Genomic DNA, 56,078 nt, shown 5'->3' on the forward strand with positions numbered 1-56,078 from the left:
AGCGGCAGCACACGGACAGCCGGACGGACGCGGCTCCAGGGGCGCAGAAGCGGCCAATTATGGCGCGCCTTCGAACACGCAAAATGCCCCACTTTGAGCCGTTCCGCCGCGGTTTCCCTAAGACAGAAGCTGCTGGTCCATTGCCTGCCCGGCCTCGCCGTGGCGGGATTTCGTCGTGGCCCCGAGGGCGGCCGGCTCACCGCCTGTCTGCGCGGAGCTGAGCCCGGAAGGCAGGCCTGCCGTCACGACGCGATCTTGCACCGACGGTGGTTCGAGCGCCCGGGCGCGCCGTCCGCGCTCCGGGTCAATCGGCCTGCGATGTCGCCGCGCCGATGGCTCGGCCCACACGCGATATCCCAGAGCTGGCCCGCTTCGCGCCGCTCGGGCCATCGGGTGTCAATCGATCCCGAGCTTAGCCTTGAGCAGCGCGTTCACCGCCGCGGGATTTGCCTTGCCGCCCGTGGCCTTCATGGTCTGGCCGACGAACCAGCCCAGCAGAGTCGGCTTCTCCTTGGCCTGGGCGACCTTGTCGGGATTGGCCGCGATGATCTGATCCACCGCCGCCTCGATGGCGCCCGTGTCGGTCACCTGCTTCATGCCGCGGCTCTCGACGATGGCGCGCGGGTTGCCGCCCTCGGTCCAGACGATCTCGAACAGGTCCTTGGCGATCTTGCCGGAGATCACGCCCTCGCCGATCAGGTCGATGATCGCGCCGAGCTGGTCCGCCGAGACCGGCGTCGATTCGATGGACAGGCCCTCCTTGTTGAGGCGCCCGAACAGCTCGTTGATCACCCAGTTGGCCGCGGCCTTGCCGTCCCGGCCCTTGGCCACCGCCTCGTAGTAGTCGGCGGAGGCACGCTCGGCGACCAGCACGCCGGCGTCGTAGGGCGAGAGGCCGAATGCGGAGACGAACCGCGCCTTCTTGGCATCCGGCAGCTCGGGCAGCCCCTCGGCCAGGGCGTCGACATAGGCCTGGTCGAATTCGAGCGGCAGCAGGTCCGGATCGGGGAAGTAGCGATAATCGTGCGCCTCTTCCTTGGAGCGCATCGAGCGCGTCTCGCCCTTGGTCGGGTCGAAAAGGCGCGTCTCCTGGTCGATCTTTCCACCGTCCTCGAGGATGGCGATCTGGCGCCGCGCCTCGGTCTCGATCGCCTGCCCGATGAAGCGGATCGAGTTGACGTTCTTGATCTCGCAGCGGGTGCCCAGCGGCTCGCCGGGGCGGCGCACCGAGACGTTCACGTCGGCGCGGAGCGATCCCTTCTCCATGTCGCCGTCGCAGGTGCCGAGGTAGCGCAGGATCGTGCGCAGCTTGGTCACGTAGGCCTTCGCCTCCTCGGAGGAGCGCAGGTCGGGCCGGGAGACGATCTCCATCAGCGCCACGCCCGAGCGGTTGAGGTCCACGAAGCTCCGGGTCGGGTCCTGATCGTGCAGCGACTTGCCGGCATCCTGCTCGAGGTGCAGGCGCTCGATGCCCACGGTGATCGACGCACCGTCGGGCAGATCCACGAGAACTTCGCCCTCGCCGACGATCGGATCCTTGTACTGCGAGATCTGATAGCCCTGGGGCAGATCCGGGTAGAAGTAGTTCTTCCTGTCGAACACCGACCGCAGGTTGATCTTGGCCTTCAGGCCGAGGCCGGTGCGCACCGCCTGGGCCACGCATTCCGCATTGATCACCGGCAGCATCCCGGGCATCGCGGCATCGACCAGGGAGACGTGGTCGTTGGGTTCCCCGCCGAATTCCGTCGAGGCGCCGGAGAACAGCTTCGCCCGGCTGGACACCTGGGCGTGGATCTCCATGCCGACGATCACCTCCCAATCGTGGAGGCCGCCCTTGATCAGCTTCTTGGGGTCGACGGGTGCGTTCATGGTCGTCCGGGCCGAGAAAAGGAGCTTGGCGTGATCCCCCCACCCACGCCCTCATCCTGAGGTGCTGCGCAGCAGCCGCGAAGGAGGGCTCCAGGGATCGCGCGGCCGGCTGGAGGCCTCCATCGAGGCCCGCTCACGCGGGCACCTCGGGACGAGGGCGCGGGTGGGCGTGGATGTCGTCCGGTCACTTACGGGCGGCGTCGCGAAAAGATCAAGCGCGGCGTCTGACCGCCTGCCGGGCGCCGTAGCCGAGGATGGCCCAGAGGAGAGCCGCGACGGCGCGCACCGGGAAAAAGGTCGGGCCGTCGCGGGTGATCGGCGCCGGCCAGGGGATGCCGGCGGCGCTGACCGCGTAGGAGAACAGCACCGAGAATCCGAGCGCCGCGATCGCCGCGATGAAGACCTTGCCGAACTGGCTGGCGGTCCAGCCGAGATAGACCGCCACCACGATCAGCGCGGGGTCGAACCCGGCCCAGATCCAGATCGTCCAGGGGTAATAGGGGACGGTCATGACCACCACGGCTCGGGCAGGACGGTGCGGCCCGCCGCTTCCTCGATCACCTGCGCGACCGCGAACAGCGTCTCCTCGTCGAAGGGCCGGCCGATGAGCTGGAGCCCGAGGGGCAGGCCCTGGCCATCGAGCCCCGCCGGCACGGCGATGCCCGGGAGGCCCGCCATGTTCACCGTCACGGTGAACACGTCGTTGAGGTACATCTCCACCGGGTCGGCCGAGGCCTTCTCGCCGATGCCGAAGGCGGCCGACGGCGTCGCCGGCGTGAGGATCGCGTCGACTCCGGCGGCGTAGGCCGCCTCGAAGTCACGCTTGATCAGCGTGCGGATCTTCTGCGCGCGGACGTAATAGGCGTCGTAGTAGCCGGCCGAGAGCACGTAGGTGCCGATCATGATCCGGCGCTTTACCTCGCGGCCGAAGCCGGCGGCCCGGGTGTTCTCGTACATCCCGGCGATGTCCTTGCCGGGCACGCGCAGGCCGTAGCGGACGCCGTCGTAGCGCGCCAGATTCGAGGAGGCTTCCGCCGGGGCCACGATGTAGTAGGCCGGCAGCGCGTAGGCGGTGTGCGGCAGCGAGATCTCCCGGATCGTCGCACCGGCAGCCTTGAGCCACGCGGCGCCCTCGTCCCAGAGCTTGTGGATCTCGGCGGGCATGCCGTCGACCCGGTACTCCTTCGGGATGCCGATGGTGAGGCCCTTCACGCCGCGCGACACGGCCGCTTCGAAATCGGGCACCGCCAGGTCGGTACAGGTCGTATCCCTGGGATCGGGGCCCGCCATGGAGCCGAGGAGGATGGCGCAGTCGCGCACCGTCCGGGCGATCGGGCCCGCCTGGTCGAGGGAGGAGGCGAAGGCCACAGTACCCCAGCGCGAGCACCGCCCGTAGGTCGGCTTGATCCCCACCGTGCCGGTGAAGGCGGCGGGCTGCCGGATGGAGCCGCCGGTATCGGTCGCGGTGGCGCCGAGGCAGAGCCGCGCGGCGACCGCCGCGGCGGAGCCGCCCGAGGAGCCGCCGGGCACGATCTGCGTGTCCGATCCCTTGCGCCGCCAGGGCGAGACCACGTTGCCGTAGGCACTGGTCTCGTTGGACGAGCCCATGGCGAATTCGTCGAGATTGAGCTTCCCGAGCATCACGGCGCCGTCGCGCCACAGATTGGCCGACACGGCCGATTCGTAATGCGGCTCGAAGGTTTCGAGGATCTTGGAGCCCGCCGTGGTCGTCACGCCGTGCGTGCAGAACAGGTCCTTGATGCCGAGGGGGATACCCTCGAGGGGGCGGCCCTCGCCCGATGCGATCTTCCGGTCGGAAGCCTCGGCCATCGCCAGGGCGCGGTCCGGGGTCTCCCGGATATACGCGTTCAGGACGCGGGCCTTGGCCATGGCGTCGAGATGCGCCTGGGTCAGCTCGCGGGCCGAGATCCGCTTTGCCTTCAGGGCATCGCGCGCTTCGGCCAGGGTGAGTTCGTTCGGATCCACGCTGTTCACGTCCCCGCGCGCGCTGTCGCGCGCCTGCCCGCCAGAAATCCGGTCCGCAAGGTCCGGGCCGTCCTCGGCCTACTCGACCACCTTCGGGACCAGGAAGTAATTGTCCTCGGTCTCGGGCGCGTTGGCGACGACGTCGGCGGCGCGGCCGCCCTCGGTGACGACGTCCTCGCGCTTCTTCATCGCCATCGGCGTCACCGAGGTCATCGGCTCGACGCCCGTGACGTCGACCGTGCCGAGTTGCTCGACAAAGGCAAGGATGGCGTTCAGCTCGCCCTGCAGCGGCCCGACTTCGTCGTCGGTGACCGCGATCCGCGCCAGATGCGCGATGCGCCGAACCGTCTTCTCGTCGACCGACATGCCGTCCCGTTCGTCCCTGCCCGGGAGCACTCTCCCGAAGTCGGTCGGGCTATAGCATCGGCGCTCGACGCGCTGCAACGCGGGTCGAAGCGGACGGGAGGCCGGCGTGCCGGAGCAGACGAAGGCCGGCCCGGGCGACGCCACCGGGACCGAACCCGCAGGCCGACACTCGTGTGGGGCCGATCAGGTCACGACGTGGTGGGGCGTCACCGACATCTCGATGGTGATTCCCGGTTGCCGGACCGGCTGGATCATGGCTTGGGTGAAGCCCGCGACCAGGATCTCGAAGGCGAGGAGCAGCATCCAGCGGTGCTTGCGCGGCATCGCCCGCCGATATCCGGACGGTGCGGAACAGGAGAGCTGGCCGTTCGTCGACAAGGCGGGCCCCTACAGTGTGGTTTAACGGAACATTAACCTACCTAGACGCGAACGGCTCCGCGCGCACCGGGGGCGATCTGCGCAGGAGCTGAAGCCTGTGGACGGTGGAGCGGGATCGATGTGGGAGCAGGTTTTCGCGGATCTCGCGCCGGGCTTCGTGCCGGACGAAGGGGCTCTCGACCGTGCGGCGGCGGATCTCGGCTTTCCGCTGCCGGCCTCCTATCGCGCCTTCTGCCGAACCTGCGGCGTCGGCCTCGCGGGGGGGCAGTTCCGCATCGCCGTGCCGGCGCCGTTCGCGGCCTGCGATCTGGTGACCCAGGCGGGGCTCATCGCCCACAGCGTCGGTGCCGCCGTCGCCATGTTGGAAGAGGGCGCGGAGCCGCACCGCTTCGATGTCGAGGGCGGCGAAGCGAGCGTCGTCGAGCGCGCCTGCTTCTTCGGCGCGGGCGAGGATGGCAGCTTCCTGTTCTGGGACGTCTCCGGGACGGACGGCGAGTACGACGTCTGGCTGCTCGCGCCCGATCTGGAGACGGTGCGGTTCGGCGGCGAGAGCCTCGACGATTTCTTCACCCGGGTCGCCGCGCCGTCCGCGGCGCTGGTTCTGGGGCCGGGCGCGGAGCCCCTCCCCGCCCGGTTCGAGGGTATTGCCGAGGCCACCCTGGCGCGCACCGAACAGGCGGAGTCATGAACTTCGACGCGATCCGCGCCTTCGCGGCCGAGTCCCGCGGCGGCGCCCGGTTGATCGGCATCGATCTCGGCACCAAGACGATCGGGCTCGCCCTGTCGGATCTCGGCCGCCAGATCGCGACACCCCTGGAGACGATCCGCCGGGTGAAGTTCACCCCCGACGCGCAGCGGCTCGCGACCCTCTGCCGGCAGCACGCGGTCGGCGGCCTGGTGGTCGGGCTGCCGCTCAACATGGATGGCAGCGAGGGGCCGCGGGTGCAGTCGACCCGCGCCTTCATGCGCAACCTCGCGCCGATCCTCCCCCTGCCCCACGTCTTCTTCGACGAGCGTCTCTCGACCGCTGTGGTCACCCGCGCGCTGATCGAGGCCGACGCCTCCCGGGCGCGGCGCGGCGAACTCGTGGACAAGCTCGCCGCCGCCTACATCCTGCAGGGCTGCCTCGACGTCATGCGCAATCTCGCCGACGCCGATGCCGACACCGAGGACGATTTCCTCAGCGACTGACCAGGGAGACCGTGCCGCTGCCGTGGCGCTCGATCCGTCCGTCGAGCTCCAGTTCCAGAAGCACGCTCTGCACGGTCCGAGCGCCGACCCCGGCGCTCCGGGCCAGCTCGTCGGTGCCCACCGGGCTCGGGCCGAGCAGGGCGACGATCCGCGCCCGGTCATCCGCGGGCTGGGGCGGCTCGTCTTCGCAGACGGGGCGGCCGGCAGCCTCGCGGTCGGGCCACAGCGGGATCGGATCGCAATCCGCGCCGGTCGCGTCGAACTCGATCTCGTCCCAGAAATCCGGCTGCTCGGCGAGGTCCGGCCGACCGCGCGCCGGCGCCGCCTCCGCGTCCGGGCCGCGCTCGATGATCGGGCCCAGCACCTCGACGACGTGGGCGACCTCGGAGACGAGGGTGGCGCCCTGGCGGATCAGGTCGTTGGTGCCCTCGGCGCGCGGGTCCAGCGGCGAGCCCGGGACCGCGAAGACCTCCCGGTTCTGCTCCAGGGCGTAGCGCGCCGTGATCAGCGAGCCGGAGCGGCGGGCGGCCTCGACCACGACGGTCCCGTAGGACAGGCCGGAGATGATCCGGTTGCGCCGCGGGAAGTCGCGTCCGCGGGGCTCCCAGCCCATGGGCATCTCGGCCAGGACGGCGCCGCCCTCCCCCAGGATGGCCTCGACCAGGGCCGCGTGGCTCGCCGGGTAGATCCGATCCTGGCCGCCCGCCATTACGGCGATGGTTCCTGTCGGAAGGCTGGCCCTGTGCGCCCGGGCGTCGATCCCGCGGGCGAGGCCCGAGACCACCGTGAGGCCGGCCTCCCCGAGGCCGCGGGCCAGCCGCTCCGTGAAGGCGAGCCCTGCCGTCGAGGCGTTGCGCGAACCGACGAGCGCAACGGCCGGGCGGTTCAGGATGCCGGCGCCGCGCAGGGCCAGGAGCGGCGGCGCCGCGTCGACCTGCGCGAGGAGCCGGGGATAGTCCGCCTCGCCCGTGGCGATCAGGCGGCCGTCGAGGCGGGCGAGCGCCGCGATCTCGGCCTCGGCTTCGCTGCGCGTCGGAGGCGTGATCCGCCGACCCTGGCGGCCTGCGAGATCCGGAAGGGCGTCCAGGGCGGCCGCCGCGCCGCCGAACCGGTTCACCAGCCTCCGGAAGGTGCGCGGCCCGACGCCCTCGGTCCGGATCAGCCGCAGCCAGTCGAGCCGCTGCGCGTCGGTGAGCTGCATGCACTTCCCCAAGGTCCGCGCGTGGCGCGCGTGCGCTCAGCCTTTCTGGCCGATGCGCCCCTCGGTGCCGTTTGCGAGCCGGCGGATGTTGGGCGCGTGCTTCCACCATAGCAGCACGGCCAAGATGAGGAACAGCAAAGCTTGGGCCGGCGCACCGAGAGCCCACAGGGCCAAGGGTGTCGCCGCGGATGCCGCAAGTGCCGCCAGCGACGAATACTTGAGCGCGAAAGCGAGCCCGAGCCAGATCGCTGCAAAGAGACCGAGCGCCGCGGCATTGAAGGCCAGGAGCACGCCGATGAAGGTCGCGACACCCTTGCCGCCTTTGAATCCGAGCCAGATGGGGAACAGGTGCCCCAGGAACGCACCGAGCCCCGCGGCGAGCGCCGCACCCTCGCCCAGGTTTTTGGCGAGCAGGACGGCGACAGTTCCCTTGAGGGCGTCACCCAGCAGGGTCGCCGCGGCAAGGCCCTTGCGGCCGGTCCGCAGCACGTTGGTGGCGCCGATATTGCCCGAGCCGATGGCCCGCACGTCGCCGAGGCCGGCGAATTTGGTCAGGATCAGCCCGAACGGAATCGAGCCCAGGGCGTAGCCGAGGGCGAGGCCGCCGAGGGCGGCCGGGGTCGCGAGATCGGGAAGCATCATGCGGCGGCCGCGAGATCGTCGATCGCGTGGACGATCCGACCACCGACCAGCGTCAGCACCGCCGCGCCCTGGAGGCGCGCCTCGTCGAACGGGGAATTCTTGGAGCGCGACTTCAGCCGGCGCTTGTCGAGGACGTAGGGCAGATCGGGATCGATCAGGACCAGGTCGGCGGGGGCACCGACCGCCAGCCGGCCAGCCTCGCGGCCGAGGACCCGCGCCGGGTTCACGGTGAGCGCGGCGATAAGCTTGGGCAGCGCCAGGTCGCCGGTATGGACGAGGCGCATCGCGGCGCCGAGCAGGGTCTCGATGCCCAGTGCCCCATCCGCCGCCTCGGCGAAGGGCAGGCGCTTGGTCTCGACGTCCTGCGGGTTGTGATCCGACACGACGACGTCGATCACACCCTCGTCCAGGGCGCGCACCACCGCCTGCCGGTCGGTCTCGTGGCGCAGGGGCGGCGAGAGCCGGCAGAAGGTGCGGTAATGGCCGATGTCGTTCTCGTTGAGGACGAGGTTGTTCACCGAGACGCCGCAGGTCACCGGCAGGCCGTCCTGCTTCGCCCGCCGGACGATCTCGACCGAATCGGCGCAGGAGATCATCGCCGCGTGGTAGCGGGCGCCGGTGAGCCGTACGAGGCGGATGTCCCGCTCCAGCATCACGGTCTCCGCCTCGCGGGGGATCCCCATCAGCCCGAGGCGCGAGGCGAGCTCGCCCTCGTTCATCACGCCCTCGGCGACGAGAGACGCTTCCTCCACGTGCTGCACGATCAGGGCGTCGAAATCCCGGGCATAGGTCAGGGCGCGACGCAGCACCTGGGCGTTCGCCACGGCCCGCAGCCCGTCCGTGAAGGCGACCGCGCCGGCCTCCTTGAGCAGGCCGAACTCGGTCATTTCCCGGCCGGCAAGCCCCTTGGTGATGGCGGCCGCCGGCAGGACGTTGACGCTCGCCGTGTCGCGGGCGCGGCGGAGCACGAAATCGACGATGGCCGGCTCGTCGATCACCGGGTTGGTGTCGGGCATGCAGACGAGCGTCGTGACGCCGCCCGCGGCCGCCGCGGCGCTCGCCGAGGCCAGGGTCTCGCGGTGCTCGGCCCCCGGCTCGCCCACGAAGGCGCGCATGTCGATCAGCCCGGGGGTCAGCACGCGGCCCGCGCAATCGACGCGCTTCGCGTCGGCCGGGGCACCCGGCGCCGCGCCGGCGGCGATGTCGGCGATGCGGCCGTCCCGTACCAGCACCGCGCCGGCGGTCTCGTGGCCGGTTTCGGGATCGAGGAGGTTGGCGTTCGCCAGAAGATAGCTGCTCACAGGGGCGCCCTCGCGGAAGAGGCCGGGCCGTCGAGGCGCATGGCGAGGCCGGCTGCCGCCATGTGCGCCTTCGCCTCGGCGACGCTCGCCTGCCCGAAATGGAAGATGGAGGCCGCCAGCACGGCGCTGGCGCCGCCCTCGGCCACGCCGGCCACGAGGTCGTCGAGGCCGCCGACGCCGCCCGAGGCGATCACCGGCACGGTGACGGCGTCGCTGATCGCCCGCGTCAGCGCGAGGTCGTAGCCGGAGCGGGTGCCGTCCTTGTCCATGGAGGTCACGAGCAGCTCGCCGGCGCCCTTCTCGGCCACCAGCCGCGCGAAGGCCACGGCGTCGATCCCCGTCGGGTCGCGGCCGCCATGGGTGAAGATCTCCCAGGCGGCCGGCGCGCCGGGCGGCGAGACGCGCTTGGCGTCGATCGCGACGACGATGCACTGCGCGCCGAACTTCTCGGCGGCCCGGGCCACGAGGTCGGGATCCTTCACGGCCGCGGTGTTGATCGCGACCTTGTCGGCGCCGGCCAGCAGCAGGGCGCGGACGTCCTCGACGGTGCGCACGCCGCCGCCCACGGTGAGCGGCATGAAGCAGGCCTCGGCGGTGCGGCTGACGATGTCGAGCAGCGTGCCGCGGGCCTCGCGGCTCGCCGTGATGTCGAGGAAGCACAGCTCGTCGGCGCCGGCCGCGTCGTAGACTTTGGCGGCCTCGACGGGATCGCCGGCGTCGCGCAGGCCCTCGAAGCGCACGCCCTTCACGACGCGCCCCTCCTTCACGTCGAGGCAGGGGATGATGCGGGTCTTCAGCACGGGCGCCGTCTCATATCGCAGGCCTCAGACTATCACGCGGCCGGGCCGCGCGCCGCAGCGATCGCCGCCAGGGCCGCCTCCGGATCGATGCGGCCGTCGTAGAGTGCCCGGCCCGTGATCGCGCCGGCGATCAGCGCGCAATCCGGCTGCAGCAGCCGGTGCACGTCGTCGATCGACGCGAGGCCGCCCGAGGCGATCACCGGGATGCGCACGGCCTCTGCGAGTGCCAGGGTCATCTCGACGTTGAGGCCCTTCAGGATGCCATCGCGGGCGATGTCGGTGTAGATGATCGCCGCGACGCCCGCGTCCTCGAACCGGCGCCCCAGCTCCTCCGCAGTCATGCTGGAGGTCTGGGCCCAGCCCTCGACCGCGACGCGGCCGTCCTTGGCGTCGATCCCGACCGCGATCTTGCCCGGATACTTGCGGGCGGCCTCCCGGACGAAGCCGGGATCGCGCACCGCCGCGGTGCCGATGATCGCCCGGGCGACGCCCTTGCTCAGCCAGCCCTCCAGAGTCTTCATCTCGCGGATGCCGCCGCCGAGCTGGACCGGGATCTTCACCCGCGCCAGGATGCCGTCGACGGCCTCCGCGTTCCGCGGCGCGCCCGCGAAGGCGCCGTCGAGATCGACCACGTGGAGCCAGGAGAAGCCCTGCGACTCGAAGATCGCGGCCTGCGCGGCCGGATCGTCGCCGAAGACCTTGGCCTGCGCCATGTCCCCCTGGATGAGGCGGACGCAACGCCCCTCTTTCAGGTCGATCGCCGGGTACAGGATCACGGGCGCTTCTGTCCTTCTTGCCTGGGCCGAACGGCGCTCACGGGCGCCAGTTCAGGAAGTTGGCGATGAGCGCGAGGCCCAGCCGCTGGCTCTTCTCGGGGTGGAACTGCGTGCCGGCGACATTGTCGCGGGCGACGAGGGCGGTGACCGGGCCACCGTACTCGGCGCGCGCCACCACGTCGTCCGGGCGTTCCGCATTGAGCGCGTAGCTGTGCACGAAATAGGCGTGCAGCCCGTCATCGCCGGTGGGAATGCCGGCGAGCAGGGGATGGTCGCGCTCGGTCCGCAGGGTGTTCCAGCCCATATGGGGGACCTTCAGGGTCGGATCCGACGGCCGGATCGGACCGACATCGCCGGGAATCCAGCCGAGGCCCGGCGTCGTGGTATATTCCAACCCGCGGGTTGCCAGGAGCTGCATCCCCACGCAGATCCCGAGGAACGGGCGCCCCGCCTCGTGCGCGACCTGGGTCATCGCCTCGACCATGCCGGGAACGGCATCGAGCCCGCGGCGGCAATCCGCGAAGGCGCCGACACCGGGCAGCACGACGCGGTCGGCCGCGGCCACCACCTCCGGATCCGAGGTCAGGCAGATACGCGCATCGCGCCCGCTCTCGCGGGCGGCGCGCTCGAAGGCCTTGGCGGCGGAATGGAGGTTGCCCGACCCGTAATCGATGATCGCGACGGTCTCGGTGCTCATGCGCGTCTCGCCCGGACTCTCACCGGGCGCCTTCCTGGGCGGGGAACAGCCCGATCACCGGCTCGGACCGCCGGCTGGGACCGCTCGGGAACGGGGCCCGCGGCGTTGTCGGGCTGGCTTCGAGCCAGCGGTTCAGGGCCCGGGCCTCGGCCTCCTCGGGCGTCGCGGCGATGACCGCGTCACGCGCCGGCCAGCCGCGCCGGGCCAGGGTCCAGCGGCGTAGGCTCGACGCTTCGAGGCCGATCAGCCAAGCGGCCAGCAGGGAGACGATCAGGCCGGCACCGGTCGGCAACCCGAGCACGAAGCCGGCCGCGGCCAATGCCACGAGGCCGACGAGGACGACCAGGGCGGCGATCCAGAGGCGGTGGAACAGGAACCACAGCACCGTGAAGGCGAAGGCCGGCCAGGAAAAGCCGTCCCGCACCAGCACGGCCCGGTCGAGTTCGACCGACTCGCCCGGCCGCGCATCGGCCGGCAGGTGGAGCGTGTAGCTGCGCATCCGCATCGCGAAACTCCGACAGCGTGCGCCGCGACGGCCGCGTGGCCGATCCGGGCGCCCGGCGACAACAGGTCTACAGGGAGCCCTTGGTGGAGGGAACGCGCCCCTCCTCCCGCGGATCGATCGCCACGGCCTTCCGCAAGGCCCGGGCCAGCCCCTTGTAGCAGCTCTCCGCGATGTGGTGGGCGTTGTCGCCGTAGAGAGTCTCCACGTGGAGGGTCAGGCCGGCATTCATCGCGAAGGCCTGGAACCACTCGCGCACCAGCTCGGTGTCGAAGCTCCCGATCTTCTCCACGCGGAAGGCGGTGCGGAACACCAGGAAGGGGCGACCCGAGATGTCGACGCAGACCCGGGTCAGCGCCTCGTCCATCGGCAGGTGGATGTCGGCGTAGCGCGTGACGCCGCGCTTGTCGCCGAGCGCCTTGGCGAAGGCCTGGCCCAGGGCGATGCCGCAATCCTCGGCCGAATGGTGCTGGTCGATATGCAGGTCGCCCACGACCTTCACGTCCAGGTCGAACAGGGCGTGCCGCGCCAGCAGATCCAGCATGTGGTCGAGGAAGCCGATCCCGGTGGCGATGTTGGATCGCCCGGTCCCGTCGAGATGGACGGTGACCGCGATATCGGTTTCCGCGGTCTTCCGGCTGATGGAGGCGCTGCGCATTTCGGTCTGGACTTCGCGTCTGGGGCGGCCGCGGCCGCCCGCGCCTTCTAGAGGGACTCGCCGCCGAATGGAAAGGGCGGCCGGCTACCCGTTGAGGACCCGTCCCGCCACGGCGTCGAGCTTGGCGAGCAATGCCGGATCCCGGACTGCGGGCGCCGTCATGATCGCGCCGTCGAGCGCCCGGTGCGCGCCCGCCGGGCACGGCTCGCGCTCGGCCGGGAAATCGCGGGCGAGACGGGCGACGAGCCGCGCCGCCTTGTCGGCGTTGGCCCGGGCGACCGCGATCACCGAGGCGACGTCCACCGCGTCGTGGCCCGGGTGCCAGCAATCGAAGTCGGTGACCATCGCGATGGTGGCGTAGGTGATCTCCGCTTCGCGGGCGAGCTTGGCCTCGGGCATGTTGGTCATGCCGATCACGTCGAAGCCCTGAGCCTTGTAGGCCCGGGATTCGGCGAGCGACGAGAATTGCGGCCCCTCCATGCAGACATAGGTGCCGCCGCGATGCACCGCGATGTCCTCGGCCTTCGCGGCGACGGCGATCCGCGCCTGCAGCCCCGGACCGATCGGATGGGCGAGGGACACGTGGGCGACGCAGCCGTCGCCGAAGAACGAGGTGGCGCGCCCGTGGGTGCGGTCGACGAACTGGTCGACGAGCACGAAGAGGCCCGGCGGCAGCTCCTCGCGGAACGAGCCGCAGGCCGAGAGGGCGACGAGGTCGGTGACCCCGGCCCGCTTCAGGACGTCGATATTGGCGCGGTAGTTGATGCCCGACGGCGAGAGCCGGTGTCCCCGCCCGTGCCGGGCCAGGAACACGACCTTGGTCTCGCCGATCCGCCCGATGCGCAGGGCGTCCGAGGGCTCGCCCCAGGGCGACGTCACGCGCTCCTCGCGCACGTCCTCGAGACCCGGCAGGTCGTAGACGCCGGACCCGCCCATCACTCCGAGGACCGCTGCCGTCATGAAGGTATTCCCCTGGTCGCGCAGCGCATAACGGCCGCCTGATCCATCCGCCACCTCATCCTGAGGTGTCGGAGCGAAGCGGAGGCCTCGAAGGAGGGCTCCAGAATTCGCAGCGATCTCTGGAGCCGTCCTTCGAGGCTGCTGCGCAGCACCTCAGGATGAGGTTGAGGGATGGTTCAACCCGCTTCCGTCCAGCCGATCGTCGCGGTGGCCACGGGTTAACATGGCGATCCAGCCCAAAAAAGATGGGCCCCCTTTCGGGAGCCCATCCATCTCGTCGATCGCGGCAGCGCGCCTCAGTAGGTCTTGTGCAGCTCCGGCTGGAGGCCGTGCACCTCGCCGCCGACATCGGCCCAGATCTTCTTCTTCACGTAGTAGAGCAGTGCCGACAGGATGATGAGGAACAGGATCACCCGGAAGCCCAGGGCCTTGCGGTCCATCATGTGCGGCTCGGCCGCCCACATCAGGAAGGCCGAGACGTCCTTGCCGTATTGATCGACCGTCTCGGGCACGACCGGCTGGCCCTGATCGTTCTTCGGGTAGGAGACCTGCCCGTCGGTGATCGGCGGCGGCATCGCGATGATGTGGCCGGGATAGTACTTGTTGTAGTGACCACCCTCCGGCAGGGCGAAGTCCTTCGGGGGCTCCTCGTAGCCGTTGAGCAGGGCGTGGATGTAGTCGGGGCCCTGCTCCGAGTAGCCGACGAAGGGCAGCCAGTCGGTCAGGAAGTAGAGCGAGCCCCGGGAGAAGGTCCGCGCCTTGGCGATGACCGAGAAGTCCGGCGGGGCCTTGCCGCCGTTGGCCGCCGCTGCGGCCTGATCGTTCGGGAAGGGCGGCGGGAAGGTGTCGGCGGGCCGGCCGGGCCGCTCGAACATCTCGCCGGCATCGTTCGGGCCGTCCTTCACCTGATAGGTCGCCGCGAGGGCCTTCACCTGCCCGGCGGTGAAGTCCGGTCCGCCCTCCTGGGCGAGGTTGCGGAAGGAGACCAGCTTCATCGAGTGGCAGGCGGAGCAGACCTCCTTGTAGACCTGGAAGCCGCGCTGCAGCTGCGCGGTGTCGAAGCGGCCGAACACGCCGGCGAAGCTCCAGTTCACGCGGGCCGGGATCGGCCCGCCATGCCCTTCCTGGGCGGAGACCGGCACGGCGCCGATCAGCAGAACCGCCAGGGCGGCCGCGGCGGTCGTCGAGAGGACGCGGGTCATCATCATGGTCCTGTCGTCAGCCCGTCAACCTTTGGTGGTCGGTGCGGCGGCAGCGCCCGCCGGCATGCCGGATCCGCTCACCTGCTTGCCCGGCCCGGTCACGCTCTCGAGGATCGAGCCCGGCAGCTTCTTCGGCGTCTCGAACAGGCCGCAGAGCGGCATGACGATCAGGAAGTGCGCGAAGTAGTAGATGGTGCAGACCTGAGCGGCCAGCACGTAGCCCCCCTCCGGCGGCTGCGAGCCGAGCCAGCCGAGCAACAGGGTCGCGCCGATGAACACCCAGAAGAACTGGCGGTAGAGCGGCCGGTAGTTGCACGAGCGGATCCGCGACGTGTCGAGCCACGGCGCGAAGGCCAGGATGATCACCGCCGAGAACATCAGGATAACGCCCCCGAGCTTGCTCGGGACCGCACGCAGGATCGCGTAGAACGGCAGGAAGTACCATTCGGGCACGATGTGCGCCGGCGTCACGGCCGGGTTCGCCTGGATGTAGTTGTCGGCGTGGCCGAGGAAGTTCGGCTGGTAGAACAGGAACCAGGCAAACAGGATCATGAACACGCAGGTGGCGAAGACGTCCTTGATCGTCGCGTAGGGCGTGAACGGCACCGCGTCCTTGCCCGACTTGATCGGGATGCCGGCCGGGTTGTTCTGGCCGGTGACGTGCAGCGCCCACACGTGCAGCACGACCACGCCGGCGATCATCCACGGCAGCAGGTAGTGCAGCGAGAAGAAGCGGTTCACGGTCGGGTTGCCCACCGAGTAGCCGCCCCAGAGCAGGGTCTGGATCGTGTCGCCGACCACCGGGATCGCCGCCAGGATGTTGGTGATGACGGTGGCGCCCCAGAAGCTCATCTGGCCCCAGGGCAGCGTGTAGCCCAGGAAGGCCGTGGCCATCATCAGCAGGTAGATGACGACGCCGAGGATGTAGAGCACCTCGCGCGGGGCCTTGTACGACCCGTAGTAGAGCGCGCGGAACATGTGGACGTAGACGGCCACGAAGAACATCGAGGCGCCGTTGGCATGCGCGTAGCGCAGCAGCCATCCATAGTTCACATCGCGCATGATCTTCTCGACGGAGGTGAAGGCACCCGTCGCCGAAGGCTCATAGTGCATCGCCAGCCAGACGCCGGTGACGATCTGGATGCCCAGGAAGGCGGCGAGGATCGCCCCGAAGGTCCAGAAGTAGTTGAGGTTCCGCGGAACCGGGTAGGCAATGAAGGACGAGTGCACCAGCCCGGCGATGGGCAGGCGCGCTTCGAACCATTTGGCTACGCGGCTCTTGGGGACGTAGGTGCTGGCCGTTCCGCTCATGCTTCCGTCCTCCTCAGGCCGCTTCCTTGCCGCCTTCGCCGATCCGGATCTTGGTGTCCGTCTCGAAGGCGTAGGGCGGGATCGGCAGGTTGATGGGCGCGGGTCCATGGCGCACGCGGCCCACCGCGTCGAATTGCGAGCCGTGGCACGGGCAGGCCCAGCCCTCGAAATTGCCCTGGTGGCCGATCGGCACGCAGCCGAGATGCGTGCAGTTGCCGTAGACCACCAGCCACTGGTCGTGGCCGTTCTTGACCCGCGTCGGGAAGGCGGCCGGGTCGATCATCGCCGAGAGCGGGACCGCCTTCATGTCGCCCACCTCCTTGGCGGTGAGCTTGCGCACGAAGATCAGTTTGCCGCGCCAGAAGACGTTGACGATCTGGCCGTCCTGGATCGGCGTCAGATCGACTTCGATCGGCGCCCCGGCGGCGATCGTGTCCGCATCGGGCGCCATGGAGGAGATCAGCGGCCAGGCCGCGGCCGCGGCTCCGACCGCCAGCCCGGCGCCGGTCGCCAGGAAGAGAAAGTCACGGCGGCTGCCCTCATGACCAGAGGCCGCGGGAGCGGCGGCTGATGTGTTCGCCAAGGTTCGGAACTCCATGCGTCGGCGTCAGGGCCGCAGGTGCCCTCGTCCCGGCTCGATCCAGGAACAAAGCATTATGGTTCTAATCTGAGCAATGAGACTGTCTGACGCCCCCGAGTCAAGCCGCTGTGTGCGGCGCGGCGATAAGGTCGACCCGCGATCGTCGCGGTATGTTGCCGGTAACGCTGCCGGTGCGGCGCTCACGCGACGACGCTGTCGTATCGGGCCGTCCCGTCATCCAGGAAGCCGCCGGATTGGCGCGACCACAATCCGGCATAGACGCCACCGCGGGCAACCAGCTCGGCGTGGGTCCCCTCCTCGATGATCCGGCCGCGGTCGATGACGACGAGCCGGTCGAGGGCCGCGATAGTCGACAGGCGATGCGCGATGGCCAGCACGGTCTTGCCGGCCATCAGGGTGTCGAGGGAGTCCTGGATCGCCGCCTCGACCTGGCTGTCGAGGGCCGAGGTCGCCTCGTCGAGAATCAGGATCGGGGCGTCCTTCAGCATGACGCGGGCGATGGCGATCCGCTGCCGCTGCCCGCCGGACAGTTTGACGCCGCGCTCGCCGACCTGGGCGTCGTAGCCCCGCCGCCCCTTGTGATCCACGAGATCGGCGATGAACGCGTCCGCATGCGCCAGCCGGGCCGCCCGCTCGATCTCCGCCTGGCTGGCGCCAGGGCGGCCATAGGCGATGTTGTCGCGGATGGAGCGGTGCAAGAGCGACGTGTCCTGGCTGACCATCGCGATGGCTTCGCGCAGCGATTGCTGAGTCACCGCGGCGATGTCCTGGCCGTCCACCAGGATGCGCCCGCTCTCCACGTCGTAGAGGCGCAGGAGCAGACCCGCCAAGGTCGACTTGCCCGCGCCGCTGACGCCGACAAGCCCGACCTTCTCGCCGGGGCGGATCGTCAGGGAGAAATCCTCGATGACCGTGGCGTCGCCGCGTCCGTAATGGAAGCCGATCTCCTCGAATCGGATCTCGCCGCCGGTGACGACGAGGGACTGCGCGTCCGGCGCGTCGACCAGGGCGTGCGGCCGGGCCATCGTCTGCATGCTCTCCTGGACCACGCCGACATTCTCGAAGACACCGCGCACGGTCTGCATGACCCAGCCCGACATGGCGATCAGACGCAGCACGAGGGCGAGACCCGCCGACGCCTCGCCGGTGGTCATGCCGCCGTCGCGCCACAGTATGAGGCACGCGGCACCGGTGGCGATCAGGAGCGTGCTGTTGAGGAGTCCGAGCAGGCTGGTGGTCAGGGTCACCAGCCGGAACTGGTGAAGATAGGCGGCCGTGTGGACGTCCACCGCGTCCTGCACCGCGGCCCGCTCCTCGCGGTCGCGGGCGAAGAGCTTGACCGTCAGGATGTTGGTGTAGCTGTCGACGATCCGGCCGATGAGCGTCGAGCGGGTGTCGGCGGTCTTGTGCGAGCGCGCCCGGGCCCGGGGCACGAACCACGCGGTCAGGGCCGCGTAGGCGGCGATCCAGAGCAGCACCGGGACGGCGAGCCACGGCGAGATCGCGCTGAACAGCCCGACCGCCGTGATCGCGTAGATCGCCACGTAGAGGAGCGTGTCGATGAAGACGACCGCGAGTTCCCGCACCGCCGGGCCCACCTGGACGACGCGGTTGGCCAGACGGCCGGAGAAGTCGCCCTGGAAATACGAAAGCGCGTGCCCGAGGGTGTAGAGATGCGCCCGCCAGCGGATCTGGCTGGTCGATTGCGGCACGATGAGCTGGTTGGACAGCACCTCGTGCGCCCAGATCGACAGCGGACGCACCACCGCGATGAGAACGACCACGAGGCCGAGTTCGACCGCGTGGTCCGACAGCACCGTCGCCCGATCGGCCGAGCCGAGCAGGTCGATGAACCAGCGCATCACGAGGTAGAGGGACGCCTCGACCGTGCCGGCGATCACCGCGATGACGAACAGGGCCGCCAGGGCGGCGCGGATCGGGCGCAGGTAGAACCAGGCAAAGCCGAGGATCGACCGCGGCGGCATCCGCGCCTCGTCGAAGGGCGCGAAGGGGTCGACGCGGCGTTCAAGCCAATCGAGGAACATGTCTACGGGGGCGTGACGCGGCGGGAGCCCCTCATGTAAGCGCGACCGGCCCCGCGCCAACCGTGCGGAGTGGTCGCGCCGCCGCGGTGTCTCAGCGGTTCAGGGCCAGCGCGGCGCCCGACTTGGTCAGGGCGCCTTCCAGGCCGCCGCCGCCCTGGCGCAGCCGCGCCGCCACGGAGCCGCCCGGCTGGTAGAGGTAGACTTCCCCGTCGCGGAAGTCCCAGGCCGAGACCCGGGCCAGATCCTTGTTGGGGCAGCCCGTCGCCGTCGCCCTGTAGAGGTCGAGGGCCGGCGTGCTCGAGAGCGTCACCTTGCAATTCGCTCCGGTGGCATCGCGGGCATCCCAGCTTCCGACCACGGAGGAGCGACCGCCGGTGGCGACCGGCGGCGGCGGCGCCGGCGGGGCGACCGGCTCGGCGATCACCGTCGGACCGGCGGGTGGCGCGGCCGCCTGGGCACCGGGCGGGGGCGGCGCGTCGGGGCTCGCGGCCACGCCGGGCGGAGGCGCCAGGGGGGCTGCGGTCACGGTGCCCGACGGCATGGCCGGCACCGTGTCCAGGGAGGCCTGCGGCGACGGCGCCCGCGTCCTCGGCCCATCCAGGCGGCTCGAGGCACAGGCGCCGAGGCTGGCGCCCAGGCAGAGAACGGCGAACGTCGACAGGCTCGGGCGCAGCATCGGTCCACTTTGGGTCAGGCTTGGAGGCGCGTACGCGCTTGCCCCTGACTCCGTGCCAATTGCGCTGACCGCAAGGCGGCCCTCTCAAGCGCAGACGACTCCGCTGCGGAGAGCCGGGCTTTTCGGCCCAGTGTGGCCTTCAGGCCTCAATACGTGGCCCGGCTCTGCAATCAGAGCGTGCGCTCCACCATCATCTTCTTGATTTCGGCAATGGCCTTGGCCGGGTTCAGGCTCTTCGGGCAGGTGTTGGCGCAGTTCATGATCGTGTGGCAGCGGTACAGCCGGAACGGGTCGTGCAGCCCGTCGAGGCGGTGGCCCGTGTTCTCGTCGCGCGAGTCGATCAGCCAGCGATAGGCCTGCAGCAGGGCTGCCGGGCCGAGGAACTTGTCGCCGTTCCACCAGTAGCTCGGGCACGACGTGGTGCAGCACGCGCAGAGGATGCACTCGTACAGACCGTCGAGGCGGGAGCGGTCCTCCGGAGTCTGGCGCCACTCCTTCTCCGGGGCCGGCGTCTCGGTCTGCAGCCAGGGCTCGATGGCGGCGTGCTGGGCGTAGAAATTCGTGAGGTCCGGCACGAGGTCCTTCAGGACCGGCATGTGCGGCAGCGGATAGATCCGGATCGCCCCGTCCTTGTCCTTGCGGGTCATGACCGGCAGGGCGTTGTCGGGGCTCTTGCACTCGTCGATGCCCATCGTGCAGGCGAGCGCGTTCTGGCCCTCGATGTTCATCGCGCAGGAGCCGCAGATGCCCTCGCGGCAGGAGCGGCGGAAGACCAGCGTCGAGTCGACCTTGTTCTTGATCCACAGGAGCGCGTCGAGGACCATCGGCCCGCAATCCTCGCGATCGACCTGATAGGTGTCGATCCGCGGGTTGGCCCCGTCATCCGGGTTCCAGCGGTAGATCTTGAAGGTCTGCAGGTTCCTGGCGCCGGGAGGCGCCGGCCAGGACTTGCCCTGCGTGATCTGGGAATTTTTCGGAAGGTTGAACTGGGCCATGGTTCTCGACGGCTTCCGCTAGAGCAGGACGTGGCGGCCGGGGCAGAAGCCCCGCCGCCGCAGTCGTTGAGCAGAGGTTCGTATCAGTACACGCGGGCCTTCGGCTCGATGTACTGGATCTCATTGGACATCGTGTAGGTGTGCACCGGACGGTAATCGATGTTCACCTGATGCCGGCTCTCGTCGAGCCAGGACAGGGTGTGCTTCATCCAGTCCTTGTCGTCGCGGTCCGGGAAGTCCTCGCGGGCATGGGCGCCGCGGGATTCCGTGCGGTTGGCGGCCGATTCCATCGTGACCACCGCCTGGCCGATCAGGTTGTCGAACTCCAGGGTCTCCAGGAGGTCGGTGTTCCAGACCAGCGACCGGTCGGTGACCTTCACGTCGGCGGCGGCGTTCCAGACCTTGTGGATCAGGCCCTTGCCCTCCTCCAGAACCTCGCCGGTGCGGAACACGGCGCAATTGTTCTGCATCGTCTTCTGCATCTCGGCGCGGAGTTCCGCGGTCGGCGTCGCGCCGTTGGCGTAGCGGAACCGGTCGAGGCGCTCGAGGGCCTTGTCGGTGGCCCCCTTCGGCAGTTCCATGGCGCGGCCGTTCGGCTCGACGATCTCGGCGCAGCGCTTGCCGGCGGCGCGGCCGAACACCACGAGATCAATCAGCGAGTTCGAACCCAGGCGGTTGGCGCCGTGCACGGAGACGCAGGCTGCTTCGCCGATGGCCATGAGACCCGGAACCACGGTGTCGGGGTTGCCGTCGCGCAGCGTCAGAACCTCGCCGTGATAGTTCGTGGGGATGCCGCCCATGTTGTAATGGACGGTCGGGATGACCGGGATCGGCTCCTTGGTCACGTCGACACCCGCGAAGATCCGCGCGGATTCCGAGATGCCCGGCAGGCGCTCGTGCAGGATCTTCGGATCCAGGTGGTCGAGGTGCAGGTAGATGTGGTCCTTGTTCTTGCCGACGCCGCGGCCGTCCCGGATCTCCATGGTCATGGAGCGCGAGACCACGTCGCGCGAGGCGAGGTCCTTGGCCGACGGTGCGTAGCGCTCCATGAAGCGCTCGCCCTCGGAATTCGTCAGATAGCCGCCCTCACCCCGGGAGCCTTCCGTGATCAGGCAGCCCGCGCCGTAGATGCCGGTCGGGTGGAACTGCACGAACTCCATGTCCTGCAGCGGCAGGCCGGCGCGCAGCACCATGGCGTTGCCGTCGCCCGTGCAGGTATGCGCGGAGGTCGCCGAGAAATAGGCGCGTCCGTAGCCGCCGGTCGCCAGGATAGTCATCTGGGCGCGGAACCGGTGGATCTCGCCGGTGGCCTGGTCGAGGGCGATGACGCCGCGGCAGCGGCCCTCCTCGTCCATGATCAGGTCGAGGGCGAAATACTCGATGAAGAAGTCGGTCTGGTTCTTTACCGCCTGCCCGTAGAGGGTGTGCAGCATGGCGTGGCCGGTGCGGTCGGCCGCCGCGCAGGTGCGCTGGGCGGTGCCCTTGCCGTAATCGGTGGTCATGCCGCCGAACGGGCGCTGGTAGATCTTGCCTTCCTCCGTGCGGGAGAACGGCACGCCCCAGTGCTCCAGCTCGTAGACGGCGGCGGGCGCGTTGCGCACGAGGTACTCGATGGCGTCCTGGTCGCCGAGCCAGTCCGACCCCTTCACGGTGTCGTACATGTGCCAGCGCCAGTCGTCCGGGCCCATGTTGCCGAGGGACGCCGAGATGCCGCCCTGCGCCGCCACGGTGTGCGAGCGGGTCGGGAACACCTTGGTGATGCAGGCGGTGCGCAGGCCGGCTTCCGAGCAGCCGACCGTGGCACGCAGGCCGGCGCCGCCCGCGCCGACAATCACCACGTCGAAGGCGTGATCGTGAATGGTGTAGGCAGGCCCGCTGCCGTTTGTGCCGTTGGCGGCCATGTTCGGCTCCTCGAAATAGGGGTTGGCGGGGTTCAGGCCGGCTGTCCGAAGCCGATGCGCAGCACCGCGTAGAGGCAGGCCACGGCCACGACGACCGCGTAGGCGTTGTTGGCGAGAACCGCCGCAATCTTCATGGCCGGGGCGTGCACATAGTCCTCGATGATCACCTGCATGCCGAGACGCATGTGGATCGTAACCGACAGCAGTGCCAGGATCAGGAGAATTGACACCAGGGGGGTCGCGACGAGGAGCCGCGCCTCCGCAAAGCCGCGGCCCGACATCTTGGCGACGATCACCACGAAGCTCAGCATCAGCACGACGTTGGCGATGGCGGTCAGCCGCTGCAGCCACCAGTGGCCGGCCCCGTGGTGCGCGACGCCGAGCCCGCGGACCCGGGCGCGGGGGGTGCGGATCGAGACGCGCGTGTCCTGCCGGACCTCTTTCTGAGCCATGTGGGCCTCCTCAGCGGACCAGAAGGGCGACCGCCCAGATGACGAGGGTGAGCGCGACCGAGCCGATCAGGGTCAGCCGGGCCATCGACAGGCGCTTCTCCCGATCGAAGCCCACGCCCGTGTCCCAGATCAGGTGCCGGATGCCGCCCAGCATGTGGTGCATCAGCACCCACGTATAGACGAACAGGATCAGGCGCCCGAACAGCGAGCCGAAGAACCCGGCCACGTAAGAGTAGCCGACCGGTCCGGAAGCCAGAGCCACGAGCCAGAGGGCGACCAGTGCAGTCCCGCCATAGAGCGCGGTGCCGGTGATACGGTGAAACACCGACATCGCCATCGTCCAGGTCCAGCGATAGATCTGGAGATGGGGCGATAGCGGCTGTGCCACTGTCGGGCGGGCGGTGGGTGCCATCGGGTTGAAGCCTCGCAGCTGCGAACTGGACCGTCTCTAATCTGGTAGCGCTAGTGGCTGAGCGGGCAACCCGCAATCCGCCATGGTGCGGCGCAATGTGCCGTCTGGGGCGACACTTTGCCGATTCTGTCACCTCAGCTGCCCCAGCAGTCGCCACCACGCGTAGTCGAGCGGCGCGGCCACCAGCAACGACAGGAGGCCGAAGCTCACGGTGAGGCGCGTCGCGTCCCCGAGGCGGACGCCCCCGAGCTCGCTGGCGAACACGATCGGGGGCGCCTGGTAAGGGAAGAAGATGGTCGAGTAGCCGATCACCTGCAGGGAGACGACCGCGAGGGATGACAGGCCGCTCGCCTCCGTCATCTCGCCCGCCAGGGCCGTGTAGAGGGCCGGCGCGCCGTTGGCGGTGACGAGCAGGGTCAGCACCGTCGCCATGCCGGTGAGCACCGCGAAGTTCTGTGTCGGCGCGTCGTGCGCCAGGGGCGCGACCGCCAGGAGCAGATGGCCGAGACGCCCGCCCAGACCGGTCTCGTTGACCAGGGCGACCAGACCGAGCAGCGCCGCGATGTAGAAGCAGGTCCGCAGGTTGACCTGCTGGAACGCTTCGGGCGGCAGCACCCCGATCCGCGGCAGCAGGCAGACCACCGCGGCGGCGAGGCCGACCCAGGCGGGGGCGAGCCCATGCAGGGCGTCGGTCATCCAGAGGACCAGCGTGCAGGCGAGGATCACCGCGAGGCGCCGCTCAGGTGCGGAGAGCGGCGGCAGCACCGGCAGGGTCGGCGCGGTCGGGCCGAGGTCGTCCGGAAACAGCCGGACGATGAGAGCCACCAGCAGGACGCCCTTGACCGCGGCCAGGACCGGGGCGTGCAGGACGAAGTAGGACAGGTACGAGAGCTGCAGCCCGAGCAGGTGTTCCGCCGAGCCGGCCATGACGAGGTTCGGCACGTTGGCGGGCAGGATCGCTGCCGACAGGATCGGCGTGGCGATGCCGACCGCCAGCACGGCGCCCGTCCGTCCCGGGCGGCCGACCGCGAGGCCGAAGGCGTCGCAGAGCGCCAGGGTCACGGGGATCATCAGGGCGATGCGGCCCAGATTCGACGGCATGACGAAGGCGATGAGGAAGCTCAGCGCCACCAGCCCGGTGATGAAGTGGCCGTAGGAGCCCGAGAGGCGCAGGGCGAGGCTCCGCGCCATGCGGGCGTCGAGGCCCGTCCGGGTCATGCCCTGCCCCACGACCAGGCCGGACAGGACCAGCCAGAAGGCGGAGGACGAGAGGCCGGAGAACACCGTCGCGGCGGAGCCGAGCCGCAGCAGCATCGCCAGTCCGAAGAAGGCCAGCGCCGTAACGATCTCGGGCAGCAGGGCGGTCGCCCAGAGGCTCATGCACGCCACGAGCAGTGCCGCCGTCGCCGCAATCGACCCCTCCCCGCTCACCGCGATCGTCCCCGCACCACGCTACGCCGGAGGCGGCATCCTCGTCGGATTGGAACGGTTCGCAATTCGGGAGTTGTTGAGCGAGCCTTCGTCAACCGCGAAGGCTCTAGGCGCGATGGGCCGCGTCGGCCTGCTTACGAACGCGGACGCCCGGCCGAGAGCCGGCCGGGCGCGGTGCTGTCTCAAAGGGCGTCTGAGGACCCGCTTCGCGTGGCTCAGTAGCCGTAGCCGTAGTAGCCGTTGCAGGCGGCCGGGTCGTAGGCCCCGTAGCCGTACGTGTCGGCACAATTGTCGTACCCGTAGTCGAGGCCGCTCAGGCCGTAGCCGACCCCGAGGCCGAGCCCGACCCCCGCAAGGCCGTAGCCGACGCCGCGGCCATAGCGCTGGCCGTAATAGCCGCGGTTGGCGTAGCCACGCCCGACAATCCCGCGGTTCCCGATCCCGCCATACCGGCCGGCATCGTGGAATCCGCCGGTCCGGAGGCCGCCGCCCCGAAGCCCGCCGGCTCCGGCCACGCCGGCCGCGCCGAGCCCCGCGCCCCGGAAGCCACCACCCAGGCCGCCGACCCGCGTCCCACCGACTCCGCCGTTCTGAAAGGCCCCGCCGCCGAAGCCGCCGTTCCGGAACGACCCGCCGCCCACGCTGCCACCGCGGAAGCCGCCGCCGAACCCGCCGCCGTGAAATCCGCCACCGCCGAAGCCTCCGCCGTGGAAGCCACCCCCGCCGAAGCCGCGCGCATCCGCACCGGTCGGAGCGAAAGCGACCGCTGCCAGAAGAGCGGTCGAAACAAGTGCGATACGAGTCATGGGAAATCTCAGCTTGAAGCGAGGTGTATTAATCCCCCAACACTTCAAAACGCCGCGATATCCAAGCTTGAGTATTTGGGGCGACGTGGCAGTCCGTCGCGAGAGCCGTCCTCGGGCGCGGACCGGATGAGGACCGCGCCGGACGCCCCTCACCGGAACGGAGGCTCATCGAAGCTGCGCAGCTTGCGCGAGTGGAGACCGTGCCGGTCGGCGCGCAGCACGTCGAGTGCCGCCAATCCCACCTGGAGATGCTCCGAGACGGCCCGGTCATAGAACGCATTGGCGGCGCCCGGCAGCTTGATCTCGCCGTGGAGCGGCTTGTCGGAGACGCAGAGCAGCGCGCCGTAGGGTACGCGGAGGCGGAAGCCCTGCGCGGCGACGGTGCCGCTCTCCATGTCGACCGCGATCGCGCGGGACTGGTTGATCCGCCGCCGCTCCTGGCTGAAGCGCAGCTCCCAGTTGCGGTCGTCATAGGTCACCACCGTGCCGGTGCGCAGGCGCCGCTTCAGGGCATCGGCCTGCTCGCCCGTCACAGAGGCGGCGGCGCTCTGGAGCGCGACCTGCACCTCGGCCAGCGCCGGGACCGGGACGTCCGGCGGCACGAGCTCGTCGAGGATCCGGTCGCGGCGGAGATAGGCGTGCGCCAGCACGTAGTCGCCGATCGTCTGCGACTGCCGCAGGCCGCCGCAATGGCCGACCATCAGCCAGCAATCCGGGCGCAGCACGGCGAGATGGTCGGTGATCGTCTTCGCGTTCGAGGGGCCGACGCCGATATTGACCAGCGTCGTGCCCTGCTGGGTCCCGTCGGCGTCGCGCGCCACCAAATGGTAGGCCGGCATCTGGTGCCGGTGCCAGGGCGAGGCGGCGATCACCGCGGCGGGGTCGGCCTCGGCGGCCTCGGCGCGGCTCACGGAGACTCCGCCCGGCAGGACCAGCCGCTCGAACCCCTCCGCGCCCGAGGCCAGCCGCTCCAGGCCGTGGCGGACGAACTGGTCGACGTAGCGGTGGTAGTTGGTGAGCAGGATCCAGGGCTGGACGTCGCGCCAGTCGCAGCCGGTGTAATGGACCAGCCGCCGGAGGGAGTAATCGACCCGCACGCCGTCGAACAGCGCCAGGGGCAGCGGCTCGCCCGCCACCTGGTCGAAGGTCCCGTCGGCGATCTCGTCGCCGACGAGCGACAGGAGCGGGACCGGGAAGTAGGTGGCGAGATCCGCGCCGTCGACCGCCCGGCCGCCCGCGTCGAGCCCGGCTTCCAGCACGTAGGGATAGGGGATCTCCTGCGCGCTCAGCCCGACTTCGATGGCGATGCCGTAATCCGCGATCAGCGGCTCCAGCTGACGGGTCAGGTAGGTCCGGAAGAACGCCGGATGCGTCACCGTCGTGGCGTAGGTCCCGGCCGCCTGGAGCTTGGCGGTGGCGCGCCGGACGCGCGGCAGCGGCCCGTCCGGGCGATAGCTGATCCGCAGCTCCGGGTAGCGAAAGGCGAGCCGCTCGGTGGCGTCCGGCGGCGGCCCCCCGGCGAGGTAGCGCTCCAGGGCATTTCGCAGGGCGCCGGCCGCGTCGTCGTAGAGCTCGACCAGCCGGTCGACGGCGGTCCCGGCATCGGCCACCGCCTGCATCGGCCGCAATTCCCGCTCGATCATGTCGCCTCCGTTCCTGCTGCCGGATCTACACCCCGCACCATCCGGGGGCGAGATGCGGGGTTGCGGGCCGCGGGCACATGGCCGACAAGCCCGCCGGCGCGGAGCGAGGCGGCATGGACGCGGATGAGTTCGGAACCCGTCCCGGCGAAGTGAGGGCAGAATTGCCCACGACCTTCGATGCGGGCCTCCACTTCATCGGCCGGCTGCGCACGCCCTGGCAGGCGCGATCCGACTGTCCGAAGAACGGCCTGCAGACCGATGCGGTCTGCACCGTGGAGGTCGATCCGGCCTACGTCCCCGGCCTGCGCAACGTCACGGGCTGCACGCACCTGATCCTGCTCTACTGGATGGACCGGGCGACCCGCGGCCTCGTGATCCAGCGCCCGCGCCACGCCGACGGTCCCCGCGGCACCTTCTCCCTGCGCTCGCCCGCCCGTCCCAACCCGATCGCCCTGTCGGTGGTGGAACTGCTCGGCCGCGACGGCGACACGCTCCGCGTGCGCGGGCTCGACTGCCTCGACGGCACGCCGCTCCTCGACATCAAACCCTACTACGCCTCCACGGATGCGCGGCCGGACGCGCAGGTCGACCGGGCCGGGGCCGAGCCGTGAGGCGCGTTGCCCTTCTCATTCTCGGTGGGCTCGCCCTGCTGGCAATCGGCGGTTTCGCCGGGTGGCGCCTGCATAGGCCGGCCGCGGATGCGCGGGCCTACGCGGAGATGCGCCTGATCGCCGTGCAGGTCAGCCTCGACGAGGCGCCGCCAAATTACGTGTTCTGGGCCGGCGATTCCCAGGTGGAGCTGCAGCCCGGCAGCCAGCGGCCCTGCGGCCTCGACTTCCTCAACGGCGGGATCAGCGGCTCGACCGCGGCCAGCTATGCGGACCACCTCGCGCGCTTGACCTTCAAGGTCCCTCCCCGGCTCGCCGCCCTGACGATCGGGACCAACGACATCCTCGTGAAGAACAACCCGCAGCTGGACAAGCCGACGGCGCAGTTCGAAGCCGCCGCAGAGGCGATCGTCAAGCGGCTCCAGACCTTGACCCCGCGCGTCGTGGTGACGGCCCTCCCCCCGGTCGGGCGTGAGCTCGGCAAGCTCGTCGATGCCGGCGCGGTGGCAGTTTACTCGCAGCGCCTGCGCAACCTGTGCGGCCGGCTCGGCTGCGTGTTCACGGACCCGTTCGCGGCCTTGCGCGACGGCGACACCGGCTACGCCAAGCCCGGTGCCCTGCGGGACGGGCTGCATCTCGCGGCGTTCCGGCCGGCGCTGAAGGCGGTCGAGCCGGCGCTCTGCGGGCCGTGACGGGGCGCGGTCTGCGGCACGGCGTCCGCATCGTCCCGGCGCGCGACGCGGCGCGATCCGGGAGCGCCCGGAATCCTGCCGTCACGCTCCCCAGAATCGGCTCGCGGCTTTCGCGATGACGGCTGCGGGCCTGCTTATTCCCACTCGATGGTGCCCGGGGGCTTCGAGGTGATGTCGTAGGTGACCCGGTTGATGCCCTTCACCTCGTTGATGATCCGGGTCGCGACCCGGCCCAGGAAGGCCATGTCGAACGGGTAGAAATCGGCGGTCATGCCGTCCACCGACGTGACGGCGCGCAGCGCGCAGACATGATCGTAGGTGCGGCCGTCGCCCATCACGCCGACGGTCTTCACCGGCAGGATCACCGCGAAGGCCTGCCAGATCGTGTCGTAGAGGCCGGCCTGCCGGATCTCGTCGAGGTAGATCGCGTCGGCCTTGCGCAGGGCCTCCAGCTTCTCGGCGGTGATCGTGCCGGGGCAGCGGATCGCCAGGCCCGGGCCAGGGAACGGGTGACGGCCGACGAAGGCCTCGGGCAGGCCGAGTTCCTTGCCGAGGACCCGGACCTCGTCCTTGAACAGCTCGCGGAGCGGCTCCACGAGCTTCATGTCCATGCGCTCGGGCAGGCCGCCGACATTGTGGTGGCTCTTGATGGTCACGGACGGGCCGCCCGTGAACGACACGCTCTCGATCACGTCCGGATACAGCGTGCCCTGCGCCAGGAACTTCGCCCCGCCGATCTTCTTCGATTCGGCCTCGAACACGTCGATGAACAGGCGACCGATGGTCTTGCGCTTGACCTCGGGATCCGAGACGCCCTCGAGGGCCGCGAGGAACATCCCCGACGCCTCAACGTGAACCAGCGGGATGTTATAGTGGTCGCGGAACAGGGCCACGACCTGTTCGGCCTCGCCCAGGCGCAGGAGGCCGTGATCGACGAACACGCAGGTCAGCTGGTCGCCGATCGCTTCGTGGATCAGCACGGCCGCCACGGCGGAATCGACGCCGCCCGACAGGCCGCAGATCACCTTCTCGGAGCCGACCTGCTCGCGGATCTTGGCGATGGCCTCCTCGCGATAGGCGCCCATGGTCCAGTCGCCCGAGCAGCCGGCCACGTCGCGCACGAAGTTGCGGATCAGCAGGGCGCCGTGGGGGGTGTGTGCCACTTCCGGGTGAAATTGCACCGCGTAGTAGTTGCGGGCCTCGTCGGCCACCGCCGCGAAGGGCGCGTTCTTGGAGATCGCCACGGTGGTGAAGCCGTCCGGCAGCTTGGTGACGCGGTCACCGTGGCTCATCCAGACCGGGTACTTCTCGCCCTTGTGCCAGACGCCCTGGAACAGGGGGCAGTCGGCCAGGATCTCAACCTCGGCCCGGCCGAACTCCGCGTGGTGTCCGCCCTCGACGGCGCCGCCGAGCTGGGCCGCCATGGTCTGCTGTCCGTAGCAGATGCCGAAGACCGGGACGCCCGAATCGAACACGAGCTGGGGCGCGCGGGGCGAGGCCTCGACGGTTACCGATTCGGGGCCGCCGGAGAGGATCACGCCCTTGGGCTTCTGCTCGCGAAACGCGGCCTCGGCCTTCGTGAAGGGCACGATCTCGCAATAGACGCCCTCCTCCCGCACCCGGCGGGCGATGAGCTGGGTCACCTGAGAGCCGAAATCGACGATCAGGATCTTGTCGTGGTCGGTGTTCATCGCGGGCGATTATCCGAAGGCCGGGGCGGGTGCAACGCACAAGTCCGGGTTGTCCGGTCTTCCGACGCGCTGACGCCGACGGAATGCCGGATTCCGCCCGTCGGTCATACGCCCTTGCGTCGTCCCGGGGCCACGCGGCGCGACCCGGGACCCGAATCGGCCGATCCGGTCAGGCGCGCGACGTGGTCTCGGCTCACCCGACGCGTCGGCTCTCAGTCGAAGTTGCGGACCTTGGCCGATCCGCCGAGGCTGATCGCGGGCTTTGCGGCGGCGCCGGCGAGGCTCACCTTCTTCTGGCCGGGCGGAGTCTTGGCACGCAGCTGGGGAGCCGGCTCGGGCGCCGGCCGCGACGGCTTCAGGTGCGCCTGTCCGTGGATCACCGAGCCGATCTCGCCCGCCACGCGGATGAGGTCGTCGCGCTCGCAGGAGCGGGCGACCTTCAGCCCGAGCTTGTGCATGTGGCTCTTGCCATAGAGGTAGGTGGCCAGCTGCGCGCGCTTCAGCGGCGGGATCTGCTCCAGGATCAGCGGCAGGTCGAAATCGTCGGCCCGGTAGACGGAGCCCAGGACCTCGAGGGTTACCGGGCAATCGACTTCGGGCTCGGCGCCGCTGGTCGGATGCGCTTGCGTCATGGATGCCTCTCGGAGGTCGATGGATCGGGATGCGGGTCGGATGCCCCGGAGCCGGGGTCGAGTTCAACCCCTATCGGAACTGTGAGGTTCGCAATCCGGTCCTCCGTCGGCGCCGGAGCCGGGCTCGGGGCCGGGACGGTCTCGGGTTTCCAGGCACCGAGGCAGCCGGTGCAGACGGATTCGATCACCGCACGGGCATGGGCCTGCCGGCGCGCCCAGAGCATCTCCCGGGCCACGCGCGCGGCCTCGGCGTCCGGTAGGGGGCGGATGCGGATGTAGAGCGGCTCCTGCGCGGCGACTGGAGCCGGCGTCACGGCGAGGAGCCCGAGCACGGCCATCGCGGGCTCGGCGGAGCGCCACCAGCGCCGCGGCGCCGACCATGCGGGTCCCGCCATGTCTCTCTCCCGCCCGGACCGAGCGCGATACGTCGCCCGTCAGGGTAAACCGCCTCTTAACGGACCGCCACCGCCGCGCGGAACTTCACACGGCCATGCCGGTAGAACCAGAGGGGGCCGAGCGGGAGATGGCTTGATGCCTCAGATGTTCGACTGGATCTTCTTCGCGATCATGCTGCCGTTCCCGGCCTACCTGATCTGGGACTTCATGCGGCACCGGTAGGCCGGCCCGCGTCGCTCACCGACCGGGCGAGGCCGCCCCGCGACCGAACGGCATGGGCCGCGCAGACTCACCGACCGGCTCCGCCGCCTGCTCGTCCCGGCGCCGGTCCTGTGCGCGCCCGAGCCAGAGGCTGTTCACGAGCCACGCCACCGAGAGCGGGATCGCGGCGCTTGCCACGCCGGCGCTGCCGAATCCGACGCCCTGGATGCCCGTGAACGACCATGCGCCGACTTGGTCGCCCAGGCGGTAGACCACCGTGTCGATGAAGCTCTTGGCCTTGTAGCGATCCTCCCGCGGGACGACGGTGAACAGCACCTCGCGCACCGGTCGCGCGATGGCGAAGTTGCCGGCCCGGCGCAGGACTTGGAACGCGACGATCACGCCGATCGTGGGCCAGACGGCGAGCGCCGCGAAGCCGAGGATGCTGAAGGCCGGCAGGATCGCCAGCGTCAGGGCGACGCCGATGCGATTCACGATCCGGCCGGTGAGGAACAGCTGGATTCCCAGCGTCAGGACGTTCACCGCGAGGTCGACGCTGGCGAAGAAGGCGGTCTGCGCACCCCGGTCCGAGAAGCTCCGCTTGGCGATGCCCGCCTGCTCGAAATACAGGAAGGTCGAGGTCACCGAGAACAGGAGCAGGAACAGCGAGATGTTGAGCAGGTAGGGGGACGCGAAGGTCCGCGTGACGCCGGCGAGCACGCTGCCGCCGATCGTCCGATCCTGCCCGTCATCGGCGCTGCGGTCGTGGCCCGGCACCTCGTGCAGCTGCGTCGACAGGGCCGCGAGACCGCGCATGCAGAACACGGCGATCTCGAGGAGCACCACCGCGCAGAGCATCAGGCCCCAGGTCGGGACGTTCTTGGCGAGGATCGCGGTGGTCGCCGAACCCGCGATGGCGCCGAGCGTCGCGCCGGCTGCGATGAAGCCGAACAGGCGCTTGCCCTGGGCGTTCGAGAACACGTCGACGATCGTCGCCCAGAAGATCGAGACCACGAACAGGTTGAAGATCGACAGCCAGACGAAGAACACCCGGCCGATCCACACGCCCCACTCGGCGGGGGCGAGATAGAGTGTGAGCGCGAAGGCCAGGATGTTGGCCGCGAAGAACCGGTAGGTGATCGGCACGAACCGCGCCCGCGGCATCCGCTTCACCAAGTAGGCGAAGGGCAGGTTGAGGGCGAGCATGCCCACCAGGGTGGCGGTGAACAGCCAGGGCAGGTTTTCGATGCCGCCGGCGACGCCCATCTGATCCCGGATCGGGCGCAGCACGTAGTAGGCGGCCAGGATCGAGAAGATGTAGGCCCAGGACCACGCCAGCGCCCGACCCTCGCCGGGCTGAACGTCGATCAGGCGCGCGAGCGTGCCGCGGGCGGGTGCGGGTTCAGACATGGGCCGATCTCACCGGAATGGGCTTTCCCTCGGGCAAGCCTCCCTCACGGAGACTCGGTCCGACCCGTCGCCTCCGCACGGCGTGGCGACGGATCGGATGACGCCCCTACTGCGCCAGTCCGAGTTTCTGGCGCATCTCCGACGCGGTCACGTCGTGACCGAAGCCCTGGGAGCCCATGGCGAACTTGTCGGCCTCCTTGAGCGGACCGACCACCACCGGATCGAAGCCGGCGTCGCGGACGAGGCCCTCGGCGACCTTCAGAGCCTCCGGGTCATCCCCGGCGATCGGGATCGCCATCCGTCCGCCCGCGCGACCCTTGCCGCCATCGGCGCCTTCCTTGGCGAAGACCTTGTAGTTGGCCGCATTGAAGGCGCGCACGAGTTTGGCGCCGGGAAAGTACTTGGCCGAGGTGGCGCCGATCCCGCTGGCCTGGACCTCGTCGTAGAGCGCGCCGTCGCGCTTCTGCGTGGCGTTGCCGGCATCGAGGACGACCTTGCCGTTGAGAGCCGGGCCGATCTCCTTCGCGAGCTCCGGATAGGCCTTGTAGGGGACGGCGATGAACACGGCATCGCCGAACTTGATCGCCTCCTCGGGCGTGCCGGCCTTGGCCTTCGGTCCCAGCTCCGAGACCATCGCCGCCAACTGCTCCGGGTGGCGGGAGGCGAACATCACCTCGTGGCCGTCCTTGACCCAGAGCGTCCCGATCGTACCGCCGATATTTCCGGCCCCGATGACGCCGATCCGGATCTTTTTCGGGCCGTCCTGGGCCAGCGCGGGCATGGCCGCGGCGACGGCGAGTCCGGCCGCGAGGGCGAGCGCCGCGCGGCGCGAGGTGAGATCAGACCGCATCGATGAACATCTCCATCTGCTTGCGCTGTGCCGCATCCGGGAGCTTGCCCCGCGCGGCGCCGAGGTTGTCCTCGACATAGGCGGCCTTCGCCATGCCGGGGATCGGGCAGGTCACGGCCGGATTGCCGAGCACGTATTTCAGGAAGACCTGCGGCCAGCTCGCGCAGCCGAGGTCCCTGGCGAAAGCCGGCAGTTCCTTGCCCTGGACCGCCTTGAACAGGCGGTCGCGGCCGAACGGCACGTTGGTCATCACCGCCACACCGCGGTCCGCGGCGAGCGGAATCACACGCTCGGCGGCGGCACGGTTGTCAATGGCGTAGTTCACCTGGATGAAGTCGAGCGTCTCGCGCTTCATGACGGCTTCGAGCGCGTCGAGCTGGTTGTCGCGCCAGACCGTGACGCCGACATAGCGGATGCGTTTGCGATCCTTCAGATCCCGCAGAATCGCCAGATTCTCGGTCACGTCGATCAGATTGTGGACCGCCACGAGATCGAGTGTATCGACCTTCATCCGCTTGAGCGACCGCTCGAACTCCGCCAGCGTCGCATCGCGGCCGGTCGTGTCGACCTTGCTGGCGAGGAAGATTTTCTGGCGCAGGCCGGGCTCCGCCAGGATCAATCCGAGGACGTCCTCGGCGGTCCCGTAGCTCGGGGCCGTGTCGATCACCGAGCCGCCGAGGGCGACGAAGGTCTTCACCGCCTCCTTCAGCGGCGCCACCGCGTCGGGCGTCGGCTCGACCTCGTAGCGTCGGGACGTGCCGATCCCGATGGCCGGAAGCATCTCGCCGGTGGAGGGGATCGGGCGGCGGATCAGCGGCTCCGCCGCGGTGGCGAATCGCCCTGCGAGCGGGGCGAGGGCCGCTGCGGCGATGACGGCGCGACGGGATACGGGCATGGCCGGCCTCGGACGAAATCACGACCCATCGGAAGATAGGGCGGCTTCGGCCTGTGTGCATTCATAATTCTCACGCTTGCGTGAGCACGACGCAACGGCCGGCCGCGGGCAGAAGGCTAATCCTCCTCGGGCGGATCCTCGAATTCCGCACCCTCGGTGTCGGGGGCTATGCGGAACCGATATTCGTCGATCGTCAGAAACGCCCGGTGGGCCGCCTGCGGGTCGATCCCGTCGCGGACCACGAGGGTCTGGAAGTCGATGAAGAGGCGGGCGATGCGCGCCTCTTCCGACAGGGCGGCCAGGGCGGACGAGCTGGCGCCGGCGCGCATCATGTAGCGCTTCGCCTCGCCCGCCGTGTCGGGTGCGGGCAGGACGACGACCTGCCCGGCGGTTTCCGGCTTCAGCTCTGCCCAACGCAGGGGCGTCCAGGCGATGATGGCGTCGATCTGCTTCATCGAAAGCTCCGGCAGGAGGATGGGATCCGCCTACCGGGCGCGATCGGGAACGTCGAGGCTCTCGCCGTTCCGGATCAGGGCGCGCGCTCCAGCTGGCCGCGGATCTCACCCTTCGGGTTCGCGGCGGTGTGAAGGTTGAAGTAGATGCGGCCCGCAGCGAGATCGGCGGCCTTCGCGTCGTCGAGGATCGCCTCGCCGGAGAAGGGACTGCTCGCTGCCGTCACCGGAACCAGCACGCCGGCATTCTCACCGGCCTTGGCCGGACCATGGAAATGGGCGGCCGTGACCGGGCCGGTCAGACCGCTGTATCGTCCCGACCAGCTGAGGCGCTTGGCGGCAGGATCGAAGGTCGCGGTGATCTCGCCCGTGCCGGCGCCTGTGGTCGCCGGGACCTCGCTGCTACCGGTGAGGGCCGCGCGATAGGTGGCGTCGTTGCCCGCCGCGATGGCCGGGCCGGCGAGGAGCGGCACGCCCAGCACGAGAAGGGCGGCGAGGCTGGTGCTCCGACGATGGTTCGTGCGCGCTGTCATCGAACGCTCCGCGATGTGACGGGCCTTCAGGCGGCCCGTGTGTCAACCTAGCGGGCTTCGACGGACCGCACATGGCCGCCGCATCGGCGACGGTCGACTTCCGGAGACAGCCGGGCTGTCCCGTCCGCGATCGGCGAGACATGGATCGAGCCCGATCCGGACGCGCGCTTTGCGCACCCAAAACCGTTGACAGCGAGCGCCCGCTCTTCCTATACCGCGGCCACTGCACGCATCGTCCTCGCGGACGGTCGTGCCGCGTGGCGGGGTAGCTCAGCTGGTTAGAGCAGAGGAATCATAATCCTTGTGTCGGGGGTTCAAATCCCTCCCTCGCTACCATTGATTTTATTGAGCTTTTCGGCGCCACGGACGATCTGACCGGTAAACTCGTACCGGATTGGTATCGATGTCGCCTGTGTGCATGGACCGCTTCACGTCCATTGCTCTAAAATGGCGCTTTGGTTCTTTCAGCTCAAGCGATCAACGACCGGCAACCGCGCCGATGGTGGTGGCACGTCGGCCACCGGTCCTGCGCCAGCAAGGGAGTCGCATCGGCATCTTTTTGTAGTTGCATCTTCCAAGCTGGAACGAGGGTTCGACTTCCTCCGTCTCCGCCAGCATGACTCGACATCATCTAAGTCGCTGCGGTTGCTGGATTTTGCGAAAGTTAGATTCGCGGTTTGACCCCGATTTGTCCCCCCACGGCGGCACCGGCTCCAGCTTCTGAAGGTACACCGGTCTCGCGCCGCCAAGCGCCGCGACACAGCCGATAGGCTCGAAATGAAGGAACAGTGGTTCCTTCAACCCGGTCTGAGCCAAGCGGCCGGAAGGAACCGTGCGGCGTGACCGGCAACGGCGACGATCTGGGCCGTCGCACCGTGGAAGGTGTCGCCATCGACGACGGGTCCTGTAGGCGGCATCCTCCTCTCATCCAAAGGTCGGAGGGGAGAGGCGTTCGATCGCAAGTCGGCGGACGTCCTATCGTCGCCTCCCACCGCCTCTCCGGAAGCGTGCTCCCGCGTGGCTTGCATCAGAGCTCGCCGAGGCGGTGGCAGCGGCTCATGATCGGCACCTGCGGAGGACGACGGAAATCGGGTGACGGGCACCTCGAGGGAGATGACCTTCCCTCTCTCTTGCGGAACTGTTCCTTAAGTTACGAAATGGACATCGCCTCGAAGCAAGCCGCGCATGCGGCGCCTGGCCAGTATAATGGCTCCGCGCTTCAGCCGGTGCGCTTCTGCCATCACCTTCTGACGGCTCCGCCGGGAGCGCTCGTCCCGCTCGAGCACCGGGACGATGTCGCCGTTCACTACCCGGACGGCTCCGTCCTGCTTGAGTAATGCAAGAGCGCGCCCAGGCAGAATCCGGTGCCCGAGAGGACGGCCGATCTCTGGAAGACCTTCGCATTGGCTTGAAGGGTGCCGGCGCGGCAGCATCGACGTCTCGATGGCGCGGTTCAGCCTCTACGTGGTGCCGACGCGGACAGGAAAGTTGGTCCAGGCGCTTGACGAAGCCCGCAGCGAAGACGAGGTGGCTTCGGTCGACGCGAAGGTCGGAAGACTGGCCTAGAATACCGCGATATCCGCCGCGTGCCCATCGCATCTGAAAAGATATCTAGCCGCGGACAAGGACCTTCGAGCATGCGTGATTGCTCGGTTCCGTCTGGAGAACGGCGACCACTCTCCCGTTTCGCCTTTGCTGAAACTCATCGAGGTGACGGTTCCGCCGGAACTCGCGTTGGCCATAGCCAGAAGCGCCATCGGCATCGCGAAGGAATGGGCCGACGAATTGATCCGCGAAGGCAGGCCGGCGATGATCGAAGGAGATGCCTACAAGCGGCAGTTCCGTTCCTTCATCCGAAAGCACAACCTGCCGGACCTTCTGGTCTCCCTGGCTCCCAAGCCCGTGCCCGGCGACATCGAAGCCCTGTTGGCCGTCCGGCCTACGTTCGTCCGCCAGCTCGAGATCATCGAGGCGGGGCTGGACGAAACGTCCTGCGCGGTGAGCGACTACCTGCGAACGTCGGCGGACAAGACGATGTGGGCGGAGCAAGGCCTCCTCTATGTCCTGGAGCAGGCCAGGCACGAGCGCCGCCCCTCCGCTGGTAGTGGCCTCGTCTGCCACTCCGACCGCAGCTCGCACTACGTCAGCATCCGCTACACTAAGCGCCTTACTGAGGCCGGTGACCGAGATGAGCGTGAAGCCGAACGTCCGGTTCTGCGCGCGATGGCGATTTGGCATGACGTAGTCTGGCCGTAAGCGGATCGTCCCCTTCCGAGAAGGGCCGCCGTAAAAGCGGTCAGGCTCATACCGACCCAACTCAGTCGTTTGGAGCACCCTGGGCGCGTTCCAGAAGCAGTCATTCGCTGAGTGCCGCATGTGATTGGCTCAGCATGTGGCATGCCCATCGACCTTCATCACGTTTTTGTTCATGTCAGAGATGTGATGAAGCTGAGTAAGGCTGATTTTCGGCCTCCCGCACTTCGCGATGGGCTGTTCAGGGTGGCAAAACTGAACAGTTACTGACCGCCCTGTTCACAAGGTATGCCCCGTTTGCCGCGCACCGTCCCCTGACGTCCTGCCGCCTTGGCCGGCCGGATAGGAGAGAGAACATGGCGTTTCGCATACTCACCGCGGCCGCCACCGCAGGCTTTGCCCTCACTTTCACGGCGGGTTCGCCCGCCTTCGCGCATGGCCATAGCCATGGCGGACATCACGGCGGCGCTCATCACCGCGGCGGTCAACATGGCGGCGGACATCACGGTGGATGGCACCCGCATGGTGGACATCCCCATCACGCCGGGGGCAGCTCGCATGGGCACGGGGGATGGCGCGGCCGAACGGTCGTAATCAACCGGCCCTATCCCTTGTGGGGTGGATCCCGCACCGTGGTGGTCGATCGCCCCTACCCGGTCTACGGCCACCAGTATCCGATCTACCGCGCGGCCGTGCCAGCAAGTTATGGCCCGGGCTGCCGCATCTCTCGAAGCGTAGGCATCACTCCCTGGGGCTGGCATAAAATCGTGACGACGAAGACCTGCTTGGTCCCATGATAGGTCTTTTCACGGCCCATCACCGATTGCGTTGGATCAACCGTCAATGATACGGCCATCGTCGGACAGTACGCAATACACCCTACCTCTCTACTGAAAGATCGAAGAATTGTAGCGGACGAATTGTCGGCGAAAGCGTCAAAACGTATGAAGCCATCCGATGGGCAATTCAGAGAAAAATTGACTTATGCCAGACGTGCCGCACGACGCTGCGATCTAAGATGCTCGAGGAACCAAGGTGATGCTTATAAAAATATCTATTCGGCCTCCTACCGGGTGGTTTTCATCTGTCGCGCTGCTCGGTGCAATTGCGCTATCGAGCTCAGTGACTGCGCATGCGCAGGCGATGCGCCACCCCGGCGCATTCGACTCAGCCTCACAGTTTGCCGGTATCGCTCAAGCCGTTCGACAGAACCGGCAGCCATGGGCGGCCTCGTTCGCGCGTCTGCGGACAAACTCTCACGACAGTCCCGGTTATCAGCCGCGTCCTGTAGAGGTACTGGTGCGCGGGACCGCCCCCAATCATCCCGCCGAGAACTACGCTACCCTATTCAACGACGCCGCCGCCGCCTATGCACTCGCGCTGGACTGGAGAATAACCGGCGACACACAGCGTGCAGCAAGGGCGGCTGCAATCCTCAACGCTTGGGCCGGCACACTGAAGGTCGTCACCGGGACATCGGATAAATATCTCGCCTCTGGTATCTACGGTTACCAACTCGCCGTCGCAGCTGAGACACTGCGCGACTTTCCTGGCTGGCAGCCCCGCGACCGTGAAGAATTTGCGCGCATGCTGCTCACGGTCTTCGCCCCAATGAACGACGATTTTCTCGCACACCATAATGGCGCGGCGATCGATCACTACTGGGCCAACTGGGATCTGGCAAACGTCGCTTCCTTGATGGCGATCGGCGTCTTCACGAACCGCCGTGATCTCTACGAGCATGGACGCGACTACTACCTGCATGGTCCAGGCAATGGCGCGATCCAGCACGCGGCATGGAAGACCTATCCCGGTGGCCTTGCGCAGTGGCAAGAGAGCGGGCGTGATCAGGGTCACTCGCTTCTCGGCATTGGCTTGGCGGGTACCATCTGCGAGATTGCGTGGCAGCAAGGCGACGATTTGTTCGGGGCCTACGACAACAGGTTGCTCGCAGCCGCCCGATATGTGGCTCGATACAACCTGGGCGGCGATGTCCCCTACACGCCCTACACGAACAGCGATGTTGCGCAGCCGGTCATCTCGAACAATGGCAGAGGTGAGGTTCGCCCAATCTGGTCACTGCTCGTCGCACACTATGTGCAACTCAAGCATCTCGCTGCACCAGAGCTTGTTCAAGCTGCCGCTCAGGCCGGCCCGGATGGGGGAGGTGGCGACTATGGCCCTAATAGCGGCGGGTTCGACCAGCTCGGTTACGGCACCTTGACCTTCACAATGCCATAGACGTTCCGTGTAGAATTAAGCCCCTTCTGAGTGATGGAGATTATACGATTTGCCCGCTCTGAATGCTTGCGATTTTTCAGGGCGGGCGTCTAGGTTGATCAGTCAGCGCAGCTGCGCATGGTAAGCCAATGCCATCCATGAGAGCTGAAGCATCCGCTTTGACGGTCTTTTGCTCAAATGCAGACTGTCGTAAAACCACCCAACCTCGACGTTCACGGGTACCGGCGGATGCGACCGAACTTGGCCGTTAACGGAATGGCCGCTTCGGACAAGCCTCGCCGGAAAAGCGGACGGCCTCCTATCGACCCAACATGGTCGTACACGCTCGTCACTGCTTCGCCCGAAACCGGACGCAGGACCGACGCTTGGCTGAGACGGATGACGCCACCCACGGGGTGCTGTCACCAAACGTTACACGGCAGCCCAGCAGGGTCACATCACCGCTACATCGACGGTGGCAAGCTTCCAGCCGCCCTGACCACCATGCGGCGATGGAGGATCACAGATGCCCGGTGAGGCCGAAGTCATCCATGTGGTGTGGGGTGCGAGCAGGGCGGACACCGTCCGAGAAGCCCTCCGGTTACAGGGCGACGAAGCGCGGGTCATCGCGCTCTCGGGATCCCTGCATTTCGGTCCCATCAATCCGCTGGACCCAGATGTTCGACACGCGTGGCTCAAAGCCGTCCTGCGACCCGATCCCTACGCCGACCAGCGCGAGCCAGAGGAGCCGTGGATGGAAGCCACGTCGGCCCGCGTGCATCCGGTCTACTGGGTCTGCATGAGCGACGCAGCCGAGCACGCCAGTTTTCTCGAATTCGCGTTCCGCATGAACGGCCGCTCGTTCGACATCGTCGACGCCACGGCACTCGATTTCGTCACGCGCGACGGCATCCGAAAGCCCTGGTCGCTCGGGATCATGCGCTGCGAGGACATCGTCGCGTCTGGTCTGAGGGACAAGCGACGCGTCTTCACTCGGGCGGAGTGCGACGCAGCCGCTGCTGCGTGGACGTCATTGAGGAGCGAGGATGCCCCATTGCGCATCGTGCGCGACGCTCGCTTGGTGTCGGCTCCACTGACGCACTTCGACGCCGTGCTTATCACCAAAGCCACCCCGGACTGGGAGGTAGCCGCGAAAGTGATCGGGCGCACCATGCAGCACCTGACCGACGAGGTTGACCCACCCGGTCAGGTGGTCAGCGACATCATTCTGTTCGGTCGTCTCCAGGCTCTTGGAGATGCAGGAGGTCTTGAGATCAGGGGACCGGGACCGGGTATGCGCGATTACGAGGTCAGGACGCCCACCACCCGTTTGCCAGCCTGAGGATGACCGGGATGTGTCCTTTAGGCCCTTTGGTCACCCGTCGCAGCCTGCTCGTCGGCGCGATGCTGAGCCCGGCTTTCGCCCCCGCCCTTGCGCAGGCGGCCCCCGTCGATGATCCGGCGTTGGCGGGGCCGCTGGGCGACATCTGGATCGGCTCGCCCGAGGCTAAGGTGACGTTCATCGAGTACGCCGCCGTGACCTGTACCCATTGCGCGGCCTTCCACAAAGAGGTCTGGCCCGGCATCAAGGCCCGCTGGATCGATACCGGGCGGATGCGCTGCGCCCTACGCGGATACCCGCTGAACCCGCTCGATACCGCCGCATTCATGCTGGCCCGTGCCGACGGCGGCAGGAACTACTACCCGATCACGGATCTGCTGTTCGAGAGGCAGAGATCCTGGGCCTTCGTCGATAAGCCGCTCGACGCGATGCGCGACCTCCTCCGGCAAGCGGGCTTCGACCGAGCCAAGTTCGATGCCGTGCTGGCGGACCAAGCCCTCTACGACGAGGTCAACCGCGTGCAGGCCGGGGCGATGAAAGTTCTGAATGTCCGTACAACGCCGACTCTGTTCCTGAACGGCGACCGCTACGTCGGTGCGCTGCCCGCCGACGTGTTCGACGAGATCGTCCGGAAGCTACCGGGCTAGGTTCTGACCCGCGCGATCGGCCGCCCAATCTTTCATTTCCGGGCAAAAAACGCCTCGCTGAACATTCCTGAAGCAGACCTTCCGTGAAACTGCTTTGGGTCGGTAGCCTCCGCTTCTTGGTGAGGGACTTCAACGCTAAGCAGCGGAGAATGATCTATGGGCAGACACGGCCACAGAAATTTGCCGCCGCCATACCTGAAGAGGGTTTGGCTTGACGAAAATGCGATCTTTGACAGAGGCGCTTATCCTTACTCTCTTCCGTTGTTCAAGAATGGTGCATTCGAAATCGCATTTGATCGCCCCGTCACCATCATTGCTGGGGAGAACGGCGTTGGCAAATCAACGCTCTTGGAAGGTATTGCGGTACTCGCGGGGTTCGATGAGAGCGGTGGCGGTCCGGGATATCAGGCCGTAGACAATTCCCACGCGATCGAGACCGACGGCGGAGGACTCGCGCGATCACTCAAGGCCAGTTGGCTGCCGAAGATCGGGCGCGGCTGGTTCTTTCGAGCGGAAAGTTTCTTCTCCGTAGCTCGTTATCTCGACGAGGCAGGCAGTCCGTCAGCCGACTTCCTATCTCATTCGCATGGAGAAGGCTTCCTCCGATTTTTCGAGGAGCGCTGCACGAAGCCCGGTATCTTCATATTCGATGAGCCCGAGTCTGCCTTATCGCCAAAGCGTCAGTTTGATTTTCTCAAGCTCCTCAACCAGATGGAGGCAGGCAATCAAAGCCAAGTGATTATTGTCACGCACTCGCCGATCATCATGGCGCATCCAGGGGCACGATTGCTGCGGATGAACCGATACGGATTGGAGCCGGTGGCACTGCAGGACACCGAGCATTTTCGGATCATGCGTCAATTCGTGGATGATCCACACGGCATGATCGAGGCCATGATCAGCGAAAAGTAGGCCGTAGCGAGCCCGTCCGCTTATATGCATCGCCGTCAGAAAGCAGACCGGCAGAAACCCACCCAATGCGGTCGCCAATTGTCCATTGAAGAGACCTCGGAAGCGGACATCCGCGGTCCCCTAGTTGCGGCGCAGCTAGACCAGTGCATAACCCGTATCCGCACGCTCGATCCTTCCACTTGTGGCGAGGTGCATCCCGGTCACCCTCAAGCCGTCGACTGCCGCACGGTCGAGGATGCGCCGTCGCGTCGTGATCGCTTCCGCTGGATCGGTGTCCCAGATCACCGTCCAATCCGGATGCGGCATCTGTAGGATCCGCGAGTGGACGATGTCGCCCCAGATCAGCAGGCCGTCGGAGCTGTCCGCGATCAAGACGCCCATATGTCCCGGTGTATGGCCGGGCAGCGGCAGCGCATGGATACCCGGTGCTAGCTCCGCCTCGCCGGAGACACGCCGGATCCTGTCAGGATAGGCCGCCAGCACCGCCTGTGCGGTCTCGAACATCGGGCTTAATGGAGCCGGAGCGGAGGCTCTGGCAGCCGCATCCGACCAGTAGGCCACCTCACGCTCCTGCAGCACGAGTTCCGCGTTTGCGAACCGCGCGAGGCGGTCCGGCGTCAAGAGACCACCGGCATGGTCGGCGTGCAGATGGCTGAGCCAGATGGTCTCGATCTGCTCCGGCCGCACGCCCTCCGCCGCCAGTGCCGCGGTTACCCTGTCGAAGCCCGACCCGAGGACGGTGCCGCAGCCCGCATCGAGCAGCCAGTGCCGTTCCCCGCGTCGGATCAGGAACGCGTTGACCGGCTCCGGCGACGGGCCCTTTGCAGGAAGACCGGCCCCCTCCAGCAAGGCTTGTCCGGCCTGGCTTTCGGCGGCCGGGATCATGCTCGGCTCCAGCGGAAAGAGGCCGTCGCGCAACGGCGTCACCGTGAACGCGCCGACCCGGTACGGGCCATTCACGGGCGCGGCCATTGCAGGGAGGTGAAATCCGAGCGGGAGCAGGGCGGACGCAGCCAGGAGGTTACGGCGAGACAGGTGAAGCGACATGGTCGGCTCCGTGGAGAGGGGACAGCACCATCCTCCGGATCGTGGCGGGATCAGACCAGGGAAGTCCTCCCGCTGAAGCCCGGGCATTCTTCCCGTCCGAGTGAGCCATGGCTTGCGCACCCTCACGGTCCCGGTGCCAAATCAGAGCCTCGCTTAGAGCCCGGCTGCTTGATCCATGAGCCTGCCCACACATCTCGGTCTGCGCCTTCTTGTTGTGGCCGCGCTCTGCCTAGTGGGGGCGATCGCATGGGCCGCCTGGGACGCTCACGCGAGCCTCCGCTGGGAGGCTGCAATGTCGGCAAATCGGATCGCCGCGCAGCTCGCGCGTCAGCCGGGGCTCGGAAGCGCCGGACCAGCTGCAATGCCCGCCAGCGCACCGCAGGCCGCGCCGGCCATCGTCACGCTCCTGCCGGGCATCTGCGCCGACATTCATCTCGGCGTGGAATTGCCCCGCCGCTTTTGCGGTGACTGGGACGGCCTCGATGCCGCCCCTGCGTGGTTCCGCGAAGCCCTCGTCCGGGAGGCCGCTGCCGCGCCGACGATCCGGGCGATCGTGTATCGTGAACGCACCATCGGCAGTGTCACGGCATGGCCCGATCCGATGGCATCGGCGGCTCGTCTCTGGCGGCGCACGCGCCTCGCAGGCGGACTAGCCCTTGGTTTGGCGGCGGCGACGCTCCTTCTAAACTGGCTCACCGTGACGCGCCTCGTCGCACCGGTTAGGCGGATCGTGCACGGGCTGGAAAACCTCGATATGGCCGGCATCCGCCCGCCGATGCCAAGCTTTGCCGCCACCGAGTTCGACCGGATTGCCCGGGCCTGCAACGCCCTCGCCGACCGGCTTGCCCACATTGAGGCCGAGCGCGCGGGCCTGATGCAGCGGCTCGTCACGGTTCAAGAAGAAGAGCGGCAGGCCCTCGCGCGCGACCTACACGATGCCTTCGGCCAGTGCCTGGCCGCTGCGGGGGCACGTGCCGCAGCGATCGAACTGGCTGCGCCCCCGGAGCGCGACGATCTTCGCGAGGACGCCCAGGGTATCGAAGCCATCATCGCCACCATGCGGGAGAGCCTGCGTGGAGCCCTGGCCCGCCTCGAACTGCCCGATCTCGCCGAAGCCGGATTGGAGGAGGCTCTGCGTGGCCTCGTGGCAGATTGGCGAGGACAACTCAGGTCCGGGCCGGCCCTGCATCTCGATGTCAGGGGTGATCTCTCCGACATATCCGAGAACGTGGCGGCGAGCCTCTATCGGATCGCGCAGGAACTGCTGACGAACGCCTTGCGACATGGCCAACCGAGCCGGATCTTCCTGCGGCTCGGCCGGTCGGAGGCCGGACCACGAACGGTGACGCTGACGCTCGACGATGACGGTGGGGGCGATGTGTCCCGAACAGCTTCTCACACGGGCCGTGGGCTCGTCGGCATCCGAGCGCGGCTCGCCGCCATGGGCGGAAGCTTTTCGCTCACCGGCACCGGTTCAGGCATCCATGCCTGTGCATCCGTGCCGACGGCCGGCTGAGATCGCCTCATGGCCACAACCATCCTGCTCGTCGATGACCATCCAGTCGTGCGCGAGGGCTATCGCCGCCTGATCGAGCGACAGCCGGGCTTGGTCGTGGTCGCTGAAGCCGAGAACGCGGCAATGGCCTATTCCCACTACAAGGCTCACGCGCCCGATCTCGTGATCCTCGACCTGTCGCTGCCGGGCCCAAGCGGTATCGAGGCTATCCGTCATATCCGCCAATGGGATGGGTCAGCTCGCATCGTCGTGTTCAGCATGCGCACCGGGGCGATGATCGCGCGCCAAGCCTTCGCCGCCGGGGCGAGCGGGTATATCAGCAAGGCGAGCCCACCCCGTGAGCTGCTGTCGGCGGTAGCGACCGTGCTCCGCGGTGAGCGGGCGATGAGCGCCGACATCGCGCGCGCTATCGCTCAGGATGAGGTGGCTGGGGGGCGCACGGCGCTAGACGACCTCAGCCCGCGGGAGCTTGAAATCCTAGGTCTGACCGCCGGCGGGATGACCGCGCAGGCCGTCGCCGAGGCGCTGTGCCTGAGCCTCAAGACGGTGCACAACAACCTTTCGGTAATCCGCGCCACGCTCGGGGCGCGCACCGATGCGCATCTCGTTTGGATCGCGATCGGAGCTGGGCTTGTATCGCCCTCGGAGGAACTGGCGCTGAAGGAGCCCTAGCACTTCGTCTGCTTTGACGACCTTTCGACCAGAAGCGGACCGGCGGAAATCCACCCCAAACGGCCCTTCTGGTGGCGACCCAACTCGGCCATGCGGGCGAACATCAGCGCTCACCAGAAGCGGTCATTCGTCGGCCGGCCAGTAAATCCGGATTGGACCAGTTAGCGCCATTATCCTCGACGTGCGGTGCCTAGCGCGCATAGTTTCCGCATGAGCCAGACACCCCACATCGGACCTGATCTCGACCCATCGTCTCCTGACGAGGAACGTCGAGGCTACATCCCCGCCGTCGCCGGCGCTTACCCGGTGCGCGCAGGCAACTTGGTGCGACCCCTCGTGGATGGTGAGCCGGCCTTTCGGCGCATCGCAGAGGCTATCGAGGCGGCAAGGCACAGTATTTGGCTGACGGTCACGTTCTACGCGCACGACTTCCAATTCGCGGATGGACGCAGCCTCTTCGACATGCTGGATGACGCCGTGGCGCGTGGGCTCGACGTGCGCGTGCTTTTTTGGCGGCCGAATCCAGAGAGCAGCCGTTACGGACGCGCCTTCCCAGGTACAGATGACGACCGCGAACTGCTCCGTGCCCGGGGGGCTCGATTCGCCATTCGTTGGGATCGAGCGGGGACAGCGTACTGCCAGCACCAAAAGTCTTGGCTGCTCGATGCCGGTCATCCTACCGAGACCGTGTTCGTCGGCGGTGTGAACCTGACCGCAAAAGCGCTTGGCTCACCCGGCCATCGGGACGGCGGACAGCACGACATTTATGTCGAGGTCACCGGCCCCTCCGCGACAGACGTGCACCACAACTTCGTCCAGCGCTGGAATGAGGCAAGCGAGAGAAACTGCTCAGACGGCACTTGGGGGGCGGCCGGCGTCTTGTCGCTCCCCTTCCCGGTCCGCTTCTCAGTGCCTAGAGGCATGAGCGTCGTGCAGATACAGCGCATGGTGCCACCGGGCCGCTATGGTGACGGTACCGCCACGCCGGGCGGGCAGCCCTACGCGATCCAAGCGGGGGAACGATCGATCCTGGAGCAATACGAGCGGGCGATCGATGCCGCGCGATCGACCATCTACATCGAGAACCAAGCGCTGCCGGTGCCCGCGCTCGCTTGGAGGTTGGGGGCGGCGCTACAGCGTGGGGTGCAAGTCGTGTTGCTCGTTCCCTCGGAACCGGAGGGGTGGGTCCGTGCGGCTCGTCGCGACCCTACTCGCGCGGGACTGTTTGAGGCCATTGAGTCGCTCGATCAGCATGAGAACTTCGTGCTCGCGGGCCTCCGAGTAGCAGATGGCAAGGGATCACACGCCGTCTACGTCCACGCCAAGATCATGCTGGTTGACGATGCCTGGGCAACGATCGGCTCGTGCAACCTGCACGCAAACTCACTTGGGGGGCACGTGGAACTGAACGCCTCCATATGGGACGGGACGGTGGTGCGAGCGCTGCGCTGCGAGCTGCTCGCGGAGCATCTAGGGCAGGACACGTCCGCCCTAGATGATTGCGCCGCAATGCGGCTCTACGGTGAGGTGGCCCATGCTAACCGTCGCGGGGCAGCGCTTGGCGTGGGGTCGCCTGGGATCGCCATCGCGTTGAACGCGGCGGACTACGGTCGGTAAACGCCTGCTCGTGAGGCGTCGGAGGATGGGAGCGACGTCGTATGAGCCTGCGATGGCTCGGGGTGAGCGAGATGGCCGTGTCTACTTCGGAAGGTTCAGGCCCGGAAGCAGGCGGCTGAATTCCACCCCAAGCAGCCATTCGGCTTGCGACCCATAGCAGCCGTGCGCACAACCGCTGGCGCTCCCTGAAAGCAGACACTTCCCCCTGCGTTAATGAGCAGCATCCAACGCCGCCAGCGACGCACCCAATGCACTGCGAACGCAATGTAATGACCTATGGCGCGGTGGCCGCTTTCTGTCGCCGTGTCGGCTGGATCATCGCCTCCAGTTCGAGCAGCTTGTTGAGTTCCGTCTCGGTGAGCAGCCCTTCCTCCAAGACGAGCTCGGCCACCGGTCGGTTCTCCTTTAGCGCGCGTTGCGCGACCCGAGAGCTAGCTTCGTAGCCCAGCGTCGGGGCGAGTGCCGTCACCAACCCAATCGAGCCTTGCACCAGAGCCCGGCAGCGCTCCCGGTCAGCCTCTATGCCCTCGACGCAACGCTTGGTCAGCGTGTCCACCGCCGCCGTCAGCATCCGAAGGGACGACAGCACGCAGTAGCCGATCGTCGGCTCGAAGGCGTTGAGCTGCAGTTGCCCGCCCTCGGCGCAAAGCGTCACGGTGAGGTCCTGGCCGATCACCATGTAGGCGACCTGGTTCACCACCTCCGGGATCACCGGGTTGACTTTGCCCGGCATGATCGAGGAGCCGGCCTGCACGGCCGGAAGCCGGATCTCCCCGAAGCCCGTGCGCGGGCCCGAGGACAGCAGGCGCAGGTCGTTGCAGATCTTCGAGAGCTTGACCGCCACGCGCTTCAAGGTGCCGGAGAACAGCACGAACGCGCCGAGGTCGGAGGTCGCCTCGATAAGGTTCGAGGCCAGCACCATCGGCTGGCCGGAGACCCGTGACAGTTCCTCCACGGCCAGGGCGGCGTAGCGCGGATCGGCGTTGATGCCGGTCCCGATGGCGGTCGCGCCGAGGTTCACCTCGCGGAACAGGGCGACGATCTCGCCGAGGCGCGCCACGTCCTCCTTGATGGTGGCGTGGAAGCCGTCGAACTCCTGCCCAAGGGTCATCGGCACGGCGTCCTGGAGCTGAGTCCGGCCCATCTTGAGCACATCGGCGAACTCCACCGCCTTGCCCTTGAACGCGTAGGCGAGGTCGTCGAGCGCCTTCACCAGCGGCTGCGTCCCGAAGATCACCGCCAGCCGCAGGGCCGTCGGGTAGGCGTCGTTGGTGCTCTGCGCCATGTTCACGTCGTCGTTGGGGTGGAGCGCGGCGTAGTCGCCTGGCTTCCGTCCCATCAGCCCGAGGGCGACGTTGGCGATCACCTCGTTGGTGTTCATGTTGGTCGAGGTGCCGGCCCCGCCCTGGATGGCATCGACCACGAAGGCGGCGTCGTAGCCCCGATCCTCGGCGACCAGGGTGCAGGCCCGCTCGATCACGTCGGCCTTGCCGGTCTCCAGGTAGCCCAGGCGCCGGTTCGCGCGGGCGGCGGCCTGCTTCACCAGGGCGAGCGCCCGGACGAATTCCGGAAAGTGGCCGACCGGCACGCCCGTGATCGGGAAGTTGGTCACCGCGCGCTTGGTGTGGATGCCCCAGAGCGCGTCAGCCGGGACATCACCGTCGCCGAGCAGGTCGTGCTCGGAGCGGGTCTTGGCGGTCTGCAGGTCCACGGTGCGGACCGTGGCGACCGCCAACTCGGTGGGTGCATCCCGCTGAACCGATGCCTCCGCCGCCGGCTCTCCGTCTTCCTTGATCACGTCAGGCTGCCTCTTGGACATGTGAGTGGCCCCCTCCAGGAAACGCTCGGCCCGCATTCGTCGGGATGACATCATAGTCCCGGGCGGCCGGTCAAAAATCGACCGAGTCGCTCGGGTGCGCGACGCGCTCCTTCAGGGCGTCAGACATCGGGAAGCTCAGGTTCTCATTGTGCGGCGGGATCGGGCTCTCGAACCACTTGGAGTAGAGCTTGGTGAAGGCACCGGAGGCCATCATGCCCTTGAGGACGTCGTCGGCGAGCGCTTTGAACTCGGGGTCGTCCTTCGGCAGCATCAGCCCGTAGGGCACCAGCGCGTAGGTCTCGGGCAGGAAGGCGTACGCGGCCGGATCGGGCGTGCGGGCCTTCATGCTCGCGAGCAGGATGTCGTCCTCCATGAAGGCGGCGGCACGCCCGCTCTGGAGCGTCAGCATGGACTCGGCGTGGTCCTTGCCCTGGATGATGTTGAACGTGCCGCCCTTGGCCTTGATGCCGAACGCGAAGCCGGTGGCGTTCGAGCCCTGCGTGACGACCACGGTCTTGCCGTCGAGCCCCTTCACGTCGTGGATGCCCGAGGAGACCTTGGTCAGCCACCGCGCCGACGAGACGAAGATCGCGACCGTGAAGGAGACCTGCTTGAGCCGGGCGGGGCTGCTCGACGTCGCCCCGCATTCCATGTCGATGGTCCCGTTCTGGATGAGCGGGATGCGGTTCCCCGAATCGACCGGCTGAAGCTTGACCACGAGCTTGTCGAGCTTGAGGTCGGTCTTGATCCTGTCGACGACCTGCGCGCACAGGTCGAGGGAGAAGCCTACGGGCTTCTGGCCGTTGTCGAGATAGGAGAATGGGATCGAGGACTCCCGGTAGCCGAGCGTGACGCTGCCGGTTCGCTTGATCTTGGCCAGCGTCGGGCTCTCGGCCGATGCACCGGTGGCGGCGAGGCCGAATGCGAGCGCGCAGGACAGTCGTACGAAGTTCTTTCCCTGGACCATCGATCTTCTCCTCTGCATGGATGCGGACCTCGTTCGGGTCTCGCGGAGCCCGGGCACGCGGCGCGGGGCGCGTGCCTGGTATGACTGGCTAGGCTGAGGCGCCCTGCGCAGCGACGGACGGGCCTGACGGCGCCACGCCGCCGATCGGCGGCATGAACGTGGCATCGTTCTCGACCGGGGCGCCGAGCTCGTTCTCCCACTTGGCGACGACGGCGGTCGCGACACCGTTGCCGATGACGTTCGTCATGGTGCGCCCCATGTCGAGGAAGGCGTCAATGCCGACCAGCAAGACGAGACCGGCGGTGGGGAGATTGAACGAGGGGATCGTCGCCGCCACCACGACCAGGGAGGCCCGGGGCACACCGGCGATGCCCTTGCTGGTCACCAGCAGGACCAGCAGCATGGTGATCTGCGTCGAGAGGTCCATCTCGATGCCGAAGGCCTGCGCGACAAATAGGGCCGCGAAGGTCTGGTACATCATCGAGCCGTCGAGGTTGAACGAGTAGCCCAGCGGCAGCACGAAGCCGGTGATGCGCTCCGAGACGCCGAACTTCATCAACTGCTCGACCATCTTAGGGAAGGCGGCCTCGCTGCTCGACGTGGAGAAGGCGATCATCATCGGTTGCCGCAGCAGGCGCAGCAGGGTCTTGATCGCCCCGCCGAGCACCACGGTCCCGGCCGCGATGATGACAACCCAGAGAACCGCCAGGCCGAAGTAGAAGGCGCTGACGAACTTCCCGTAGGTCACCAGCACGCCAACGCCCTGCGTGGTGATGACGGCCGCCATCGCGGCGAACACGCCGACCGGCGCGAAGCGCATCACGTAGTCGGTGAACTTGAGCATGATCGGCACGATCTCGTCGATCGACTTGGCGACGGTCGGGGCGAGCGAAATCTTCACGGAACTCAGGGCGAAGCCGAAGAAGACGGAGAAGACGAGGATCTGAAGCACCTCGTTGGTCGCCATCGCCTGGACGATGCTGACGGGAACGACGTGCGCCACGAAATCCTTCAGGTTCAGGGCACCGGTCTGCAGGTTCGTGGTGGCGCCGGCCTCGGGGAGCGGCAGGTTCAGGCCGTGACCGGGATGCAGGAGGTTGGCGAGCAGGAGGCCGATGGACAGGGACACCACGGAGGCGGTGATAAACCAGCCCAGCGCCTTGAACGCGACCCGGCCGACGGCGCCGCCGCTCGCGCCGAGGCTGGAGATGCCGGAGACGATGGTGGCGAACACCAGCGGTGCGATGATCATCTTGATCATGCGCAGAAAGACGTCCGACACGATGGAAAAGTACCCAGCAATCGCCTTGGCCTCGGCCGGCGTCGCGAAAGTGTTGCACAGGTAACCGGTCGCTATCCCGAGGAACAGGCTGACCATGATGTAGGTAGTCAGACTGTTCGAGGCGTGAGGTTTGCTGCTCACCTGCATGACGTCGTCCTCCGCGCCACCGAGTGGAGCGGCAACCGAGCGTGGCGCTTGTTGTTTTTGCGTCTCGGCTGCCGGCAACGATCAGGATTGGAGAGGCTCGTCGGCCTATCCCAGCTTCGACAGCACGGCTGTGCGGGCCTGCGTCGAGGGCACGTTGCGGGCGCGGACCGCCTCGATCAGCCGGTCGATATCCGCCGTGGTGTTGAACATCCCGAGGGACACCCGGATGCCGTCGCGCTCGGGCGAGACACGGATGCCGTTCTGCGTGAAGTAGTCGAGCCACTCGGCCGCCGGCAGGGCGATGACGTAGATATGCGGCGCGCGGTGCTGACGGTCGCGCGGGCCGACCAGGCCGACATCGAGTTCGTCGAGGCGCTCGATGAGGTAGTCGCCGAGGTCGAAGCAGTGGCCCTCAATGTTCTCGATGCCGACCATGTTGATGAGGTCGATGGCGGCACCCAGCCCCTGGATGGCCGGGAGGTTGTAGTTGCCGAGCTCGAACCGGCCCGCCGTCGCCGGCAGGGCCATGTTGTCCTCCCGGGCGATGAAGTCGGTCGGCGGCTCGGCGAGGCTGGCCGCGGCGAGGTAGGCCGGCTCCATCTCGATCTTGGAGGAGTCCCAGTAGAGCAGGCCCAACCCCTGGGGCACCAGCAGGCCCTTGTGGGTGCCCGAGCCGATGAAGGTCGCCTTCATCGTCTTGGCGTTGATGGGCGTCACGCCGATGCCCTGCATCACATCGACGATGAAGTAGAGGCCGTGCCGCTCGCAGAGCTCGCCGACGCTCTCGACATCGAACCGATGGCCGGCGTGGAAGGTCACGTGCGACATGGAGATCGCCCGCGTCCTGTCGTCGATGTGCGAGCGGAAGCTGTCGGCATTCACCACCTCGGTCATCGGGATGAACACGACCTCGACGCCCTTCTTCTTCAGGTTGAGGAAGGCGTAGGCGTTGTTCGGATGGTCGCCGTGAATCATCAGCACCTTGTCGCCGGCCTTCAGCGGCAGCGCGTTGGCGGCGATGTTCATGCTCTCCGAGGTGTTCTTGGTGAACGCGATCTCGTGGGGCTGCGCGCCGAGCAGCGTCGCAGCTTTGGCGCGGGTCTCTTCGAGGCGGCTGAGCCAGACCTGCTTGGGGCCGGCGGTCTCGAACCCTTCGTGCAGGAAGCGCTCGTACGCCTCCTTCACGGGGCGGGAGAGCGGGGTCTGGAAGCCGCTGTCGAGATAGACCACGTGCTCGGCGGCCGGAAACGCCTGACGAACGGCGGCGACGTCGTAGTGCTGGGTCATGATACCCCTCCGGTAGCGCAGACGCGACGAGGCGTTGCGCCGGAAGTCCCGGCGAGCCTTCGACCCATCTCAAGCTTTGAATGGCGGCAGTGCTACTTTATCTGCCAATCCGTGCCCAAAAGCCGGGCATGTCAGCGGCATGACAGGAAAATACACTACATCCGCTACGCGTCGAGACGGATCATCATCCAGCGGTATTTTTCATTCCGAAAATTGAGAATTATCGAAATCTTCGTTGTCTTGCAGGATGGTGCTGGACAGGAGGGCGGCCGCTTCCTGCAGGGGCTCGATGAACGCGTCGAGGTCCTCGAAGCCGACGCGGGCGGAGGGCACCGACACGCCCAGGCAAGCGATCAGGTCGCCCTTCGGCGAGACGATAGGCACGGCGCAGCCGACGACGCCGAGGACGTATTCCTCGTTGGTCTTTGCCCAGCCCCTGCGCCGGATCACGTCGAGCTGGGCGAGAAGCGTCTTCGGGTCCGCGATGGTCGTCGGAGTGTACTGCGCGAGCGGAAGGGAGTGGGCGAGTCGTTGCCGGACCTTGGTGGGCAGCCGGCTCATGTAGATTTTGCCCGTCGAGGTGCAGTGGAGCGGTGCGGCTGATCCGGGATTGAACTGCAGGCACTGCTGTTGCTTCGTCTGCACACTGTCGACGTATGCCACCGCGTTGTCGCGGACGATGCCGATCTCGCACTGCTCACCGATCCGGTCGGCCACCGCGCTCAGGACCGCGTGCCGCCGCACCGTGCGGAAGGCTGCCCCGATGGTCTTGGCCGAGAGGGTGACCAGCGTGCTCCCGACGACATAGCGCTTCGTGCCGAGGGCCTTCTGGATTAGACCGCGGTCCTCAAGGTTGCCGATAAGTCGATGCGCGGTGGGAAGCGGCAGGGCGAGGGCCGAGGCGATCTCGGCCGCCGACAGTGCCTTCCGTTGCTCGGCCACGAAGGTCAGGATGGCCAGGGCCCGATCCAGTGGCGCGTCGCGCGACCTGTCAAGTTCATCGGCCACGTTGGCTTCCTCGTACGGCTTACGCTCGGCTGTGCCCTAGTTGCACGAACATGCAAGGGCTACCGACCGGCGGGGATGCCTCATCGAGACCTGAGCTCAAAACGCACACTCTCGCCCTACCGCCTCCGGGAAGGCTGCGTCCGCCTCGGTGTCTTTCTGCCCGAAAGCGGACCGGCGGAAATCCACCCAGAGCATCCATCCCGCTTCCAACCCGTGGCAGGCACTATGACCTTGGTCGCCTCTTCCCCGAAGCGACCATTCCTCGTCAGTCAGGCAACTCCGGCTGGGACAATGCGCATCTTGAAGCTCCGGTCGCGCCGCGTACCGCCTATGAGGGACGGCACGGAACTCGTCAGCCCGTGATCAACGCAGGGATGCAGACGAAAAAGCGTCCCCGAAACCTGTGATCCGTTTTTACAACTTGTAAGCCATATTCCTGCCTATGATAGGCGGAAGCTTCGCGCGGCAGGGGAGCAGCCCTCAGCCTGCGTGTGTGAAGACCACATGCCGATCACGCAGCAGGCAATTACTTCAGCGAGGCGCGCAGAGATGACGAGCACTGAGCGACCCGCCGACGAATTGGTGCCGGGCCTCATCCTGACTCAACTTTTCCGCGCCGAGGCCGACTTCCTGTCTGCCGTGACGGTGACGCTGGCTACCTGGGGACGCAGGCCCGAGGGAGAAGTGAGGCTGCGCCTCTCTCGCGAGCCACACGATCTCAAGCCCCGCCTGCGCTCGTGGACGAGCGTTTTCGGATCACGCCAACGCAGCTACTATCACGCCTTAAAAAACCAACACAGGGAACCCCTTGTCGATCTGACGCTCGCAGCAGACGAGATCGCCGACAACATGTCGGTCACGCTCCACCTTCCCAAGCCAGTCGTCCGCTCTGGCGATCTGCTCAACTTGACCATTGAGGCTGTTGGTTCTCGGCCCGGTGCAGCCACCACGGCATGGTTGTCGAGTGGGGCTGAGCGCATTGGTGGCCATGTCGCGCTGTATTGTAGACAATTCGATCAGCTTGAGTACGGCCTGCGCGCCAGCGCCACCTACATACCGCTGATGGCCGACACACCGGTCCCGACGCACCTGATGTGGAGCCCGGTCACGCAGTGCAATCTCAACTGCGTCCACTGCATCTCGCGCGATACGCGCAAGACGGTCCAGCGCTTGCCAGAGACGATCCGGGACCAGATCCGGTCCTGGGCCACTGCCGGGCACCTCAAGGAACTCGCGTGCGACTACAGCGGCGACATCCTCTGGGCGGACGCGCGCCACGGCGGCGAACTCGATTTTCTGATCGGCCTCGATGTGCCGTTCGTCATCGACACCAACGGCACCCATCTCACTCCGGAGGCCAGCGAGCGTCTGTCGCGTTCGAAGCTCGACCACCTGAGCATCTCCCTGGATGCCGCGACCGACGAGACGTTCCGACGCGTGCGCAAGGGCGCCCCACCGTTGGCTGATGTGATTGAGAACGTCCGTTCCACGGTCGAAGCGCGGGGGCGGGTCGGCGGCACACACCGCATCGCCATCAGCTACGTGTTGATGCGCAGCAACATCGATGAGTTCCCCGGCTTCCTCCGACTCGCCCAATCAGTGGGTGTGGAGATCGTCTACGTCCGGCACCTGATGGCGTTCACGCCGGAAATGGAGACGGAGTCACTTTGGCACGAACGCGAGCGCTTCAACGCGGTACGTTCGGACTGGATTGCGCTCGCGAAGGACCTCGGGATCAACCATTTCTTCCTGCCGGAGCCGTTCGGGACGGAGGAGGTCGGTGAACGACGCCATTGTTCCATACCTTGGCGCGGCGCCGGTGTGCTGGGCAACGGCGACGTGCTCGCCTGTTGTGTCCCGGGCTTGAAGATGGGCAACCTGCACGAGAACACGATGGAGGAAATCTGGAACGGCCCGCGCTACCAAGAGCTGCGCTGGTCGGTGAACTCACCGAATCCGCCTCCGTCTTGCAGGACGTGTCCGTTCGTCCGCGACATCAACGATCCTGACAGCTACCTGATTCATGGGGCGAAGGCTCGGCTGGCAGCCTGATCCATGCGCCCGCTGGGTCAAACGCTATGCCCCAACGGGCTTCACGCGACGCGGCGGGCACCCGCGATATCAGGCGACGGGGCTGTCGCCAGTATTTCCGATGCTGGACGTCCGCCGCCGCCGCCGAC

The 56,078-nt window shown here is 67.6% G+C and carries 53 protein-coding genes, 1 tRNA gene and 1 pseudogene; 15 read left to right on the forward strand and 40 right to left on the reverse strand.

Annotation, left to right across the window (positions count from 1 at the left end; translation table 11 throughout):
• Nucleotides 1-396: 396 nt before the first annotated feature.
• From gatB to PQI07_RS00300, 5 genes are all read right to left on the reverse strand, one after another.
• Entirely contained in the window at nt 397-1,869 is a 1,473-nt protein-coding gene (gene gatB, locus PQI07_RS00280; RefSeq protein WP_179698182.1) for an Asp-tRNA(Asn)/Glu-tRNA(Gln) amidotransferase subunit GatB, read from the reverse strand.
• Between the two features lie 211 nt (nt 1,870-2,080).
• A complete protein-coding gene (locus tag PQI07_RS00285; protein ID WP_043354732.1) occupies nt 2,081-2,380 on the reverse strand; it encodes a hypothetical protein in 300 nt (99 codons plus the stop codon).
• Nucleotides 2,377-3,855 (reverse strand): Asp-tRNA(Asn)/Glu-tRNA(Gln) amidotransferase subunit GatA, encoded by a 1,479-nt coding sequence (gene gatA / locus PQI07_RS00290; RefSeq protein WP_274925778.1) that lies wholly within the window; start codon nt 3,853-3,855, stop codon nt 2,377-2,379. Before gatA ends, PQI07_RS00285 begins: the two co-directional genes overlap by 4 nt.
• 78 nt (nt 3,856-3,933) lie before the next feature.
• Nucleotides 3,934-4,221: an Asp-tRNA(Asn)/Glu-tRNA(Gln) amidotransferase subunit GatC gene (gene gatC, locus PQI07_RS00295; protein WP_043355468.1), complete on the reverse strand. Its 288-nt coding sequence runs from the start codon at nt 4,219-4,221 to the stop codon at nt 3,934-3,936.
• 183 nt (nt 4,222-4,404) lie between these two features.
• Complete coding sequence (locus tag PQI07_RS00300; protein WP_164706408.1) at nt 4,405-4,545, reverse strand: hypothetical protein; 141 nt, start codon at nt 4,543-4,545, stop codon at nt 4,405-4,407.
• Nucleotides 4,546-4,717: 172 nt separating this feature from the next.
• Between PQI07_RS00300 and PQI07_RS00305 the strand changes: the two genes are divergently transcribed.
• Together PQI07_RS00305 and ruvX are read left to right on the forward strand one after the other, a co-directional pair.
• Nucleotides 4,718-5,287, forward strand: coding sequence for an SMI1/KNR4 family protein (locus tag PQI07_RS00305; RefSeq protein WP_043383676.1), 570 nt, complete (start codon nt 4,718-4,720; stop codon nt 5,285-5,287).
• Entirely contained in the window at nt 5,284-5,790 is a 507-nt protein-coding gene (gene ruvX / locus PQI07_RS00310; protein WP_043355472.1) for a Holliday junction resolvase RuvX, read from the forward strand. The genes PQI07_RS00305 and ruvX overlap by 4 nt, the downstream gene beginning before the upstream one ends.
• On the opposite strand, the gene dprA is transcribed toward ruvX, so the two are convergent.
• From dprA to PQI07_RS00415, 21 genes are all read right to left on the reverse strand, one after another.
• Entirely contained in the window at nt 5,780-6,991 is a 1,212-nt protein-coding gene (dprA, locus tag PQI07_RS00315) for a DNA-processing protein DprA (RefSeq protein WP_043383674.1), read from the reverse strand. The two genes, ruvX and dprA, sit on opposite strands and share 11 nt — an antisense overlap.
• Nucleotides 6,992-7,027: 36 nt before the next feature.
• On the reverse strand, nt 7,028-7,630 hold the full coding sequence (gene plsY, locus PQI07_RS00320) for a glycerol-3-phosphate 1-O-acyltransferase PlsY (protein ID WP_043383753.1): 603 nt from the start codon (nt 7,628-7,630) through the stop codon (nt 7,028-7,030).
• Nucleotides 7,630-8,934 carry a dihydroorotase gene (locus PQI07_RS00325; RefSeq protein WP_274925779.1) on the reverse strand — a complete coding sequence of 435 codons (1,305 nt, stop codon included), beginning with the start codon at nt 8,932-8,934 and terminating at the stop codon, nt 7,630-7,632. Before PQI07_RS00325 ends, plsY begins: the two co-directional genes overlap by 1 nt.
• Complete coding sequence (hisF, locus tag PQI07_RS00330; RefSeq protein WP_274925780.1) at nt 8,931-9,734, reverse strand: imidazole glycerol phosphate synthase subunit HisF; 804 nt, start codon at nt 9,732-9,734, stop codon at nt 8,931-8,933. Before hisF ends, PQI07_RS00325 begins: the two co-directional genes overlap by 4 nt.
• Nucleotides 9,735-9,766: 32 nt before the next feature.
• A complete protein-coding gene (gene hisA, locus PQI07_RS00335) occupies nt 9,767-10,510 on the reverse strand; it encodes a 1-(5-phosphoribosyl)-5-[(5-phosphoribosylamino)methylideneamino]imidazole-4-carboxamide isomerase (RefSeq protein ID WP_274925781.1) in 744 nt (247 codons plus the stop codon).
• Nucleotides 10,511-10,547: 37 nt separating this feature from the next.
• Entirely contained in the window at nt 10,548-11,207 is a 660-nt protein-coding gene (hisH, locus tag PQI07_RS00340; protein WP_043351441.1) for an imidazole glycerol phosphate synthase subunit HisH, read from the reverse strand.
• A 19-nt stretch (nt 11,208-11,226) separates the two neighbouring features.
• Nucleotides 11,227-11,706 carry a DUF2628 domain-containing protein gene (locus PQI07_RS00345; protein WP_043351449.1) on the reverse strand — a complete coding sequence of 160 codons (480 nt, stop codon included), beginning with the start codon at nt 11,704-11,706 and terminating at the stop codon, nt 11,227-11,229.
• Between the two features lie 73 nt (nt 11,707-11,779).
• Nucleotides 11,780-12,367, reverse strand: coding sequence for an imidazoleglycerol-phosphate dehydratase HisB (gene hisB / locus PQI07_RS00350; protein ID WP_043755573.1), 588 nt, complete (start codon nt 12,365-12,367; stop codon nt 11,780-11,782).
• 84 nt (nt 12,368-12,451) lie between these two features.
• Entirely contained in the window at nt 12,452-13,327 is an 876-nt protein-coding gene (locus tag PQI07_RS00355) for an S-methyl-5'-thioadenosine phosphorylase (RefSeq protein ID WP_274925782.1), read from the reverse strand.
• 296 nt (nt 13,328-13,623) lie between these two features.
• Nucleotides 13,624-14,535, reverse strand: a complete 912-nt coding sequence (locus PQI07_RS00360) for a cytochrome c1 (protein ID WP_274925783.1) — start codon at nt 14,533-14,535, stop codon at nt 13,624-13,626.
• An 18-nt stretch (nt 14,536-14,553) separates the two neighbouring features.
• Nucleotides 14,554-15,840, reverse strand: a complete 1,287-nt coding sequence (locus PQI07_RS00365; protein ID WP_043351447.1) for a cytochrome b — start codon at nt 15,838-15,840, stop codon at nt 14,554-14,556.
• 13 nt (nt 15,841-15,853) lie between these two features.
• Nucleotides 15,854-16,423: a ubiquinol-cytochrome c reductase iron-sulfur subunit gene (gene petA / locus PQI07_RS00370; RefSeq protein ID WP_043351452.1), complete on the reverse strand. Its 570-nt coding sequence runs from the start codon at nt 16,421-16,423 to the stop codon at nt 15,854-15,856.
• 197 nt (nt 16,424-16,620) lie between these two features.
• On the reverse strand, nt 16,621-18,486 hold the full coding sequence (locus PQI07_RS00375; RefSeq protein ID WP_274925784.1) for an ABC transporter ATP-binding protein: 1,866 nt from the start codon (nt 18,484-18,486) through the stop codon (nt 16,621-16,623).
• Between the two features lie 91 nt (nt 18,487-18,577).
• Nucleotides 18,578-19,162, reverse strand: a complete 585-nt coding sequence (locus tag PQI07_RS00380; protein WP_043352132.1) for a protease inhibitor Inh/omp19 family protein — start codon at nt 19,160-19,162, stop codon at nt 18,578-18,580.
• 170 nt (nt 19,163-19,332) lie between these two features.
• Entirely contained in the window at nt 19,333-20,157 is an 825-nt protein-coding gene (locus PQI07_RS00385) for a succinate dehydrogenase iron-sulfur subunit (protein WP_024831121.1), read from the reverse strand.
• 83 nt (nt 20,158-20,240) lie between these two features.
• Nucleotides 20,241-22,058, reverse strand: coding sequence for a succinate dehydrogenase flavoprotein subunit (sdhA, locus tag PQI07_RS00390; protein ID WP_043352130.1), 1,818 nt, complete (start codon nt 22,056-22,058; stop codon nt 20,241-20,243).
• 32 nt (nt 22,059-22,090) lie between these two features.
• A complete protein-coding gene (sdhD, locus tag PQI07_RS00395) occupies nt 22,091-22,510 on the reverse strand; it encodes a succinate dehydrogenase, hydrophobic membrane anchor protein (RefSeq protein WP_043383655.1) in 420 nt (139 codons plus the stop codon).
• Between the two features lie 10 nt (nt 22,511-22,520).
• Nucleotides 22,521-22,922, reverse strand: a complete 402-nt coding sequence (gene sdhC / locus PQI07_RS00400; RefSeq protein WP_043352126.1) for a succinate dehydrogenase, cytochrome b556 subunit — start codon at nt 22,920-22,922, stop codon at nt 22,521-22,523.
• 129 nt (nt 22,923-23,051) lie between these two features.
• Nucleotides 23,052-24,353 (reverse strand): SLC13 family permease, encoded by a 1,302-nt coding sequence (locus PQI07_RS00405; protein ID WP_274925785.1) that lies wholly within the window; start codon nt 24,351-24,353, stop codon nt 23,052-23,054.
• Between the two features lie 215 nt (nt 24,354-24,568).
• Nucleotides 24,569-25,159: a hypothetical protein gene (locus PQI07_RS00410; RefSeq protein ID WP_274925786.1), complete on the reverse strand. Its 591-nt coding sequence runs from the start codon at nt 25,157-25,159 to the stop codon at nt 24,569-24,571.
• A gap of 149 nt (nt 25,160-25,308) precedes the next feature.
• Nucleotides 25,309-26,802, reverse strand: a complete 1,494-nt coding sequence (locus PQI07_RS00415) for an AMP nucleosidase (protein ID WP_043383644.1) — start codon at nt 26,800-26,802, stop codon at nt 25,309-25,311.
• Nucleotides 26,803-26,915: 113 nt separating this feature from the next.
• Between PQI07_RS00415 and tsaA the strand changes: the two genes are divergently transcribed.
• Together tsaA and PQI07_RS00425 are read left to right on the forward strand one after the other, a co-directional pair.
• Complete coding sequence (tsaA, locus tag PQI07_RS00420; protein WP_043352118.1) at nt 26,916-27,413, forward strand: tRNA (N6-threonylcarbamoyladenosine(37)-N6)-methyltransferase TrmO; 498 nt, start codon at nt 26,916-26,918, stop codon at nt 27,411-27,413.
• Nucleotides 27,410-28,102 carry an SGNH/GDSL hydrolase family protein gene (locus PQI07_RS00425; RefSeq protein ID WP_274925787.1) on the forward strand — a complete coding sequence of 231 codons (693 nt, stop codon included), beginning with the start codon at nt 27,410-27,412 and terminating at the stop codon, nt 28,100-28,102. Before tsaA ends, PQI07_RS00425 begins: the two co-directional genes overlap by 4 nt.
• Nucleotides 28,103-28,236: 134 nt before the next feature.
• Here PQI07_RS00425 and guaA read toward each other — a convergent pair whose 3' ends face one another.
• From guaA to PQI07_RS00465, 8 genes are all read right to left on the reverse strand, one after another.
• Entirely contained in the window at nt 28,237-29,793 is a 1,557-nt protein-coding gene (gene guaA / locus PQI07_RS00430; RefSeq protein WP_274925788.1) for a glutamine-hydrolyzing GMP synthase, read from the reverse strand.
• 212 nt (nt 29,794-30,005) lie between these two features.
• Nucleotides 30,006-30,425: a hypothetical protein gene (locus PQI07_RS00435; RefSeq protein ID WP_043352116.1), complete on the reverse strand. Its 420-nt coding sequence runs from the start codon at nt 30,423-30,425 to the stop codon at nt 30,006-30,008.
• Complete coding sequence (locus PQI07_RS00440) at nt 30,422-30,820, reverse strand: hypothetical protein (protein WP_043755553.1); 399 nt, start codon at nt 30,818-30,820, stop codon at nt 30,422-30,424. The genes PQI07_RS00435 and PQI07_RS00440 overlap by 4 nt, the downstream gene beginning before the upstream one ends.
• 238 nt (nt 30,821-31,058) lie before the next feature.
• On the reverse strand, nt 31,059-32,432 hold the full coding sequence (locus tag PQI07_RS00445) for an NTP/NDP exchange transporter (protein ID WP_274925789.1): 1,374 nt from the start codon (nt 32,430-32,432) through the stop codon (nt 31,059-31,061).
• 106 nt (nt 32,433-32,538) lie between these two features.
• Nucleotides 32,539-33,282 carry an NADPH-dependent F420 reductase gene (locus PQI07_RS00450; RefSeq protein ID WP_043383628.1) on the reverse strand — a complete coding sequence of 248 codons (744 nt, stop codon included), beginning with the start codon at nt 33,280-33,282 and terminating at the stop codon, nt 32,539-32,541.
• A complete protein-coding gene (locus PQI07_RS00455) occupies nt 33,272-34,177 on the reverse strand; it encodes an aldo/keto reductase (RefSeq protein WP_043383626.1) in 906 nt (301 codons plus the stop codon). Before PQI07_RS00455 ends, PQI07_RS00450 begins: the two co-directional genes overlap by 11 nt.
• A 116-nt stretch (nt 34,178-34,293) precedes the next feature.
• Nucleotides 34,294-34,632: a hypothetical protein gene (locus PQI07_RS00460; RefSeq protein ID WP_043348958.1), complete on the reverse strand. Its 339-nt coding sequence runs from the start codon at nt 34,630-34,632 to the stop codon at nt 34,294-34,296.
• Nucleotides 34,633-34,706: 74 nt separating this feature from the next.
• Nucleotides 34,707-35,162: a CHRD domain-containing protein gene (locus PQI07_RS00465; protein ID WP_274925790.1), complete on the reverse strand. Its 456-nt coding sequence runs from the start codon at nt 35,160-35,162 to the stop codon at nt 34,707-34,709.
• Nucleotides 35,163-35,421: 259 nt separating this feature from the next.
• On the opposite strand from PQI07_RS00465, the gene PQI07_RS00470 reads away from it, so the two are divergent.
• From PQI07_RS00470 to PQI07_RS00500, 7 genes and pseudogenes are all read left to right on the forward strand, one after another.
• Nucleotides 35,422-35,498: transfer RNA gene (locus PQI07_RS00470), tRNA-Met, on the forward strand.
• A gap of 1,716 nt (nt 35,499-37,214) precedes the next feature.
• Nucleotides 37,215-37,343 (forward strand): annotated as a pseudogene (locus PQI07_RS00475) (IS3 family transposase); the annotation flags it as partial.
• Nucleotides 37,344-37,862: 519 nt separating this feature from the next.
• Nucleotides 37,863-38,009, forward strand: coding sequence for a hypothetical protein (locus PQI07_RS00480; protein ID WP_274925791.1), 147 nt, complete (start codon nt 37,863-37,865; stop codon nt 38,007-38,009).
• 444 nt (nt 38,010-38,453) lie between these two features.
• Complete coding sequence (locus PQI07_RS00485) at nt 38,454-39,656, forward strand: alginate lyase family protein (RefSeq protein ID WP_274927662.1); 1,203 nt, start codon at nt 38,454-38,456, stop codon at nt 39,654-39,656.
• A gap of 505 nt (nt 39,657-40,161) precedes the next feature.
• Nucleotides 40,162-40,977 (forward strand): DUF3658 domain-containing protein, encoded by an 816-nt coding sequence (locus PQI07_RS00490; protein WP_274925792.1) that lies wholly within the window; start codon nt 40,162-40,164, stop codon nt 40,975-40,977.
• Nucleotides 40,978-40,988: 11 nt separating this feature from the next.
• A complete protein-coding gene (locus tag PQI07_RS00495; RefSeq protein ID WP_274925793.1) occupies nt 40,989-41,624 on the forward strand; it encodes a thioredoxin domain-containing protein in 636 nt (211 codons plus the stop codon).
• Nucleotides 41,625-41,780: 156 nt separating this feature from the next.
• The gene (locus tag PQI07_RS00500; protein WP_274925794.1) at nt 41,781-42,536 is read left to right on the forward strand and encodes an AAA family ATPase; all 756 of its coding nucleotides are present in this window, start codon (nt 41,781-41,783) and stop codon (nt 42,534-42,536) included.
• A gap of 135 nt (nt 42,537-42,671) precedes the next feature.
• Here PQI07_RS00500 and PQI07_RS00505 read toward each other — a convergent pair whose 3' ends face one another.
• Nucleotides 42,672-43,583 carry an MBL fold metallo-hydrolase gene (locus tag PQI07_RS00505; protein WP_274925795.1) on the reverse strand — a complete coding sequence of 304 codons (912 nt, stop codon included), beginning with the start codon at nt 43,581-43,583 and terminating at the stop codon, nt 42,672-42,674.
• Between the two features lie 175 nt (nt 43,584-43,758).
• Between PQI07_RS00505 and PQI07_RS00510 the strand changes: the two genes are divergently transcribed.
• The 3 genes from PQI07_RS00510 to PQI07_RS00520 all read left to right on the forward strand — a co-directional run bounded on the left by PQI07_RS00510 (nt 43,759) and on the right by PQI07_RS00520 (nt 47,388).
• Nucleotides 43,759-45,099, forward strand: coding sequence for a sensor histidine kinase (locus PQI07_RS00510; protein ID WP_274925796.1), 1,341 nt, complete (start codon nt 43,759-43,761; stop codon nt 45,097-45,099).
• A gap of 9 nt (nt 45,100-45,108) precedes the next feature.
• The gene (locus PQI07_RS00515; protein ID WP_274925797.1) at nt 45,109-45,771 is read left to right on the forward strand and encodes a response regulator transcription factor; all 663 of its coding nucleotides are present in this window, start codon (nt 45,109-45,111) and stop codon (nt 45,769-45,771) included.
• Between the two features lie 210 nt (nt 45,772-45,981).
• Complete coding sequence (locus PQI07_RS00520) at nt 45,982-47,388, forward strand: phospholipase D-like domain-containing protein (protein ID WP_274925798.1); 1,407 nt, start codon at nt 45,982-45,984, stop codon at nt 47,386-47,388.
• A 274-nt stretch (nt 47,389-47,662) separates the two neighbouring features.
• Here the strand turns inward: PQI07_RS00520 and PQI07_RS00525 are convergent, their stop codons facing one another.
• The 5 genes from PQI07_RS00525 to PQI07_RS00545 all read right to left on the reverse strand — a co-directional run bounded on the left by PQI07_RS00525 (nt 47,663) and on the right by PQI07_RS00545 (nt 53,898).
• Nucleotides 47,663-49,207 (reverse strand): aspartate ammonia-lyase, encoded by a 1,545-nt coding sequence (locus PQI07_RS00525; RefSeq protein WP_274925799.1) that lies wholly within the window; start codon nt 49,205-49,207, stop codon nt 47,663-47,665.
• Nucleotides 49,208-49,277: 70 nt separating this feature from the next.
• Nucleotides 49,278-50,174 (reverse strand): amino acid ABC transporter substrate-binding protein, encoded by an 897-nt coding sequence (locus PQI07_RS00530; RefSeq protein ID WP_274925800.1) that lies wholly within the window; start codon nt 50,172-50,174, stop codon nt 49,278-49,280.
• An 88-nt stretch (nt 50,175-50,262) separates the two neighbouring features.
• A complete protein-coding gene (locus tag PQI07_RS00535) occupies nt 50,263-51,603 on the reverse strand; it encodes a dicarboxylate/amino acid:cation symporter (protein ID WP_274925801.1) in 1,341 nt (446 codons plus the stop codon).
• A gap of 105 nt (nt 51,604-51,708) precedes the next feature.
• Complete coding sequence (locus PQI07_RS00540) at nt 51,709-52,890, reverse strand: aminotransferase class V-fold PLP-dependent enzyme (RefSeq protein ID WP_179697359.1); 1,182 nt, start codon at nt 52,888-52,890, stop codon at nt 51,709-51,711.
• Nucleotides 52,891-53,091: 201 nt separating this feature from the next.
• Nucleotides 53,092-53,898, reverse strand: coding sequence for an IclR family transcriptional regulator (locus tag PQI07_RS00545; protein WP_179697360.1), 807 nt, complete (start codon nt 53,896-53,898; stop codon nt 53,092-53,094).
• 504 nt (nt 53,899-54,402) lie between these two features.
• Here PQI07_RS00545 and PQI07_RS00550 point away from each other — a divergent pair.
• Nucleotides 54,403-55,950 carry an SPASM domain-containing protein gene (locus PQI07_RS00550; RefSeq protein ID WP_274925802.1) on the forward strand — a complete coding sequence of 516 codons (1,548 nt, stop codon included), beginning with the start codon at nt 54,403-54,405 and terminating at the stop codon, nt 55,948-55,950.
• Nucleotides 55,951-56,078 lie beyond the last annotated feature (128 nt).

The sequence above is a fragment of the Methylobacterium sp. 092160098-2 genome (assembly GCF_028920805.1).
Taxonomy (GTDB): Bacteria; Pseudomonadota; Alphaproteobacteria; order Rhizobiales; family Beijerinckiaceae; genus Methylobacterium; species Methylobacterium fujisawaense.

Excerpts from the sequence above, each read along its gene's own strand:
- PQI07_RS00415 (WP_043383644.1), bottom strand. The coding sequence starts at position 26,802 with ATGATCGAGCGGGAATTGCGGCCGATGCAGGCGGTGGCCGATGCCGGG.
- gatB (WP_179698182.1), bottom strand. The coding sequence starts at position 1,869 with ATGAACGCACCCGTCGACCCCAAGAAGCTGATCAAGGGCGGCCTCCAC.
- sdhC (WP_043352126.1), bottom strand. The coding sequence starts at position 22,922 with ATGGCACCCACCGCCCGCCCGACAGTGGCACAGCCGCTATCGCCCCAT.
- PQI07_RS00410 (WP_274925786.1), bottom strand. The coding sequence starts at position 25,159 with ATGACTCGTATCGCACTTGTTTCGACCGCTCTTCTGGCAGCGGTCGCT.
- guaA (WP_274925788.1), bottom strand. The coding sequence starts at position 29,793 with ATGAACACCGACCACGACAAGATCCTGATCGTCGATTTCGGCTCTCAG.
- PQI07_RS00495 (WP_274925793.1), top strand. The coding sequence starts at position 40,989 with ATGTGTCCTTTAGGCCCTTTGGTCACCCGTCGCAGCCTGCTCGTCGGC.
- sdhA (WP_043352130.1), bottom strand. The coding sequence starts at position 22,058 with ATGGCCGCCAACGGCACAAACGGCAGCGGGCCTGCCTACACCATTCAC.
- PQI07_RS00550 (WP_274925802.1), top strand. The coding sequence starts at position 54,403 with ATGCCGATCACGCAGCAGGCAATTACTTCAGCGAGGCGCGCAGAGATG.
- PQI07_RS00305 (WP_043383676.1), top strand. The coding sequence starts at position 4,718 with ATGTGGGAGCAGGTTTTCGCGGATCTCGCGCCGGGCTTCGTGCCGGAC.
- PQI07_RS00345 (WP_043351449.1), bottom strand. The coding sequence starts at position 11,706 with ATGCGCAGCTACACGCTCCACCTGCCGGCCGATGCGCGGCCGGGCGAG.
- hisH (WP_043351441.1), bottom strand. The coding sequence starts at position 11,207 with ATGAGCACCGAGACCGTCGCGATCATCGATTACGGGTCGGGCAACCTC.
- plsY (WP_043383753.1), bottom strand. The coding sequence starts at position 7,630 with ATGCTTCCCGATCTCGCGACCCCGGCCGCCCTCGGCGGCCTCGCCCTC.
- PQI07_RS00500 (WP_274925794.1), top strand. The coding sequence starts at position 41,781 with ATGGGCAGACACGGCCACAGAAATTTGCCGCCGCCATACCTGAAGAGG.
- PQI07_RS00375 (WP_274925784.1), bottom strand. The coding sequence starts at position 18,486 with ATGTTCCTCGATTGGCTTGAACGCCGCGTCGACCCCTTCGCGCCCTTC.
- PQI07_RS00465 (WP_274925790.1), bottom strand. The coding sequence starts at position 35,162 with ATGACAGCGCGCACGAACCATCGTCGGAGCACCAGCCTCGCCGCCCTT.
- PQI07_RS00485 (WP_274927662.1), top strand. The coding sequence starts at position 38,454 with ATGCTTATAAAAATATCTATTCGGCCTCCTACCGGGTGGTTTTCATCT.
- dprA (WP_043383674.1), bottom strand. The coding sequence starts at position 6,991 with ATGCAGCTCACCGACGCGCAGCGGCTCGACTGGCTGCGGCTGATCCGG.
- PQI07_RS00535 (WP_274925801.1), bottom strand. The coding sequence starts at position 51,603 with ATGCAGGTGAGCAGCAAACCTCACGCCTCGAACAGTCTGACTACCTAC.
- hisB (WP_043755573.1), bottom strand. The coding sequence starts at position 12,367 with ATGCGCAGCGCCTCCATCAGCCGGAAGACCGCGGAAACCGATATCGCG.
- PQI07_RS00285 (WP_043354732.1), bottom strand. The coding sequence starts at position 2,380 with ATGACCGTCCCCTATTACCCCTGGACGATCTGGATCTGGGCCGGGTTC.
- PQI07_RS00445 (WP_274925789.1), bottom strand. The coding sequence starts at position 32,432 with ATGTCTGAACCCGCACCCGCCCGCGGCACGCTCGCGCGCCTGATCGAC.
- PQI07_RS00460 (WP_043348958.1), bottom strand. The coding sequence starts at position 34,632 with ATGAAGCAGATCGACGCCATCATCGCCTGGACGCCCCTGCGTTGGGCA.
- PQI07_RS00515 (WP_274925797.1), top strand. The coding sequence starts at position 45,109 with ATGGCCACAACCATCCTGCTCGTCGATGACCATCCAGTCGTGCGCGAG.
- PQI07_RS00520 (WP_274925798.1), top strand. The coding sequence starts at position 45,982 with ATGAGCCAGACACCCCACATCGGACCTGATCTCGACCCATCGTCTCCT.
- PQI07_RS00525 (WP_274925799.1), bottom strand. The coding sequence starts at position 49,207 with ATGTCCAAGAGGCAGCCTGACGTGATCAAGGAAGACGGAGAGCCGGCG.
- sdhD (WP_043383655.1), bottom strand. The coding sequence starts at position 22,510 with ATGGCTCAGAAAGAGGTCCGGCAGGACACGCGCGTCTCGATCCGCACC.
- PQI07_RS00510 (WP_274925796.1), top strand. The coding sequence starts at position 43,759 with ATGAGCCTGCCCACACATCTCGGTCTGCGCCTTCTTGTTGTGGCCGCG.
- ruvX (WP_043355472.1), top strand. The coding sequence starts at position 5,284 with ATGAACTTCGACGCGATCCGCGCCTTCGCGGCCGAGTCCCGCGGCGGC.
- PQI07_RS00300 (WP_164706408.1), bottom strand. The coding sequence starts at position 4,545 with ATGCCGCGCAAGCACCGCTGGATGCTGCTCCTCGCCTTCGAGATCCTG.
- gatC (WP_043355468.1), bottom strand. The coding sequence starts at position 4,221 with ATGTCGGTCGACGAGAAGACGGTTCGGCGCATCGCGCATCTGGCGCGG.
- PQI07_RS00505 (WP_274925795.1), bottom strand. The coding sequence starts at position 43,583 with ATGTCGCTTCACCTGTCTCGCCGTAACCTCCTGGCTGCGTCCGCCCTG.
- PQI07_RS00360 (WP_274925783.1), bottom strand. The coding sequence starts at position 14,535 with ATGATGATGACCCGCGTCCTCTCGACGACCGCCGCGGCCGCCCTGGCG.
- tsaA (WP_043352118.1), top strand. The coding sequence starts at position 26,916 with ATGGACGCGGATGAGTTCGGAACCCGTCCCGGCGAAGTGAGGGCAGAA.
- PQI07_RS00450 (WP_043383628.1), bottom strand. The coding sequence starts at position 33,282 with ATGCGGTCTGATCTCACCTCGCGCCGCGCGGCGCTCGCCCTCGCGGCC.
- PQI07_RS00365 (WP_043351447.1), bottom strand. The coding sequence starts at position 15,840 with ATGAGCGGAACGGCCAGCACCTACGTCCCCAAGAGCCGCGTAGCCAAA.
- PQI07_RS00480 (WP_274925791.1), top strand. The coding sequence starts at position 37,863 with ATGGCGGACATCACGGCGGCGCTCATCACCGCGGCGGTCAACATGGCG.
- PQI07_RS00440 (WP_043755553.1), bottom strand. The coding sequence starts at position 30,820 with ATGGCGGGACCCGCATGGTCGGCGCCGCGGCGCTGGTGGCGCTCCGCC.
- PQI07_RS00455 (WP_043383626.1), bottom strand. The coding sequence starts at position 34,177 with ATGCCCGTATCCCGTCGCGCCGTCATCGCCGCAGCGGCCCTCGCCCCG.
- PQI07_RS00380 (WP_043352132.1), bottom strand. The coding sequence starts at position 19,162 with ATGCTGCGCCCGAGCCTGTCGACGTTCGCCGTTCTCTGCCTGGGCGCC.
- PQI07_RS00530 (WP_274925800.1), bottom strand. The coding sequence starts at position 50,174 with ATGGTCCAGGGAAAGAACTTCGTACGACTGTCCTGCGCGCTCGCATTC.
- PQI07_RS00540 (WP_179697359.1), bottom strand. The coding sequence starts at position 52,890 with ATGACCCAGCACTACGACGTCGCCGCCGTTCGTCAGGCGTTTCCGGCC.
- PQI07_RS00435 (WP_043352116.1), bottom strand. The coding sequence starts at position 30,425 with ATGACGCAAGCGCATCCGACCAGCGGCGCCGAGCCCGAAGTCGATTGC.
- PQI07_RS00490 (WP_274925792.1), top strand. The coding sequence starts at position 40,162 with ATGCCCGGTGAGGCCGAAGTCATCCATGTGGTGTGGGGTGCGAGCAGG.
- PQI07_RS00385 (WP_024831121.1), bottom strand. The coding sequence starts at position 20,157 with ATGGCCCAGTTCAACCTTCCGAAAAATTCCCAGATCACGCAGGGCAAG.
- PQI07_RS00355 (WP_274925782.1), bottom strand. The coding sequence starts at position 13,327 with ATGACGGCAGCGGTCCTCGGAGTGATGGGCGGGTCCGGCGTCTACGAC.